The organism is Luteibacter sp. HAY1-4A (assembly GCF_056755355.1).
This window is the reverse complement of sequence record NZ_JBNDHZ010000033.1, coordinates 1-52,982: the sequence shown is the minus strand read 5'-3', so window position 1 is coordinate 52,982 and position 52,982 is coordinate 1. Positions and strand designations below refer to the sequence as shown.

General features: G+C 66.5%; 37 protein-coding genes and 1 pseudogene. 17 read left to right on the top strand and 21 right to left on the bottom strand.

Annotated features, from left to right (window positions below; all coding sequences use genetic code 11):
* Nucleotides 1-46: 46 nt before the first annotated feature.
* Nucleotides 47-955, top strand: coding sequence for a recombination-associated protein RdgC (locus ACPYOD_RS12560; RefSeq protein WP_481302067.1), 909 nt, complete (start codon nucleotides 47-49; stop codon nucleotides 953-955).
* A 71-nt stretch (nucleotides 956-1,026) separates the two neighbouring features.
* Complete coding sequence (locus ACPYOD_RS12555; protein WP_481302066.1) at nucleotides 1,027-1,794, top strand: M48 family metallopeptidase; 768 nt, start codon at nucleotides 1,027-1,029, stop codon at nucleotides 1,792-1,794.
* A gap of 161 nt (nucleotides 1,795-1,955) precedes the next feature.
* On the opposite strand, the gene ACPYOD_RS12550 is transcribed toward ACPYOD_RS12555, so the two are convergent.
* The 7 genes from ACPYOD_RS12550 to ACPYOD_RS12520 form a co-directional block, all read right to left on the bottom strand.
* Nucleotides 1,956-2,954 (bottom strand): alpha/beta fold hydrolase, encoded by a 999-nt coding sequence (locus ACPYOD_RS12550; protein WP_481302065.1) that lies wholly within the window; start codon nucleotides 2,952-2,954, stop codon nucleotides 1,956-1,958.
* Between the two features lie 96 nt (nucleotides 2,955-3,050).
* Nucleotides 3,051-4,901 carry a M1 family metallopeptidase gene (locus ACPYOD_RS12545; RefSeq protein ID WP_481302064.1) on the bottom strand — a complete coding sequence of 617 codons (1,851 nt, stop codon included), beginning with the start codon at nucleotides 4,899-4,901 and terminating at the stop codon, nucleotides 3,051-3,053.
* Nucleotides 4,902-4,992: 91 nt separating this feature from the next.
* Nucleotides 4,993-8,250 (bottom strand): dermonecrotic toxin domain-containing protein, encoded by a 3,258-nt coding sequence (locus tag ACPYOD_RS12540; protein ID WP_481302063.1) that lies wholly within the window; start codon nucleotides 8,248-8,250, stop codon nucleotides 4,993-4,995.
* A 131-nt stretch (nucleotides 8,251-8,381) separates the two neighbouring features.
* A complete protein-coding gene (gene ubiE, locus ACPYOD_RS12535) occupies nucleotides 8,382-9,131 on the bottom strand; it encodes a bifunctional demethylmenaquinone methyltransferase/2-methoxy-6-polyprenyl-1,4-benzoquinol methylase UbiE (protein WP_481302062.1) in 750 nt (249 codons plus the stop codon).
* Nucleotides 9,132-9,155: 24 nt separating this feature from the next.
* Nucleotides 9,156-11,771: a glycerol-3-phosphate 1-O-acyltransferase PlsB gene (gene plsB / locus ACPYOD_RS12530; protein WP_481302061.1), complete on the bottom strand. Its 2,616-nt coding sequence runs from the start codon at nucleotides 11,769-11,771 to the stop codon at nucleotides 9,156-9,158.
* A gap of 17 nt (nucleotides 11,772-11,788) precedes the next feature.
* Nucleotides 11,789-12,763, bottom strand: a complete 975-nt coding sequence (locus ACPYOD_RS12525) for a hypothetical protein (RefSeq protein WP_481302060.1) — start codon at nucleotides 12,761-12,763, stop codon at nucleotides 11,789-11,791.
* Nucleotides 12,764-13,020: 257 nt separating this feature from the next.
* Nucleotides 13,021-13,926, bottom strand: a complete 906-nt coding sequence (locus ACPYOD_RS12520) for a 5'-nucleotidase, lipoprotein e(P4) family (protein ID WP_481302059.1) — start codon at nucleotides 13,924-13,926, stop codon at nucleotides 13,021-13,023.
* 137 nt (nucleotides 13,927-14,063) lie between these two features.
* On the opposite strand from ACPYOD_RS12520, the gene ACPYOD_RS12515 reads away from it, so the two are divergent.
* Entirely contained in the window at nucleotides 14,064-15,083 is a 1,020-nt protein-coding gene (locus ACPYOD_RS12515) for an AI-2E family transporter (RefSeq protein WP_481302058.1), read from the top strand.
* 49 nt (nucleotides 15,084-15,132) lie between these two features.
* Nucleotides 15,133-16,152 (top strand): AI-2E family transporter, encoded by a 1,020-nt coding sequence (locus ACPYOD_RS12510; protein ID WP_481302057.1) that lies wholly within the window; start codon nucleotides 15,133-15,135, stop codon nucleotides 16,150-16,152.
* Between the two features lie 10 nt (nucleotides 16,153-16,162).
* Here the strand turns inward: ACPYOD_RS12510 and ACPYOD_RS12505 are convergent, their stop codons facing one another.
* Entirely contained in the window at nucleotides 16,163-18,157 is a 1,995-nt protein-coding gene (locus ACPYOD_RS12505) for a UvrD-helicase domain-containing protein (RefSeq protein ID WP_481302056.1), read from the bottom strand.
* Nucleotides 18,158-18,225: 68 nt separating this feature from the next.
* A complete protein-coding gene (locus ACPYOD_RS12500) occupies nucleotides 18,226-19,536 on the bottom strand; it encodes a phosphoinositide-specific phospholipase C-related protein (protein WP_481302055.1) in 1,311 nt (436 codons plus the stop codon).
* A 190-nt stretch (nucleotides 19,537-19,726) separates the two neighbouring features.
* Between ACPYOD_RS12500 and ACPYOD_RS12495 the strand changes: the two genes are divergently transcribed.
* The 3 genes from ACPYOD_RS12495 (at nucleotide 19,727) to ACPYOD_RS12485 (ending at nucleotide 25,282) form a co-directional block, all read left to right on the top strand.
* Nucleotides 19,727-20,380 carry a thymidine kinase gene (locus ACPYOD_RS12495; protein ID WP_481302054.1) on the top strand — a complete coding sequence of 218 codons (654 nt, stop codon included), beginning with the start codon at nucleotides 19,727-19,729 and terminating at the stop codon, nucleotides 20,378-20,380.
* On the top strand, nucleotides 20,377-21,150 hold the full coding sequence (locus ACPYOD_RS12490) for a hypothetical protein (RefSeq protein ID WP_481302053.1): 774 nt from the start codon (nucleotides 20,377-20,379) through the stop codon (nucleotides 21,148-21,150). The genes ACPYOD_RS12495 and ACPYOD_RS12490 overlap by 4 nt, the downstream gene beginning before the upstream one ends.
* 799 nt (nucleotides 21,151-21,949) lie before the next feature.
* Complete coding sequence (locus ACPYOD_RS12485; RefSeq protein ID WP_481302052.1) at nucleotides 21,950-25,282, top strand: dermonecrotic toxin domain-containing protein; 3,333 nt, start codon at nucleotides 21,950-21,952, stop codon at nucleotides 25,280-25,282.
* Between the two features lie 3 nt (nucleotides 25,283-25,285).
* Here the strand turns inward: ACPYOD_RS12485 and mutM are convergent, their stop codons facing one another.
* From mutM to ACPYOD_RS12460, 5 genes are all read right to left on the bottom strand, one after another.
* Nucleotides 25,286-26,098, bottom strand: a complete 813-nt coding sequence (gene mutM, locus ACPYOD_RS12480; RefSeq protein ID WP_481302051.1) for a bifunctional DNA-formamidopyrimidine glycosylase/DNA-(apurinic or apyrimidinic site) lyase — start codon at nucleotides 26,096-26,098, stop codon at nucleotides 25,286-25,288.
* 70 nt (nucleotides 26,099-26,168) lie between these two features.
* Nucleotides 26,169-26,657, bottom strand: coding sequence for a hypothetical protein (locus ACPYOD_RS12475; protein ID WP_481302050.1), 489 nt, complete (start codon nucleotides 26,655-26,657; stop codon nucleotides 26,169-26,171).
* 1 nt (nucleotide 26,658) lies between these two features.
* Nucleotides 26,659-28,005 carry a GldG family protein gene (locus ACPYOD_RS12470; RefSeq protein WP_481302049.1) on the bottom strand — a complete coding sequence of 449 codons (1,347 nt, stop codon included), beginning with the start codon at nucleotides 28,003-28,005 and terminating at the stop codon, nucleotides 26,659-26,661.
* Entirely contained in the window at nucleotides 28,005-28,760 is a 756-nt protein-coding gene (locus ACPYOD_RS12465) for an ABC transporter permease (RefSeq protein ID WP_481302048.1), read from the bottom strand. The genes ACPYOD_RS12470 and ACPYOD_RS12465 overlap by 1 nt, the downstream gene beginning before the upstream one ends.
* A complete protein-coding gene (locus ACPYOD_RS12460; protein ID WP_481302047.1) occupies nucleotides 28,757-29,488 on the bottom strand; it encodes an ABC transporter ATP-binding protein in 732 nt (243 codons plus the stop codon). Before ACPYOD_RS12460 ends, ACPYOD_RS12465 begins: the two co-directional genes overlap by 4 nt.
* A 234-nt stretch (nucleotides 29,489-29,722) precedes the next feature.
* Between ACPYOD_RS12460 and ACPYOD_RS12455 the strand changes: the two genes are divergently transcribed.
* A complete protein-coding gene (locus tag ACPYOD_RS12455; RefSeq protein ID WP_481302046.1) occupies nucleotides 29,723-30,916 on the top strand; it encodes a DesA family fatty acid desaturase in 1,194 nt (397 codons plus the stop codon).
* 216 nt (nucleotides 30,917-31,132) lie between these two features.
* On the opposite strand, the gene rpmG is transcribed toward ACPYOD_RS12455, so the two are convergent.
* Nucleotides 31,133-31,297 (bottom strand): 50S ribosomal protein L33, encoded by a 165-nt coding sequence (rpmG, locus tag ACPYOD_RS12450; RefSeq protein WP_036109728.1) that lies wholly within the window; start codon nucleotides 31,295-31,297, stop codon nucleotides 31,133-31,135.
* A 12-nt stretch (nucleotides 31,298-31,309) separates the two neighbouring features.
* Entirely contained in the window at nucleotides 31,310-31,546 is a 237-nt protein-coding gene (gene rpmB, locus ACPYOD_RS12445; RefSeq protein WP_036109731.1) for a 50S ribosomal protein L28, read from the bottom strand.
* A 304-nt stretch (nucleotides 31,547-31,850) separates the two neighbouring features.
* Between rpmB and secB the strand changes: the two genes are divergently transcribed.
* The 5 genes from secB to ACPYOD_RS12420 all read left to right on the top strand — a co-directional run bounded on the left by secB (nucleotide 31,851) and on the right by ACPYOD_RS12420 (nucleotide 39,010).
* Entirely contained in the window at nucleotides 31,851-32,342 is a 492-nt protein-coding gene (gene secB / locus ACPYOD_RS12440) for a protein-export chaperone SecB (RefSeq protein ID WP_481302045.1), read from the top strand.
* A gap of 3 nt (nucleotides 32,343-32,345) precedes the next feature.
* Nucleotides 32,346-33,380: an NAD(P)H-dependent glycerol-3-phosphate dehydrogenase gene (locus tag ACPYOD_RS12435; protein ID WP_481302044.1), complete on the top strand. Its 1,035-nt coding sequence runs from the start codon at nucleotides 32,346-32,348 to the stop codon at nucleotides 33,378-33,380.
* Between the two features lie 126 nt (nucleotides 33,381-33,506).
* Nucleotides 33,507-36,515 carry a DEAD/DEAH box helicase gene (locus tag ACPYOD_RS12430; RefSeq protein ID WP_481302043.1) on the top strand — a complete coding sequence of 1,003 codons (3,009 nt, stop codon included), beginning with the start codon at nucleotides 33,507-33,509 and terminating at the stop codon, nucleotides 36,513-36,515.
* A gap of 857 nt (nucleotides 36,516-37,372) precedes the next feature.
* Nucleotides 37,373-37,657 (top strand): addiction module antidote protein, encoded by a 285-nt coding sequence (locus tag ACPYOD_RS12425; protein WP_481302042.1) that lies wholly within the window; start codon nucleotides 37,373-37,375, stop codon nucleotides 37,655-37,657.
* Between the two features lie 246 nt (nucleotides 37,658-37,903).
* Entirely contained in the window at nucleotides 37,904-39,010 is a 1,107-nt protein-coding gene (locus ACPYOD_RS12420) for a hypothetical protein (RefSeq protein ID WP_481302041.1), read from the top strand.
* 64 nt (nucleotides 39,011-39,074) lie between these two features.
* On the opposite strand, the gene glk is transcribed toward ACPYOD_RS12420, so the two are convergent.
* Nucleotides 39,075-40,115, bottom strand: a complete 1,041-nt coding sequence (gene glk, locus ACPYOD_RS12415) for a glucokinase (protein WP_481302040.1) — start codon at nucleotides 40,113-40,115, stop codon at nucleotides 39,075-39,077.
* A gap of 214 nt (nucleotides 40,116-40,329) precedes the next feature.
* Between glk and ACPYOD_RS12410 the strand changes: the two genes are divergently transcribed.
* The 3 genes from ACPYOD_RS12410 to ACPYOD_RS12400 all read left to right on the top strand — a co-directional run bounded on the left by ACPYOD_RS12410 (nucleotide 40,330) and on the right by ACPYOD_RS12400 (nucleotide 44,427).
* A complete protein-coding gene (locus tag ACPYOD_RS12410; RefSeq protein WP_481302039.1) occupies nucleotides 40,330-41,424 on the top strand; it encodes an ABC transporter ATP-binding protein in 1,095 nt (364 codons plus the stop codon).
* 106 nt (nucleotides 41,425-41,530) lie between these two features.
* On the top strand, nucleotides 41,531-42,520 hold the full coding sequence (hemB, locus tag ACPYOD_RS12405) for a porphobilinogen synthase (RefSeq protein WP_481302038.1): 990 nt from the start codon (nucleotides 41,531-41,533) through the stop codon (nucleotides 42,518-42,520).
* 98 nt (nucleotides 42,521-42,618) lie between these two features.
* Nucleotides 42,619-44,427, top strand: a complete 1,809-nt coding sequence (locus ACPYOD_RS12400) for a monovalent cation:proton antiporter-2 (CPA2) family protein (protein WP_481302037.1) — start codon at nucleotides 42,619-42,621, stop codon at nucleotides 44,425-44,427.
* Here ACPYOD_RS12400 and ACPYOD_RS12395 read toward each other — a convergent pair whose 3' ends face one another.
* On the bottom strand, nucleotides 44,428-47,856 hold the full coding sequence (locus ACPYOD_RS12395; protein ID WP_481302036.1) for an ankyrin repeat domain-containing protein: 3,429 nt from the start codon (nucleotides 47,854-47,856) through the stop codon (nucleotides 44,428-44,430).
* Nucleotides 47,857-47,946: 90 nt separating this feature from the next.
* Nucleotides 47,947-48,249 (bottom strand): YcgL domain-containing protein, encoded by a 303-nt coding sequence (locus ACPYOD_RS12390; RefSeq protein ID WP_481302035.1) that lies wholly within the window; start codon nucleotides 48,247-48,249, stop codon nucleotides 47,947-47,949.
* A 240-nt stretch (nucleotides 48,250-48,489) separates the two neighbouring features.
* Here ACPYOD_RS12390 and ACPYOD_RS12385 point away from each other — a divergent pair, with 240 nt between their 5' ends.
* Nucleotides 48,490-49,917 (top strand): OmpP1/FadL family transporter, encoded by a 1,428-nt coding sequence (locus tag ACPYOD_RS12385; RefSeq protein ID WP_481302034.1) that lies wholly within the window; start codon nucleotides 48,490-48,492, stop codon nucleotides 49,915-49,917.
* 148 nt (nucleotides 49,918-50,065) lie between these two features.
* Here the strand turns inward: ACPYOD_RS12385 and ACPYOD_RS12380 are convergent, their stop codons facing one another.
* Nucleotides 50,066-51,436, bottom strand: a complete 1,371-nt coding sequence (locus ACPYOD_RS12380; protein ID WP_481302033.1) for a glutamate--cysteine ligase — start codon at nucleotides 51,434-51,436, stop codon at nucleotides 50,066-50,068.
* A gap of 156 nt (nucleotides 51,437-51,592) precedes the next feature.
* Nucleotides 51,593-52,942: pseudogene (gene rho / locus ACPYOD_RS12375) on the bottom strand (transcription termination factor Rho); the annotation flags it as partial.
* Nucleotides 52,943-52,982: the final 40 nt, after the last annotated feature.

The window sequence follows — 52,982 nt, the reverse complement described above, 5'->3', positions numbered from 1 at the left end:
AGATGTGTATAAGAGACAGATCCCTTTTCATGAGATCCGTCGATACATGTTCTTTCGCAACCTGACGCTGTTCCGCTTTTCCGAACCGGTGGCCGCCGACCTGGAGCGCCTCGACGAGGCTCTTCCCGAGCACCGCCTGCGGCCGGTGGGGCCCATGGAGATGTCCACCCGCGGTTTCGTCTCGCCCCTGGGGCGGAACGAAGAAGGCCTGACCCACGTGGTGGGCCGCAACACCATGGTCACGGTGGGGAGCGAGGATAAGCTCCTGCCGTCGTCGGTCGTGAACGACGAACTGGCCAACCGCGTGCAGAAGATCGCCGAGGAGGAAGGCCGCAAGGTCAGCGGCCGCGAGCGCAAGAAGATCAAGGACGACGTGATGAACGAACTGCTTCCGCGGGCGTTCGTGCGCAGTTCCCGCATGAAGGCCTACGCGGACCGGAAGAACGGCTGGCTGGTGCTCGATACCTCCAGCCGCAAATCCGCCGAAAACACCCTGAGCCAGATCCGCGAGGCCCTGGGCAGCTTCCCCGCGGTGCCGCTGGCTCCGGAGGAGTCGCCCCGTCTCCTCATGACCCACTGGGTGGCCACCGGGGAACTCCCGGCCGGCCTGGCGCTGGGCGACGAGTGCGAGCTGCGCGACCCGGCGACGGCCTCCGGCGCCATTGCACGGTGCCGCCGCCAGGATCTCGACACCGATGAGATTCGCGAGCACCTGCGCACCGGCAAACAGGTGTTCCAGTTGGGTTTGCTGTTCGACGACCGCATCTCCTTCGTACTTGGCGAAGACCTGATCCTGCGTAAAATCAAGTTCACCGACGTGGTACTGGACGAGCAGGCCGACAGCCCGGAGTCCGCCGCCGCCGAGATGGACGCGAACTTCGCCCTCATGGCGCTGGAATACGAGCGCCTGCTGGGCAAGCTGGAGGAGTGGTTCAAACTCCCGCGGCCGGAGTGACCGGTCCGGGTGTCGCAGGCGGTGATACGGGTTCGTGGGATGTTCGTCGGGATCGGTACGAGACTCGCGGCATGACATCGGAAGACGGCGACTGGCTGGAACTCGCAACCCCCACCGGAGGCACCATCAAGGTGTTGAAGGCGGCGCACCCGCGTGCCCGCCGCCTGCGTCTCACGGTCACCCCGAAGGGGGCGCGCCTCACGTACCCGAATGGGACCCACGTGGCGCAGATGACAGCCTTCCTGCGCCACCACGCCGACTGGCTCGAACAGAAGCTGGACGAGTTCCATCTCGACGCCGTGCCGCTGCCGCCGCTGCGTGTCGGCGTGCCCACCACCTTTCCGTTCCGGGGCGAGGACATCGTCCTCGACTGGGCCGAGGGTGCGTATCCGCGCGTGGATCACGAACCGGGTGCGCTGGTGCTCAGCATTCCGCGTCCGCACACGCGCGCTTTGCTCGTGGCGCGGGGCTTGCTCGCCACCCATTTCGAGGCCCAGATCCGCCGCGACGTCTCGCGCTGGCTTCCCGCCTACATACCGCAGATCAATGCCGCGCCCACCGCGCTGCGCATCCGTCCGTTGAAGAGCCTGTGGGGCAGCCTGGACACGCGCGACAGGATCAACCTCGACCTGGCGCTGGCCCTCGCGCCACCCGCGGCGCTGCGTTATGTGCTGGTGCACGAGCTCTGCCACCTGAAGGTGCGCAACCACTCGCCGCGTTTCTGGCATTGGGTCGAGAACGTGTTCCCCGACTACAAGGAACAGCGCGCGTGGCTCCGTGCCAACGGCAGCGGCCTGAAGCGGCAGCTCGACAGGCTGATCGCCGACGTGGCTGACTGAGGCAAGCTCTGTGTGGGAGCCGCTTCAGCGGCGAAGGGTGCTTGCGGTAAGCCTGCCCGCTGCCGCGGGATCGCCGGCATAGCCGGCTCCCACCAGAGCTATGCCAGCATCAGGTTATGCCAGCTTGGTGGGAGCCGACCCTGTCGGCGATTCAAGTTGCCTCAGTGCGCGAGCGCGAAGCCCGTGATGATGCGCGCGGTTTCCACCGGCTTTTCCAGCATCGGCATGTGATTGCAGCCATTCATGACCGTGGCACCGATCGAGGGCGAACTCTTCAGTCCCGCGCGCAAGGTATCCAGCGCCGATACGTCGATGATCTTGTCGTCGTGGCACCACAGGCCGAGCACCGGCATCGAAAGCTTGCCGATCACCGGATCGAGCGAGAACGCCTGCGCCGGCTGCTTCAGCTCGTCGAACGTGCGCTCGATGAAGGCACGATCCTTTTCGTTGCGCGCGATCAGCGCATCTTCGACGCGCCCGGGCAGGTGCGGCGGCGTGACAAAGATCCGGGCAAGCAAGGCTTCCAGTCCCGCGCGGTCGTGGTAGACGAAGGGGTTGTTCCCCGCCTTCACTTCGCGGGCGAAGTCGTTCTCCTTGAACGTGAGCCCGAGCGAGCCCATCAGCACGAGGCTGGCGACGCGTTCCGGATGCTTCTCCGCATACACGCCCGCGATGGCCCCACCCATGGACTGGCCGACGAGCAGGAAGCGCTGCGCGCCGATGGCCGCGGCGAAACTTTCGAAACGATCGGCCTGCGCGCCGACGCCGTAATCGCCACCGTCATGACGCGACGACTCGCCCCAGCCGGGCAGGTCGGGGATCACCACGTGGAAATGGTCGGTAAGGCCTTTCGCCATCTCGAGCCATGTTTCCTTGTTGGCGGCGAATCCGTGCAGCAACACGATGGTGGGGCCGTCGCCGCCCTCGTAATACGACCATACGGTATCGCCGGCGGCGACGCTCTTCTTCTCCAGGTGAGCCGACATCGCCTGTCGCGCCGCGTCCGCCTTCAGCAGCATGCCGGGTGCGAAGAAATAGACGAGGCCCGCACCCAGGCCGAGCACCACGGCCACGACGACCAGGAACTTCAACCTGCGTAGCAGCAGCCTTTGCCAGAGCGGACGATTATCGGCGTTGGCGAGCGTGGGGGTCTTGGCCATGGAAAGGAACCCGGAACGTAAGGACGCCCCGCAAGATGCGGGGCGCCGTTGGAGGATGCAAGTCCGCACCCCCTGCGGGGCGCGTAAAACCTTGCGTTACTTCTTCTTCGCCGTACCGGCGAGGATGCGCTCCACCGCCTGCTGCGTCATGGGGTGATAGCCGCTCTTGGCCTTGGCGTAGGTTTCTTTCGCGAACGCGAGGCCTTCCGGGGTGCGTGCGAAGGCGCGGTAGACAGGCGTGGTGAGGTAGAGGCGGCCGATGCGGGTCATGTGTTCGGCGGCAGCCGTCCACACGTCCTTGTCGCCCGCGGCGATGGCGTGCGCGTACCAGCGCATGCCGATCTCGGCGTTGGGCGTGCCGGTGAGATGCCATGCGGCATCGATGTCCTTGATCTTCGCGAGTGGCGTCACGTCGGGCAGGCGGTCGAGGAAATACATCCACTCCTGCGTGTTCCAGCCCTTCGCGTCGAGCTTGGAGGCGTCGAGCTTGCCGGCGAGGAAGTCGGTGCGCTCACGATCGATGGCCTCGAAGCGCGGCGAGGACGGCAGTGGCGCATCCTTCGGAATGCCCGGCTGCCAGATCCATGCGCGGGCTTCGGCCTCGCTCATCTTGCCCGGATACTTGTCGAGCAGGTTGGCCTTCAGGTACGCGAACATCGTGTCGGTGTCGATGCTCTGGAAGGCGAAGTGCGCGAAATAACCCTTCAGGTAGGCGTCGAAGTTCTCGCGGCCGAAGCGCTGCTCCAGCGTGCGCAGGAACCACGATCCCTTGTCGTAAGCAACGTCCGAAAGCGCGTCGTCAGCGCCGATACCGCGCGGGTCGGGCGTGAGCTTCTGCGCGTTGGCCGGCATCTGGCCGATGCCCTTCTGCAGGGCGCGCGCCGAGAGCAGGGCTTCCTCGTCCGCCAGCGCCTTGCCGTACACGGCCTCGGTGATGCGGCCTTGCACGTAGGTGGTGAAGCCCTCGTTCAACCAGATATCGCGCCACGCGGCGCTCGTCACGAGGTTGCCAGACCACGAATGCGCCAGCTCGTGCGACACCAGCGAAACCAGGCTCTTGTCACCCACCAGCACCGTCGGCGTGGCGAAGGTCATGTTGGGATTTTCCATGCCGCCGAAGGGGAACGAGGGCGGCAGCACGAGAATGTCGTAGCGGCCCCAGGCATACGGCCCGTAGAGCTTCTCGGTGGTGGCGATCAGCTTCTCGGTGTCTTCGAATTCGTGCGCGGCCTTGCCGACCACACTGGGCTCTGCGTACACCGCGCTGCGTGGACCGGTTTCCTTTACCGCGAGGTCGCCCGCCGCGATGGCGAGCAGGTAGGAGGGAATGGGGTGCGGCTGGTCGAAGGAAAAGTTGCCGTCCAGCGGATGCTTCGCGTCGTTGATGGCGCTCATGACGACGCGAACATCCTTCGGCGCGGCGATGTGCGCATCGTAGGTGAAGCGGATGGCCGGAGAATCCTGCAACGGCACCCAGGAACGCGCGTGGATCGATTCCGACTGCGAGAACATGAAGGGCTGTTTCTTGTCGGCCGTCTGTTCCGGCGTGAGCCACTGCAGACCCGAGGCTTCCGGCACCGTCGCATACGTGATCCGTATCGCGGCGGGATGCGTCGGCGCGGCGATGGTGAGCTTGGCGCCAAGCTCCTTGTCGCGTGGAGCCAGCGCGAACTTGAGCGGCGTGCGCTTGCCCGAGGCGTCCACCGCCTCGACACCGGCGATCTTCAGGTCGCGCGTATCCAGCACGAGGTCCTTCGCCTTCGCGTCCTTCCAGTCGAGCTTCAGCGTGGCATTGCCGGCCAGCTCGCGCTTGCCGAAGTCCAGCGTGAGGTCGAGGTCCAGATGGGTGACGCGCACCGCGTCCGGCTGGGCGTATGAGTGCGGGTCGGCGGCGAAGGCCACGACGGGGAACGCCATGGTGAGGGCAAGCACGGGAAGCAGACGCATCGCTGGGGATCATCCGTTGGAGGAAGATCCCCAGTATGCCATTGGCTCGCCGGCCGCCGCCCCTGTCCCGTGGGCCGCTACCCGGATCCGGTCAGGGCCCGGCCGCCGGCCATTGCCCAGTTCCCACGACCGCGGGGCGGATATTGAGGCCGGGGAGCGAGAAACCCGGATTGCTCGCGTGCCCGCCGCCAAGCAGGGATGGGGGCCGGATCACGTAGGTACCGGGCGCGGTGTTCGCCACGCGGTGCATCGTCGTGCCCGGCGGGAGCTTGCTCGTATCCAGTTCCAGCCAGGTTTCCATCTTCCTCTGGAAGTTGCCCTTGTAGCGCCACTGGTTGGTGCCCGAGATGGCACGTGAAATCTGGTCCCGCGTCTTGGTCGCGGGGTCGAGCGTGGTGACGTAGACACCGGCGGGGAAGCTGCGGCGCGCCAGCGACTGTGTAAGGAAATAGTCGGTTCGGATGGCGGCGAGGGAATCCGACCGCGTGAAGTGGCGTACTGTCGTCGGCCACTGTGAGCGATCGACAGGAACGAGGTCGTGGTTGCGGCCGGACAGGCGGGCGGGCATCCGCGGTGGCGCGAGGTGCTGCGCTGGCGGCCTGCCGATGGGCCTGGCCAACCTTGCCGCATCGCTGGCGGCCTGCCAGTGCCCGGCTTCCTTACCTCGCATGGGGAGCAGCCGCGAGCGTCGCAGCGCGAGCGACTGCGCCGCTTCATAGCTGCCTAGCTCCTGCACCAGGCGTCGTTCCATCGTGGCGAGTTGCTGGCCCGTCATTCCGCGTATGGAGGGGTCGCGCTCCATGATTTCGCGCAGGACGGTGGACAGGTCCGACGGTCGGACTCCGCTCGGATTGCCGCCGCGCAGCCCCACGTTACGGTTGAATCGCCAGGTGCCGCCGGCGTCCCTCGCGACAGGGATGGCATATGCGCTTCCGGATGCGCCAGGCCTTACCAGGCGCCACGTCGCGTTGTCCGCATCGAACCGCACGACGTACATCGCCCGGTCCTGCTGGATGTAGGCCTTCCCGTCGATGTAGTGGATGCCCCGCTCCACCGACTGCGCATCCGACGGTTTGGCCTTCGCGCGATAGGTGGCGGGAAAAACGGTGTCCGGGTCCCGGAGCATTTTGCTGGTAGAGCTTACCTGCCGCGACTGTTTCGTCGCGCGCACGGCGATCGCGCGGCCGGCCAGCGGTTTCAGCGAGGGAATCGAGAGGTAGTCGAGCGCACTGACGTACGCGTCGGCAAATTGGACGAAGCCTTGCGCATGGTCGCCCGCCTTGATGCTGTCGTAGCTCCGCCAGGCAGCGGCGAACGGTCGTCCGAGGAGTCGCGCGAAGGATCGCTGGACGCTCTCCACATCGATGTCGGGAAGCTCGTCGGCGATCGCCGCGGAGCTCGTGCGTGCGAGCGGCTCGATATTCCTGGCCATGATGGAGAGCGCGGCATCGTATTGCGCTTCGAACGCATTGCCGGTGATCGTCTTCTCACCGAACAGATAGGCCTTGCGCGGCCGCGACGGCCCCGATGCCTGCGAGAACACCCAGCGGAATCGCTCACTCGCAGCGCTTCGCCTGAATTGCCGGTCGCGGCGTCCTGCTTCCACGACAGCCACATCGTTGGGCAAGCGGCCGAGCAGGTATTCGTCGAAAGCGGGTGCATTGAAGAACTCAGCATTGGCTTCCGCGCGCGTGCGGAACTCACGAAACGCAAGGCCGTCCGGTGCACCCGGCGTGTAGAACACCACGTTCGGCACGGCACCTTCCTGCTCCGCGCTGATCATCAATACGTCCCTCACCGCCGCGCCGTTGTACGTGACCTGACGCGCGACGATCGTGTGTCCCTCGACGCGCGCCCGGCCTGTCGGCATAGGCGAATCGACCACGGCTTTCGCCCAGGCGTACCCGCGCTCGAGCCGGTCCGGCAAGAAGGAATCGGGTTCGTCCTGATGATGCTGCGACACGCGGGCGTCGGCGAGATCGAGCCGCATGCGCGCACGGTGCAGGTCGGCGGCGAGTGCGCGAGTGAGCTGACCTTCGGGGGACGTTTTCAGCACTTCAAGCAGGTAGTCGTGGTACTTCCTCGCGACATCGAGGTCACGAACGAGGCTCTTGATACCGCCAAACGTGAGTTGCGGCAGCAGTTCCTCTCCTCCTGGGCCGGTCGCTACGAGGAACCGGTTGTCGAAGATGCCGATGTTCTTCAATGCGAGGTCGGTCAAGGAAAAGGACGCCAGGCGCCTCCCAGCTGTGAGGTCCGCATCGTTCTGTGGCGCGCCTTCCGGCCATTCGTACGCGGAGATGGAGACGTCGTCCGGGTCGACGGAAAGGCCCATGATGGCGAGTTGTTCTTTCACGGCACGATGCGCGAAGTCGCGCAACGGAACCAGGTCTGGTGCGCCACCGTCGTCGAAGCGCTGGCTTCGCTCCAGCGCCGCTTGGTGCTCGGCCATGGCATTCAGCCATTCGTCCTTGATGTGCTCGGGCAGTGACGCCAGTCGCTCCTCCAGGAGGGAACCGGCCAGCCGCGCATGGCGTGTCCGCATCAGGGACCCGATATCGAGCATGTCATCCAGGCTCGTGGCAGCCAGCATGCGTTCGTCGTGCGCGCCGGTATCGAGCAGCCCTTCGGCGGCGTCGGCGGCGACGTTGCGCACGCGATCCCGTTGTACTTCAAGCAGCCGACTCGCCATGGCGTCGAACGGGTCGGCGGTGAACTCTCGCGAATGCACGCGCACGATATCGTCGAACACGAGGCGGTCCTCGATCGGAACGACGGGTGGCGGCGTGCCCTGCGCGATGTCGACGTTGACCCGGTGCTCGGTTTCCGCGTGCAACTCGTCGAGCGAAGTGAAGGCGTCCCAGCCGCGTGCCGGCGTGAAGAGGAGGGCGAGCCCCGTCACGTTGTCGTCGGTCACGACGACAGCAGCGACGTCGGCGGTACCGTCGAGCAGGAGTTCCGCAGCGCGCAGGCCGGGCGGCAGCGAGCCGCCGTAGGAGCGCGCGAACCGCAGGGCCAGGTCGCCAGCCTCCGGCGCTAGCGTACCGTCGGCGAGGCGCAGTGTGGCTTCGTCGCGCATGATGGACGCCAGTCGCGATGCCAAGGCGGCTGAGCGCGGCATGCTGGACCCGCTGGCCGGGTCGGCGGCCGGCAGCGCCCAGAAGGCACTCAAGGTGTCGAGGTAAGCCGCCAGATCCTCGGCGCGGGCGAGTTCGGAAGCTATCGGAACGGCAGCCTGCTGATCAAGCAGCCAGGCTTGCGCATCAACGAGCCGGGATACGGCGTCCACGGCTTCCTGGTTTGCGCCTTGCGTGATGGCGGGAGGCGCCTGCGGGGGAAGCATGTCCATGTGAGCTACCTGTGCCTTGGGAATTCCCAAAACGTAGCTCGGCGTCGCCCGCGGCTATGCAGGTGAATAAGCGGACACCGTGTCCGCCGCTGGATGGCAAGGCTGTCGGGTATGCCCGACAGCCGACCGGTTTACAACTTGTAGGCGCGGTGGATGGCCACGATGCCGTTGCTCAGGTTCCGCACTTCGACGTGCCCGAAACCGGCGCACAGCATCATGCCCTTCAGTGTTTCCTGGTCCGGATGCTTGCGAATGGATTCGGCGAGGTACTGGTAGCTATCGGCGTCGTTGGCGAACAGGCGGCCCAGGCGGGGCAGGATCTTGAACGAGTGCACGTCGTAGAGCTTCGACAGCACGGGGCTCTGCACTTTCGAGAATTCCAGCACCAGCGCGCGGCCGCCGGGTTTCAGGATACGGTGCATGTCGGCGAGCGCCTTGTCCTTGTCGGTGACGTTGCGCAGGCCGAACGCGATGGTGACCGCGTCGAAACTGTTGTCCGGGAAGGGCAGGGCCTCCGCGTTCATCTGCGCCCAGCGCAGGCCGGAGACGAGGCCACGGTCGGTGAGGCGGTCGCGGCCCACACCCAGCATGGCCGCATTGATGTCGCCGACCACCACTTCGCCCTCGTCGCCGACCACCGGCTTCAGCAACGCGGCGATATCGCCCGTGCCGCCCGCCAGGTCGAGCACGCGATCGCCGCGGCGCACGCCGCTGACGGCCACGAAATGACGCTTCCACAACCGGTGGATGCCGAACGACATCAGGTCGTTCATCAGGTCGTAGTTGCGCGCCACCGACGTGAACACCTGGCCGACCAGCTTCTGCTTGTCGGCCAACGGAACGTCGCGGAAGCCGAAGTGGGTGGTTTTCTCGTTTTCCATGGGGAGATGGTATCCGCGTTGGGATCAGTGGTGATGCTTGTCGTGTCGTTCGTGTTCGTTCGCCACGTGCCGGTCGTGCAGCGATTCGCCCGCCGACCCGTCGTCGGGATCGACCGGCGGCCGTGCATCGAGGTCGCGATCGGTATCGCCACCCGGCGTGATCTTCAGGATCGAATGACGCACTTCGCGAGCGAGGATCACGCGGGCGTCGCGCACCATGTCTTCCAGCGCCTCGCTGAAATCGAGCTTGCCGTTGGCATCGGTCCAGACGACCTTCGCCTCGCGAAGCTTCTGGATGAAGCCGCGGAAGAGCGCCTTGTCGAAGAATTCCGGAGCCGACAGTTCGTTGAGCAGGCTCAACCGTTGCGCGGTGAGCGTGCACGCGGTTTCCAGTTCACCGGCGCTCATGGTGTGCGGGCCGTTCTTCACCAATGCCGCGATGGCGATGTAGTAGCGTTCGAATGCCTGCAGCATGCTGCGCGCGATGACCCGCAACTGGTACGCGCCGTCGTCCTGGCCGGGTCCGCGCTCGAGGACGCGGCCCTCGGCGCTGGCCTCGAGGATGCCGCGGCGGACGAAGAATTCGATGGTTTCCTGCACCTGCGTCGCGAAACCGTCTTCGTCCCACGGCAGGAACAGCTCGCCCTGGATGAACGGGTAGATGATGCGCCCCAGGCGAACCACCGAGGATCGCGACATCCGCCGGTTGTTGAGGAAGCATGCCGCCACCCAGGCTGCCGCGGCATTCAGGTGCAGCACGTTGTTGCGGAAATAGGAAAGCAATACGGCCTGCTCGCCGTCCGTGACCAGCACGTCGCCGAGCGGGTGCCGCACACGGCGGATCCAGCCCATCTGTTCGCCGTAGGCAACGATGCCTTGCGGGTTCATCGGCGTGAGGGTCACGCGATCGGAGTAGGGCAGTTCCTGGAGCAGCGCCTTGCTGAGTTCGAGCTGCGCGAGCAGGTCGTTCTCCGCCATGGCGTGCTTGGGCGTGGCCAGCAGTGCCAGTGCGAGCAGGTTGATCGGATTCACGTCCGCCGCGCGGTTGATGTTCACCTGGATGCGCTCGGCCAGGTCGTCCACCACGCTGCTCATCCATTCCGGCTTCACGTCGGGGTCGGCGGTCGTCGCACGCCAGTCGGGCGCCGCTTCGTCGAGGACGGGCGTGAGCAGGATCGGCTCGCCGAAGTTCAGCGTGACATGGCCGTAGCGCTGGCGCAGTACCTTGAGCCCGCGAAGCAGGCCCAGCAGGGATTCCTTTTCCTTCGGCTTGCCGGAGAGTTCGCCAATGTACGACTTGCCTTCCATCAGCTTCTCGTAGCCGATGTACACAGGCTGGAACAGTACGGGGCGGCGCGGCGCGCGGAGGAAGGCGCGCACCGTCATCGCCAGCATGCCGGCACGCGGCGCGAGCAGCCGGCCGGTGCGCGAGCGGCCGCCCTCGATGAAGTACTCCAGCGGCACGCCGCGATCCACGAGCTGTGCGAGGTATTCGTTGAACACGACCGAATACAACGCGTTGCCCTTGAAGCTGCGGCGCAGGAAGAACGCGCCGCCGCGGCGGAGGATCGGGCCCACCACGGGTAGGTTGAGGTTCACGCCCGCCGCGATGTGCGGCGGCACCACGCCTGAATGGTGCAGCTGGTAGGACAGCAGCAGGTAGTCGGTGTGGCTGCGGTGGCATGGCACGTACACCACTTCATGGCCAGGCGCCGCCGCGCGCGCCTTGTCGAAGTGGTGCATGGCGATGCCGTCGTACAGCTTGTTCCAGAAGTTCGACAGCAGGAACGACGTGGACCGCACGACGGGATGCGAATAGTCCGCCGCGATCTCGACGGCGAAGTCGCGCGCGCGGCGCTGCGCTTTCGCCAGCGTGATGTTTTCCTTGCTTGCCGTGGCGGCGATGGCGTCGCGTACGGGCTGCGTATTGAGCACGGCGTCCACTACCGTGCGCCGGTGCGACAGGTCGGGGCCGATCACCGCGGCGCGAATGCGGCGGAAGTGCGTACGCAACACGCGCGCGATCTTCCGCGTGAGCCGCTCGGGCGTGAGGTTGTGCGATTCGTCGAGCACGCTGCGCAGCGACACCGGTGCGGAGAAGTGCACCACCGTGTCGCGACCGTTGAGCAGCAGCGCGAGCATGCGCCGGAAGCGGCCCACCACCAGCCAGTTTTCCGCGAACAGCACGCTGAACCAGCCGCTCTCCCGGTTGGGCGCGCGCCCGACGTAGATCGATACGGGTACTACCTGGATGTCGCGCGACGGGTCGTCTTCGATCGCGCGAATGAGCTGGCCGATCGGCTCGCGCGGACCGCGCGCGTCGGTGCGGCCGAACAACCATCCATGACGGCGGCTGAGGGAGAACACCGAGCGCCGGCGGCGACCCGGCAGGTCGAGCAACTGCATCGGACTGGGCAGGCCCGCCTCGCGGCAGGCGCGCTCGAGGATCAGCGCGTCGGACGTGCCGTCGCGCTCGATGGCATAGCAGACGGCGGCACCGCTGCCGAGGAGGGCAGCGGGTTCGGCGGGCTCGCGCTTGATGCGAACCCAGGGTTCGAGCATGCGACCCAGCAGCTTGAACCACCAGGGTGAACGGGCGACGTGGACGTGCGGATCCGCACTCATCTGCAATTCGGACATTCCGGGATTGTAAGGCCTCAACGGCCCTTGGCGTCCGCCACCGGGGCACCGGGCATGCGTGCCTGGGGCGGGCTGGCGCTGGATGCCGGGGCGGGCGCGCTGGAAGCAGGGGCCGGCGGCGCCAGTCGCGCATGCTCGTCGCGCACGCGCTGGAGCAGGTCGCTGTCATACCAACGGCCATCCAGGAGTACCAGCGTGGCGTCGGTCTGGATGGGCTTGTCCAGCAGCGTGTAGGTGATCTTCACGTGCGCCGACCCGCCGTTGCTCTCGATCGTGTCGATGCTCACGGAGTCGAAGCTCTTGTCGATCGACAGGCCGTAGACCTCGAGCAGGCGCTTGAATCCCAGCCACGCCGTGGACCAGGTGGCCATGGATTTGTCGAAGTCCATGGCGTGCAGGGCCTCGGGCGTGGAGAGCCCCGCCTTCCGCGCCGTGTCCACGACGATGCCGATGGCTTCCTTCGCCTTCGCCTGGTCGCCCCAGGGCACGGTCTGCGTCCACGGACCGACCACGTTCACCGCTTCGCGCAGTTGCCGCTTCTGCGACAGCGTGAGGTCTTTCGCCTGATCGATGGCTGTGAGGGCCATCGACTGGCCGATGCCTGCGATGAGCGGCATCTGGTCCTTGTAGTCGCGGTCGAAACGGACGAGCGTCGGGCGCAGTTCCGCGAACAGCTTTTTCTCGGCGTCCGGCTCGGTGAGCCGCTTCACGCCCGCCTCGAACTTCGCCTTGTCGTCCGGTTCCATGGCCGCCTGCGCGGCGTTCCGGCGCGGCCAGTCGGCCCTGAGCGTGGCAAAGTCCGCCGGCGGCAGCGCGTGCTTCCAGAACAGGTCGAACTTGCCGTCGCGCAGCAACGCGAGCGACTCCCGCGCGGCGTCCTCGGGGGAACCGCCGCCGGGTGTTCCGGGTGCTTCCTTCTGCCGGTTGCAGGCGGCCAGCAACACGACGAGCAGGACAAAGGCGAGGCGAAGGGCTGAACGATGGCGGCGCATGGCGGGTCCGGGCGGCGCGGTGGGCGTGGGGGACGTGGAGGATACACGGGGCGGGGAAGGGAACCCGCGGGCGCCAGGACACCGAAAAGAAAAAACCCCGGAGACGCGAGGCCTCACGGGGTTATCCAGCCCGAAGCCGGAAAGGGAAATGGCCTTGCCTGCATTGCTTTTGGCGCCACAGGTTTCGGCGAGAGGAATGATAGTTGGCCGACATTGCTAAAGCAATATGTCAGCTTCCATCATCTAACTCATTGAATTTACTTGTCCCGAAGTGAATCTATCTTCTTCTGGCGTCGTTCCGCGCGGGGCAGCGTGTAGTCATTGTCGAACAATGCGCTCTCCCAGGCACCATAGGTCGGGTTGGGAAAGACGAACCAGCGTTCGCCGATCCAGTCCGTGTAAGGCGCCATGGCCTTTTCCCGACCCTGCGCCGTGTTCCCGAAGACGTTGGCGAAGTCGCCGATCTGGTCGCCGAACTGCATGAGCACGCGGTAATCCTTCGCCACGAGTTGGCGGCGGCAGCCCTTCTCGCTGCCGACCTGCTCACACCCTTCGACGAACGTCCCCAGACCGAGGAAGGAGCCCTTGCCGGCCACGGGAAAACCCGCCGCGCGCAGGTTGGCGAGCGTTGCTTCGTCCAGATCCTTGGCACGGTTCGAGATGTAGATCACCGCGACCCCGTGCTCCGCCGCGAACTTCGTGAACGCCAGCGCCCCCGGCATGGGGCGGGCGATGGCCTCCTTGCACCAGGCGGCCCAGTCCGCTTCATTGAACTCGCCGCCGGCGCGGATCAATCGCGCCTGGTAGGGCGAGTTGTCGAGCACGGTTTCGTCGATGTCGAGGATCACGGCGGGCTTCAGGCCCTTCAGCGAGGCATGCGCCGCACGGTCGTCTTTGGGCAACGCATCCCAGTTGGGATCCTTCTTTGCCTTGAGAAGTTTCTCCTGCGCGTCGCGATAGGTCTGCAGGAAGATGAAATCGTGCTCACTGGCATTTTGCGACCAGGCAACCGCATTGAGGTTGTCGTCGGCCGCCACACCGGCGGCGACCGGCGCCGCGGCTTCCGGCGCGGGGGCAGGAGCGGGTGCGGCGGCGGGCGGCACGTGGGCGCAGCCCGCCAGGGAGAGGGCGACCGCGAGGGCGGCCGGAACGAACTTCAGCATGGAAACCCCTTGGGTGACGCATCGCGCCGAGGGCGGCGATTGTCGGGGCAGTTTACGACACTGTGAAGGCGGTGCGCGCGCTTCCCAGGCCCCCTGCGTCCTGACAGACTGCGCGCTCATCCACGACGGGACCGTCCATGGAAGTCGCCAATTCGCGGACACGCGCCGTGCGCATCGCCAGCTATATCGCGGCCGGGCTCGGCCTGTTCCTCGTTCTTTACCTGCGCCTCCTGCCCGCGCTGCTGGCGGGTCTGCTCGTGTACGAGGTGGTGGTATCGACCGCGCCGCTCATGGGCAGGCGCCTGTCGGGCGACCGCGCACGCATGCTGGCCGTGGCGCTGGTCGGCGTGATCGTGGTGGGGCTTCTCACGCTCCTCGTGCTGGGGGGCATCAGCTTCTTCCGTAACGAGATCGGCAATCCGGAAGACCTCTGGCAGAACCGCCTGATGCCGTTGGTGGAGCGTGCGCGGCAGCAATTGCCGCCGGCCTTGGTCGACCGCCTGCCGGAGAGCGTGGACGCCCTGCGCATCACCGCCATGGACTGGGCGCGTTCGCATGCGGTCACCCTGCAACTGGCCGGCAAGGAAGCGGCGCGCGTCGTTGTGCACATCATCATCGGCCTGGTGCTCGGCGCCATCGTCGCCCTCAGCCGCGCGCGGCCCACGCACCAGGTGGGGCCGTTCGCGGCCGAACTGAGCCTGCGCAGCGCACGCCTGGCCGATGCCTTTCACAACATCGTGTTCGCGCAGATCAAGATATCGCTGTTCAATACGCTATTCACCGCCATCTACCTGCTCGCCGTGCTGCCGATGTTCGGCGTGCACCTGCCGCTGACCAAGACGCTCATCGTCATCACGTTCGTCGTGGGGTTGTTGCCCGTCATCGGCAACCTGCTGTCGAACACGGCCATCACCATTGTCGGCCTCTCCGTTTCGCTCTACGTGGGCCTCGGCGCGCTAGCCTTCCTCATCGTCATCCACAAGTTCGAATACTTCCTCAACGCACGTATCGTCGGCGGACAGATCCGCGCCCGTGCGTGGGAACTGCTGGTGGCGATGCTGCTCTTCGAGGCCGCCTTCGGATTGCCCGGGGTGGTGGCGGCGCCCATCTTCTATGCCTACCTGAAGGCTGAACTCGAAGCCGGGCACTTGATCTAGCGTTCATCCCACGGCTGCTGGAATCGCGCCACCCCAAAGGAGTTCCGGCATGGCTGGCATACCGCAGGACACCCGTACCCTTCGCATCGCCACCTATGTGCTGGCGGCGGTGGCCTTGTGGGCGGTGCTCTGGCTCCACCTCATCTCGGCGCTGCTGGCCGGACTGCTCGTGTACGAGGTGGTGGAGAGCCTCACGCCGCTGATCCGGCGAATCGCGCCGAGCGAGCGGGCCCGGCCCATCGCGGTCGCGCTGGTGACGGCCGTCGTGGTCGGCGTGATCATCCTGCTGGTGGTCGCCACGCTGACCTTCTACCGCCGCGACCTGGGCGACCCGCGCGAGCTATGGGACGAAAAACTCCTGCCGCTGCTCACCAAGGCGCACGAGCAACTGCCGGCGTGGCTGACCACCAACTTGCCCGACAGCTTCGTCGACTTCCGCGAGCAGGGCATGGCCTGGGTGCACGACCATGCCGCCGACCTGCGCCTGGTCGGCACCACGGCCGCGCGGGTATTCGTGCACATCGTGATCGGCCTGGTTCTCGGTGCGATCGTGGCGGTGTCGCACGGAGCCGGCGGCCGCGCCGCGCGGCCCCTCGCGTTCGAACTGTCGACGCGCGCCCGGCGCCTCGCGCATGCGTTCCACAACATCATCTTCGCGCAGCTGAAGATCTCCGCGATCAACACCGCCCTGGCGGCGATCTTCCTGCTCATCGCACTGCCATCATTCGGCGTGCACGTGCCGCTGGCGAAGACGCTGGTGATCGTCACCTTCGTCACCGGACTGCTGCCGGTCGTGGGCAACCTGGTGTCGAACGTGCTCATCACCATCGCCGGCCTGTCCGTATCGCTATGGGTGGGCGTCGCGGCGCTCGGCTTCCTCATCGTCGTGCACAAGCTCGAATACTTCCTCAACGCACGCATTGTCGGCGGCCAGATCCGCGCCCGTACGTGGGAACTGCTGGTAGCGATGCTGGTGTTCGAAGCCGCCTTCGGCCTCGCCGGACTCGTGGCGGCGCCGATCTACTACGCGTACCTCAAGAGCGAGCTCGAGGCCGAGCGATTGATCTGACGGGACTCGGCTAGCCGCCGCCCGCCAGCATCGCGCGGATGCGTGCCATGTGCGTCTCCGCGGTTTCCTTCTTCACTTCGGCATCCGCGTCCGGGTCCTTGCCGTCCCAGTGCAGGTCGTCCTGCGGCAGTTCCTGGAGGAACCGGCTGGGATCGTTGGAGAGGATCTCGCCGTACTTGCGCGATTTTGCCGCAAAAGAAAGCGTCAGCATCTCTTTCGCACGGGTGATGCCGACGTACATCAGCCGCCGTTCCTCGTCCAGGCGGCCTTCATCGATCGCGCCCTCGTGGGGCAGCGTGCCGTCCTCGCAGCCGACGATGAAGACGAAGCGGAATTCCAGGCCCTTGGCCGAATGCAGCGTCATCATGCGCAATGCGTTGCCGGGGTCGTCGCGATCGGCATGGCTCAGCAGCGCGAGTTGCGCCGCGATGTCGCCGGTGCGGCCTCCGTCCTTGCCCATGGCCCGGAACCAGTCGATCAGTTCGCGCAGATTGCCCAGGCGGCGCTCGCGCAGCGCCTCGTCGGGGGTGGACGCCGCGATGTGCGCGCCATACCCGGACTTCTCGATCACGGAGTTCACCAGGTCCGCCGCGCTCTCGTGCACGGCATGGCTGCGCAGCTCGTCCATCAGGCGGGCGAACCCCGCCAGCGCCGATGCGGCCCGCGGTGCGATGTTCTTCAGCGCGGCGTCGCTGCGCGCGGCATCGAGCAGGGACGCATTGCGCGACTGCGCGATCTGCCCGAGCTTCTCCAGCGAGGTGGCGCCGATCTCGCGCTTGGGCACGTTCACCACGCGCAGGAAGGCCGCGTCGTCGGTGGGGTTCGTGAGCAGGCGCAGGTAGCAGAGGATGTCCTTTACCTCCGCGCGGTCGAGGAACGACAGCGCACCGCTCAGGTGGTACGGCACGCGCGCCAGGCGCAACGCCTTTTCGAGCGCGCGGGCCTGGAAATTGCCACGATAGAGGATGCAGAAGTCGTCCCAGCGGACACCCTTGTCCTTGTATTTCTCGTGCAGGTTGAACGCGATGGCGGCGATTCGCTCGGCCTCGTGGTCGTTGTCCTTGCATTCCAGCACGCGTATGGGCGGACCTTCGAGATGGTCGCTCCAGAGCTTCTTCTCGTGCACGTGCGGGTTGTTGGCGATCAGGTGGTTCGCGGCGCGCAGGATGCGCTTCGCGCAGCGATAGTTCTGCTCGAGCTTGATGACCCGCAACTGGGGAAAGTCGCGGCCGAGCTGGTCGATGTTCTCGGGGTTCGCGCCGCGCCAGGCGTAGATGCTCTGGTCGTCGTCGCCCACGCAGGTGAACCGCGCCTTCGGACCCGCGATGGCCTTCAGCAGGCGGTACTGGGCGTCGTTGGTGTCCTGGTATTCGTCGACCAGGAGGTAGCGCAGGCGCTCCTGCCAGATGGCGCGCGCATCGTCATCCGTTTCAAGGATACGCAGCGGCAGGCGAATGAGGTCGTCGAAGTCCACGGCGTTGAAGGCCGCGAGGCGCTGCTGGTAGAGGTCGTAGATCGTGGCGGCTTCGATCTCGCGTGGGCTGCGCGCGGAAGCCATCGCTTCCTCCGGCGTCATGCCGGCGTTCTTGGCGCGGCCGACGAGATTGCGGATGCCCTGGATCACTTCGGGCTTAACGCCTTTCGGCGACAGCTCCTTGATCATGTTGGCGCTGTCGTCGGCGTCGAGCACGGAGAAGCCGCGGCGCAGGCGCGCGCGATCGTGCTCGATCTGGAGGAATTTCAGGCCGAGCGCGTGGAAGGTGCACACCGTGAGCGCCTTCGCGGCGTCGTCGGAGATCAGGCGTCCGACGCGCTCCCGCATTTCCTTCGCTGCCTTGTTCGTGAAGGTGATGGCGGCGATCTTCTCGGCCGCGAGATGACGGCGCGAAATGAGGTGCGAGATTTTCTCGGTGATGACGCGGGTCTTGCCGGAACCGGCGCCGGCCAGCACCAGGAGGGGGCCGTCGCAATACTCGACGGCCGCGTGTTGTTGGGGGTTGAGCATGGGATCGACCGGGACGGGCGAGACCGCGCATCTTAGCAGGTGCGGTCCCGCCCAGCCGGGCCGGTCGATCAGGGGGCGTCGATGGCCAGCGCCACCCGCGAGACCCGGCCGTCCAGCCCGCTGTTCCCGTAGTGGACGACCTGGACGTCGTCATTGTTCATGTTCTTCTCGAAGGAGCCGATTTCCACCCGTTCGATGTCGCGTTTGACGATGATGGTTGCCCAGTCGCCGCCGCCGGTGGGGCCCTTGGGGGAGTTGGAGACGAGGATCCGGGATCCCGCCTTCAGGTTGTGCAGCGTGGCCGAACGGGCGCTGTCGTTTTCGCAGCCCTTGACGGGCGAGTCCGACGACGTGAACGACAACAGTGCCGGTTCGCCCGTATAGGGAATGGCGCACACGGCGCTCTTACGGGCGTCGTTGCCCTCCCAGAGAATGAGCCCGCCATGATTCAGCATAGCCGTGTATTCCAAGGCGTCGCCCTGGTGGTAGAAATCGACGGCGATGAAATTGGGTAGCCGGCCCGCCTTGGGGGCGCAATGGCTCTTGATGCGCGTGAGCAGGTCGGTCAGCCGGTTGTCGGCCCGGGCGTGGAGCGTTTCACCCACGCCGTGGAAGTGGTTCATGACGAACAGGCGCGGCCAGGATTTCCCGGGGAAGAAGTCGGTCTGCCGGGTATGCAACGGCACGTCGTCCCAGCGCGAGCGACACGAGAGGTCGTGGGTGAAAATGGTGTCACCCAGGCTCCAGTAATTCTCTACGGTAGCGCGTCTGCCGGACATCACGGTGGCCCTGCCACTCGTCAACGCATAGTCGCCGGCGTTGGCGTCGTTGTCGGTGAAGACGAGGAGGCGCTGGGACGACCGAAACAGTTCGCGAACCGTGGGCCAGTCGCTGCTGTCGGACCATGTGGAAGGGTCGAACGTGGCTCTGGCAAAACCGGGCACCCTGTCCAACTCGGCCTTCAGCATGGTGTACGACACGTAATCTTCGAGGAACAGCGTGACGATGGCCGCGGGATTCCTGGCGAGATGGGGCATGACGTCCTCGTTCAGCACATCGGCGAGTGTACGAATCCCGAGGTTGTTCACGTTCTCGCAGGCGCCGTGGCAAAGGTAGGCGCGGCCGTTGTATTCGTGCAGGTCGAGCATGAGTCCCGCCACGCCATCGGCCAGCTGTGTCTTGATGTCGTAGCCCTGGTTGCGAACGATCGGCGTTACGTAGGCGTAAGCGTTGTGAGTCGTTGTCCAGGTGAGTTCGTTCAGCGGTTTATCCAGTGGTGGGAGTTGCGGCGCATAGGTGTCCTGGGCGAATGCCGGCATGAGCGCCGAAATCGCGAGGCAAAGGGTTGCTGCAAAGGTGGGGGCGATACGGGTAGGCATGATGGGAATCCTTTCTTGGGGAGCGGCGTTCGGCGTCATGCCGAAAAGGCTGGGGATGGCCTTGCCGCGTCCGCATGTTGCCTCAGGCGACGTTGCAGTTCCGCTACGCCGCGGCGCCAATAGCGACGAAGGCGAGGCGGGGTAGCCGCCTTTTTCGCTACCATACGGCCTCACGACAGGACTGAGCCGCATGGCCAAGCTCTATTTCTATTACTCCGCAATGAATGCGGGCAAGACCACGACGCTGCTGCAGAGCGCGCACAACTACCACGAGCGCGGCATGCGCACGGTTATCCTCACGCCGGCGCTGGACGACCGCTACGGCGAAGGCGTGGTGGCGTCGCGCATCGGCCTGCAAGCCCGCGCGACGCGCTTCACCGCGGAAGAGGATATCTACGGCATCGTCGCGCAGGACATCGAGCGTCATGGGCCGCTCCATTGCGTGCTGGTCGACGAAGCCCAGTTCCTGAGCAAGGCGCAGGTGTGGCAGCTCACCGACGTGGTAGACCGCCTGGGTATCCCGGTGCTCGCCTACGGCCTGCGCACCGACTTCCGGGGCGAGTTGTTCGAAGGCAGCAAGTACCTCCTGGCGTGGGCCGACAACCTCGACGAGATCAAGACCATCTGCCACTCGGGCAAGAAGGCGACCATGGTCGTGCGCGTGGACGAGCGCGGCCGGGCCGTGACGCATGGCCCCCAGGTTGAGATCGGGGGCAACGACCGCTATGTCTCGGTGAGCCGAGCCGAGTTCAAGAGCATCACCGGCGGCGACGGCAGGATCGAGTTGCAGCAATCGGTGCTGCCGCTCGACGAGAACGATACCGAAGAAGGAAGCCACGCGTGACCGAGACGACGCCCAACGCCGCCGAATGGCCGCGCCCTTACTGGAAGCCGAGCGATGAGCAGGCCGTACTGCTTTTCTTCGTATTCGGTGCCTTCCCTGAGGATCTCGCCATTCCGGCCGCCCGCTACGGCAGCCCCGGCTTGCCCGAGGGCGTCGAGTTGCAGCGCTTCCAGAACGCCGTGCTGTCGCGTTGGGAGGGTTACCCCCTTTCCGGCGCGCTGGGCGAACTGTTGCGCGAGGACAACGCCGAGGCGTTCAAGGAAGCCAAAGCCGCACCGCATGTCGTCGCCATTCGTGGCCGCTTCCCCGACCGCGACAGGCTCGACTACCTCCGCGACACGCTGGGCGTGGTCGCGGCGTTGACCGACGTCGGCGGCAAGGCCGTGGTCGATCCGCAGATCCTCACGCTCTTCGACGCCGCGGCATGGCGGGAGCACTATCTCGTGCCGGGCGGCGCGCCGCCACGTCACCACGTGCTCATCCTGTGCAGCCCGGAAGAAACCAAGGGACGCTCCTGGATCCGCACACGCGGCATGCGCAAGTTCGGCCGTCCGGACATCAGCCTGACGAACGTGCCCGATAGGGAGATCGACCGTGCGGGCGCGCTGTCGGAACGCTTCGTGGAACTGGGGGCGCTCGGTGCCCACTTCGATGCGGCACAGAGTATCGAAGTCGACGGCGTGGCTGGCGGTCTTGTCGTCGAACTGTCCGGCGACGAGCAAGACCCGCGCTTCAACAACACGCACGCAGAGATGCGCTGGCCCGACTGACGGGGCCGGTCAGCGAACGTATTGTCCTCGCGGGCGTGCCCTTGCCACGACACGCCGTGGAACTGGTTCATCGTGAACAGCGGTCGCCATCCGGGCTTGACGTCGATCTCGGCCTTGGACAGGGGCTGCGTATCTCCCCAGCGGCTGTAGCAGCTGTAGTCGTGCCAGAGGGGCGTCCTACCCAGGCTCCAGTAGTTTTCTACGGTGAAGTCCTCGCTCGGCATGATCGTCACGGCGCCGCCGCGTGTCATGAGGACACCGCTCTGGTCGCGATTGAGGCTGAAGATCAGGATGCGTCGCCCGCTCTGCACGATGTCCGCGTAAGTCGGCCACGCCGGCGTCGACCAGCTGAACGGGTCGAACGTCGTACCCACCAGGTTCGGAGCCCGGTCGAGTTCCGCGATGAGCTGGCGGCGCTGGTGAACGCGTTGTGTGTCGCGACCCAGCTGTAGCGGTCGAAAGGCAGATCCATGTCCACGGGCGCTTGCGCCGGCGCCGTGTCGGCGAGCCATGCGGCGGCGAGCAGGGTCGCCGCTCGTATCACTGAGGGGAGTGGCTTCATGGCGCGTACTTCCTTGTCGGGGAAGCCGCAGTCTAGGAGCGCGCGTCCACGTGGCGCCGTAGGGTTATGCCGTCGCACGCTGTAGTCGTCGGCAGGTTCGCGCGCTCGTACCCATGGACTCGTCCCACAGCGGTAGTAGGAGTTATCCAGTGCCCGACATCCCGGACCACGGACAGACCGCGGGTGTCACCGCGTCTAATCTCGTTGTCCCTTCCACGCCAAGGAATGCCATTGGACATGCTCCCGCCGCAGGCGCCCCCTGCGCACGTCACCCACGCCAATGAGGCTCCCGTCGCGGCGCTCCAGCGCATGCAGGAGACGCAGGCCTGGCTCGTCAGCCAGAAAGATGCGCTTCCCGACACGCCTTCCCTCGTCGATGCCAGCGAGTCGTTCCTCGCCGACCTGGATGCGTTCTGGGAAGCCCCTGTCGAGCACGTACCCGGAAGGGCGTTCGTGCCGCGACGCCATGCCCTTGCCTTGCGCCTTGCACAAGCCGCTCGCGACGACGCATCGATGCGGCGGAACGACGGCACGCTTGCGGACGATGCCGCCGAGACGATCGCACTGGTGACCGGACATGCCGGCGATGGTCCGTTGCCCGGTGATGTGCACGCTCGGGAACTCTTCGTCGGCGGCGTGCCGCACGCGGGTGCGCTCGTCCTCGATAGCGATCGCGATCCGGGCCGTGTGTTGCTCTTTACCGTCGACGCCGGTTGGAAGGTGTTCCGTTCGTTCGACGAGCTGTATCGCGACGTCGAACTCGATTTCCGTGGCGACGTGGATCCCGAGGGCCTGCCGGACACGCGTCTGCCCGATGCTCGCGCCATCGACGGTAATGTGTTCGATGCGCTGGCCAGGCGACTCGTGGCGGATATGCGCGAGCGGGTGGTGGCGTCATTCGATGGAGACGGTAGCGTCGTGCCGCTGCAGGACCGTCTCCACGCCGCACTGGATCTTCCCGCAATCGTGGACGTTCACGCGATCGTTCGGCGGCGGGACCTTGCCCTGGCCGCCAAGATGGACGAGGAACGCCTCGACAGGCAGCCGGCACGTGTGCGCGAGCACTGGCACCAGGCGGCCACGGCCTACCGCGATGCCTGGCGCCGGGAGCGCGACGGCATCGCCGTGCCGTCGCTGGCGTGGTTTGCCGATACGGCGCTGTGGATGGCATTGCGCGAACGCGGTATCGATGTACCGCCGCATGAGATTGGCGTGCGCCTTACGCGTCGCGTCGCCGAGAATCCGGTAGCGACCCTCCTTTCGGGCTTCCCGTACGAGGAACTCCCGCTGGTCGCGCTGGCGTACCGGAACATCGGCAACCTGGCGACCGAGCACCTGCAGGTGATTCGCGAAGACGGCTCGGTACATGACGCCGTGCCCGCCGAAACCATCCGCGAGGTCGTTCGCGAACTCGATCTGCCCACCCGCTATGCCCGACACCTGGACGACACGCTGGGTCATTCGGCCGAGGGCAGGGAGCGGCGCGCGTCGCATCACGCGCTGCAGTCCGCGCGCATGCGCTTCGAGGCGGCCGACGCGCGCCTTGTTTACTTCGATCCCAACGAGCCACGTTCCTTCCAGGACGATCACCGGGAGCGTGGCTTCCAGTGGGTGCAGGCGGTACTCGACGAGCCCTCGCCGGCTGCGCGACGGAAGGTCGAAGGGCATGAGATCGTCGTCCACCAGCTCACGTACAAGGGCGCACCGCTGGCGGGTGTCTTCCTGGTCTCCGCACGCCAGCGCCAAGCGGTGCACCGCGTGGTGCTCTATACGCCGGACGCACCGGATGGCATCGTCTTCCGCGAGTTCGGCGATCGCGCGGAACTGACGCGCGATTTCCTCCTCGATCCTCGTTTCGAGGGCTACCTGCTCGATCGCCTTCCGGTGGACTTCGCCGCGTTCGACAGTACGGGGGCGCGGCACTTCGCCACGCCTGCGTTGAATGGCGGGCGCGACTGGAAATGGGTATTCAATCTCGCCGAATGCAACCCGCGCAGTAGCTGCACGCAGCTCACGGAGCGCTTCCAGGAGCGCGAAGTGACGGGCTCATTCCTCGACGCGGATTACGACTTCGCGTTGCAGCTCGCCAAGCGCAACGCCGCCGACCTGGCCCGCACGACCGCTCGCGCGGACTGGGACAGCGTTTTCGACGTGTGGGGCTGGAACGTGCCGTTCCAACTTGTGAAGGAGTTTGTGGCAGGCACGGTGAAGAGCCTGCCGCACGCGGCACAGTCGGGCTGGCGGTTCTACGACCACGTGAAGGCGGGTGAAGGCACGGGAGCCTTCCTTGCGTTCGTGGAAGGCTATACGGCAGGACTGAGCCTGCTGCCCCTGTACACGCAGGTACCAGCATCGGTGGGTGCGCACATGCGCGCGGCACCCGGCTCGCGCACGCTCCTTCCGACGCGACGCGCGCTGCCCGCGCCCGACACGCTTTTCGAGAAGCGCTTCATGGCCCGTGGCGTGACCGTGCCTTCGGGAAGGGCACCGGCGTCGGGTGTGTATACGATCGATGGAAACCGCTACATCCGTCAGGGCGGTGCGATGTACAACGTGCGCTTCGACTCCGACATCGCCGGCTGGCGGCTCGGCCGGCCCGGCGCACTCGATGCGCGCGTCTCCGGGCCGGCGATCGAGCGGTTTGCCGATGGCCGCTGGCACTTCCGAAACGTCGGGTTGCGCGGAGGGTCGGGGCGCGGGTCGGCCCTGGCCGTGATGATGGTCGAAGTGAAGGACATCCTCGACGACGCGAATCGTCTGCATCCGGATGTGGCCGCGCTGACCGATTCGCAGCGGATCGTGCTGATAAGCGAATTGCGTAGGCGCCTCGTCCTGAGCGAATTCGTCGCCACCTTGCGCGCGCAGGTCCAGCAAAGGGCGAACCCGCTCCTCGCCACCACGTCGCCACAGCAGCGGGCATGGGACGCGGCGCTTGCCGCCGCTCGCGCCACGTCACCCGCCGCCCCGCCGTTGACGCTTGCCCAGGCGCTGGACATGCCTGAGCGGCCTACTGCCGGAGCCTTCCAACCGTCCACGCAGCCGCCCGCCGGGCCATCGACGTCTTCCGCCCGTCCCGGTCGGGCGCCGGCAACGAGCGCCAAGCATCATCGCGTCGCCATCCGGGACTGGCCCGATGTGGCCTACGTGTACCTGCCGCGCGAAGTACTGGCGCGACAAATGAACCAGGGCACGATCACATTGCCGCAACTCCGCTCGGCGAACGGGGTGCACGGCGTTGTCTTGACCACGCTGCCGCCCGAAACGCCCATGAACGCCGCTCCGACGGGGTCCGTTGCGACGTTGCCTCGGACGGGCGGCGCCGATGCGAACGCGACCCTCGGCAGTTCCTTCGGCGGATGGGTCCGCATAGACATGCACATGCTGAGCAGCCGCCGGGCTCGGCAGTCACACTATCCCTATCGTCTGTTCAGGATTCCAAGGACCGGCGAACAAGGGTTCTACCTGCGCGATGTGGTCTCCTCGACCGGTTCTACACCCACGGTGTACGGTGAGAATCCAATCTCGCTGGTGGGTGCCGAGTTCAGCATCGGCCTGCATCCCCAGCCCTGACCCTCAGCGCTGGCAGGCCGGGCAGTAGAACGATGCCCGGCCACCGAGGGTGACCACGCGTATGGCCGCGCCGCATGCCTTGCAAGGCTCACCGGCGCGGCCATACGCATACAGTTCCTGGAAGAAATAGCCCGGTGCGCCATCGGGCGCGAGGAAGTCGCGCAAGGTGGTGCCGCCGCGCTCGATCGCGTAGGCGAGGATGCGCTTCACTTCGGCCGCGAGCTTTGCATAACGGGCGCGCGACACACTGCCCGCCGGCTTGCGAGGATCGATGCCCGCGGCGAACAAGGCTTCGCTCGCATAGATGTTGCCCACACCGACCACGACGGCATTGTCCATCAGGAAGGTCTTCACCGCCGCCGTCCGGCCGCGCGAGACACGCCACAGCACGTCGCCGTCGAATGCGTCGGTGAGCGGTTCGGGCCCTATGCCCTCGAGCAATTCGTGCGTTTCGCCTGGCATCTGCCAGAGCAAGGCGCCAAAGCGGCGGGGGTCGGTGAAGCGCAGCACATCGCCGGAGTCGAACGCGATGTCCACGTGGTCGTGCTTGCCGATGGGTGTATCGGCGGGCAACACGCGGAGCACTCCGGTCATGCCCAGGTGCAACAGCGCGGTACCCGCCCCCGTGCGCAGGAGCAGGTACTTGGCGCGGCGCTCGACATCGTCGACGACCTGCCCCGGCAGGAGCATCGAGATTTCCGGCGGGATCGGCCAGCGCAGATCGGGGCGGCGCAATACGACACCCGTGATGCGGCGGCCCACGACATGGGGGGCGATGCCGCGGCGTGTGGTTTCTACTTCGGGCAGTTCGGGCATGGCGCAAAGATGGGGCGCGGAAGCCGCGCTGGCAAGCCGTACCGCCTTCTCCCCCGTTAGCGCCCGGCCGCTACGGCACGCCGCCGGAGGTCGTCGGCAGCGACGCCGTGCGCGGCGCGCGGGGCAGCGCCTGCGCCGGGACGATGGCGATGCGGTCGCCCACCTTCACGTAGCGTTGCTTGCCGAGTGCCGTCATGTCGCCGAACTCCAGGCGAATGTCGTCGAGCACAAGCACGGCCACCGGCGGCGAAAGGCCTATCTTCGCCGCGTCGAATTCGGAGGCCGGCCGCCATGAGGCGACGGGCGTGGCGGCGAGCGATGCAAGATCCTCGGCGCGGCCCTCGTCCGCGTGGGCGGTAGCGCTCGTCCAGCGGCCCTCGTTGCGGTCGAAGCGTTGGCCGGGGAGGCCGCGAAGGTCCACTTCGATGTGGCGCACGGCGTCCGGATCGAGGGCCGTGAGCGTGTGCGCCTGGGCATCGGCATCGTCCGCATGCCATTGCCACGCGACGGCGGCCACGAGCGCGGCGACGCATGCGATGCCGGCAAGCCGCGCCTTCACGTCAGCGCCGCCTTCGGCGCCAGGCAATGCCCACCCCCAGGCCGAGCAGCACCAGCGGGAGGGCGACGAGGAAACCGAAGGTCACCAGGTTGAGCCCGTCCTGCGACAGTGAGATCACACGATCGGGCGCGCCGCGCGAAGGAAGGTCGACCAGCACGTCGTCGCCGAGCAGCCAGTCGAGGATGCGTTCACCCAGTGCGCGGTTGCCGCCGTTGCCGACATAGGTGTTCGAGAGGAAGTCGCCGTCGCCGATGACGACGGCGCGCTGTTCGCTTTTCGCGGGGCTGGGCGACAGGCGGTTCAATGCGAAGCCGAAGTCCAGCGGGCCTTTCAGTTCACCCGCCTCCGGATGGAAGCCGATGGTGGACGGCTTGTCGTTGTCGATGCCGCCGAAGGCCGTCCAGCTGCGCTCGCCCGAGCGCAGGAAAGGCACCACCGCCCAGTCGTGCGCAGAGACCTGCGCGAGGGCGGACACCTGTGGGAAGAGCGTGGTGTCGCGGAAGGCGCGCGTGATCGCATGGAACGGATAGTCGCCGAGCACGACGATGCGCGGATCGCTCACGTTGAGCGTGCTGCCTTGACCGTCGACGAGCACGCCCGGCAACACGCGAATGCCGAGTACGTCCGCCAGGGAGCCGGTGCCGAGGTCGTCGTTGCCCGGTTCGGTCAGCCACAGCAGGTTGCCGCCGGCACGTACGTAGTCGACCAGCGCCGCGACGCTCGCCGCAGGCAGCGGTGCGGCGGGACTGGCGAGCACGACCAGGTCGGTGTGCTCCGGCACGCCGCGGGTCTGGCTGAAATTCAGCGGTACCGCGCGGATGCCGCGGCGTTCCACCTGGCTCATGAAGGTGCCCAGGTCGGCGTTCGCGCGCCCGTCCGCCTGCCGCTCGCCGTCGCCCGTGACGAACGCGACGATGCGTTGCCCGCCGCGCGCCAACCGCTCGAGCGCGTTCGACAGGTTGCGCTCGTTGATGGGACTTTCCACGCGCTCCTCGCGCCCCGCATAGCGCACCAGCAATGCGCCGTCACCGGAAATACCGAGCTGGCGCGACGCCGCGGGATCGAGGTCGGGATCGACGAAGGAAAGGTGCAAGTCCTTCTTTTCCCGCACGTAGCGTTCCATCACCGCGGCGATCTGTTCGCGCAGTGGGCCCGTGGGGGAGATGTAACCGACGACGTCGACCGGGCCGCGGAGCTTCTCCAGCACCGCGACGCTTTCGGGAGCGAGGCTGGCGCGTGCGCCGCGCGTCCAGTCGTACGTCCACGCGTGGCGCGAACTGAGGAAGCCGATGCATCCGGTCGCGACGACGAGCCCGATGATGACGAACCAGCGGTCGAAGCGGCGCATCACTGGCGCTCCCGGTCGGCGCCGAGACGGCGTATGGCGAGGGACAGCGCCAGCGCGATCGCGAGGGCAAACCATGCGAGGTCGCTAGTGACGACAAGGCCGCGCAGGAGGTTCTGCAGGTGCGTGGCCATGGTCAGCCATTCCAGGAAGCCACCGCTCACGCCGGCCGCCTGGGCGCCGCGGTCGATGGTCCAGAGGACGAGCGTCACGATGAGCGCCATCGCCGCCGCGATGGCGGGAAACGAGGTGGCGGCGGAGCAGGCAAGCCCGATGGCTGCCAGCGTGGCGAGCAACAGTGCCGTACCCAGCGTGGCGGCGGCGAGCTTGCCCCAGTCGGCGGTGGACTCCGCCCCGACGACCAGCGGCATGGCCAGGGTCGCCAGCAGCCACAAGCCGAGCCAGACGAGCACCGCGAGGTATTTCCCGATCACGATGTGCCAAGGCGCGAGGCCCGTCGAGGCGAGCAGCGCGAGCGTGCCGCTGCGGCGCTCCCCGGCGAGTTGGGTCATTGTCATCAGCGGCACGACGAGGAAGGCCAGCTTCGCCAGTTCCGCGAGCAGCGGAATCGCCACGAGGTCGGTGAAGCCGGGCGCGTCCGCCACGGCGGCCAGCTTCACCTGCGCCCCCAGGAACTGACCGAGGCCGAGGATGAAGGTCCAGGCCAGCCAGGCGATGGTGAGGGCTGCCAGCGCCCAGGCCAGCGGGCGTACGGCGAGCCGGCGGAGTTCCAGGCGGGCGACGGCGAGGGTGCTCATGCGGCCGGCCCCGTAGCGATGGCGAAGAACGTGGCTTCGAGGGCGGCGCCGCCTTCGTCACCACGCAACGGCGCATCGTGACGCAGCCGGCCCTCATGGAGGATGGCGACGCGATCGCACACGGCGACCACCTCGGCCAGCACATGCGTGGAAAGGATCACCGCCGCGCCGGCGGCGGCACGCTCGCGGATCAGCCTGCGCAACTCGCCGACCTGTACCGGATCCAGCGCGTTCGCCGGTTCGTCGAGAATGATGAGGGCCGGCTCGTGCACCAGGGCACAGGCCAGGCCCAGCCGCTGGCGCTGGCCCTGCGACAGCACGCCAGCCAGCCGCCGGCGCAGGTCGCCCAGCCGTAAGCGTTCGATAATGGCCTCTGCAGCCCGGCGCGCGGCCGGCCTGGCTGCGCCGCGCAGCCGCGAGAAAGCCACGAGGTGCTCCTCGACGGACAGTTCCGGCCACGATGGTGCGTTCTCGGGAAGCCACCCGATCAATCGCCGGGCTATGCGCGGGTGGGCCACGAAGTCTTCGCCGGCGAGGAGGATGCGACCCGTATCGGGCCGTAAGGCGCCGGCGAGCATGGCCAGCGAGGTCGATTTGCCGGCACCATTGACCCCCAGGAGGCCCATGACTTCACCGGCGTTCAGGGAAAACGAGACGTCGGCGACAACCGCGCGCCCCGCCCGGCGCCGGGAAAGCCCCTCGATATTCAGCAAAGGCCCCCGGTTCATGCTGCTACGTCGCCCATCGACGGCCTACGCCGGTTATCGTGATCCGATCGTGCGCGGCTGCGTTGATCTGGCTGAACGTGGGGGATGGATGTCATCGGGCGATTGTGCTCAATGGCCTCTCGATCCCACAACAGCCCTCTTCACAATTTGCCGATATCCATGCTGGTGGGTATGGCGCCCGCTCGTTAGACTGGCCATGCAAGACCCCCTAACTATCCTTGCGGTAACGACTCGATGCTCGACACCTTGCTCGATTTCCTGGCCAACGGACTCTCCCGCGCAAGCTGGGGCGAGATGCTGGTTTACCTGCTGGTGGTCACGCAGCTCACCATCTTCACGGTGACGCTCTACTACCATCGCAGCGCCACCCACCGCGGTGTGGATTTCCACTGGACGCTCAACGGCTTCTTCCGCTTCTGGGGATGGTTGACGACGGGCATGGTGGTGAAGGAGTGGGTCGCCATCCACCGCAAGCACCACGCCAAGGTCGAGACGGAAGAAGATCCGCACAGCCCGCAGGTGTACGGCATCAAGAAGGTCTTCCTCGACGGCGTCGCGCTTTATCGCGAAGCCAGCTACAACAAGGCGGACATGGAGAAGTACGGCCGCGGCACGCCGGACGACTGGTTCGAGCGCACGCTGTTCGGCCGTCACCCGTACTGGGGCCCGACGCTGATGGCGATCATCAACATCTCGCTGTTCGGCGTGATCGGCCTCGCGATCTGGGCCATCCAGATGGTGTGGATCCCGTTCTGGGCCGCCGGCTTCGTCAACGGCATCGGCCACTGGTGGGGCTACCGCAACTTCGAAAGCTCCGACACCGCGACCAACATCTCGCCGTGGGGCTTCTGGATCGGCGGCGAAGAACTGCACAACAACCACCACGCATTTCCCAGCTCGGCGAAGTTCGCCCTGCGCAAGTGGGAATTCGACATCGGTTGGGCGGCTATCTGCGGCCTGCGCTTCCTGCGCCTGGCCAAGGTGCTGCGCGTGGCGCCCACGCTCAACATCCGTCCGAACGTGCACCTGCCCGATGCCGAGACGCTCAAGGGCGTGCTGACGCTGCGCTTCCAGGCCACCACCGACTACTACCGCAATGTCATCCTCCCGACGATGCGCGAGGAAATGGGCCAGGCCGGCGACAGCATCAAGTCCGTGCCGCGCCGCCTGCGTCGCGCCCTGGCCGATGGCGGCCGCTGGCTCGACAACGACGCCCGCGAACGCCTGCAGGCCGCAATCGCCAACCGTCCGGCGCTCAAGACGGTCTGCGACTTCCGCGCGCGTCTCGTCGCATTGATGGAAGAGCGTGGCGCGGAGAAGTCGCTCAAGGCGCTCCAGCAGTGGATCGTCGAGGCGGAACAGAGCGGCATCCGCTCGCTCCAGCAGTTCGCCCAGCGCCTGAAGGGTTATTCGGCCGTCGGCGCGTAACGCACAGCGACCCCGGAAAGCAAAAACCCGCCGTCGAAAGACGGCGGGTTTTTTGTTGCCTGTGGGAGCCGGCTATTGTGGGAGCCGGCTATGCCGGCGATCCCGCGGCAGCGGGCAAGCCGGCCTCGGCACCCACCGCCGCTGAAGCGGCTCCGCGCCAGGCAAAAAAAACCCGCCGTAAGGCGGGTTTTTCCAAAGATCCGAAGCGGCGAGCGCTTACTTGATCTTGCCTTCCTTGTATTCCACGTGCTTCCGGACGACGGGATCGTACTTCATGAAGACCATCTTTTCCGGGGTGTTCTTCTTGTTCTTCGTGGTCGTGTAGAAGTGACCGGTGCCCGCGGTGGAAATCAGGCGGTGCTTATCGCGCTTGCTTGCCATGGTTCGATCTCCTTAGATCTTTTCGCCGCGGGAACGGAGGTCGGCCAGCACAGCCTCGATGCCGTTCTTGTCGATGGTGCGCAGCGCGTGGTTGGAAACGCGGAGCTTCACCCAGCGGTTCTCGCTGGCGACCCAGAAGCGGCGCTCGTGCAGGTTCGGCAGCCAGCGGCGGCGGGTCTTGTTGTTCGCGTGCGAGACGTTGTTGCCGCTCTGCACGCCCTTGTTGGTGACTTGGCATCTACGGGCCATGGGGCCTCCTTATAGATTCGTTGGACCGCCCTTTGGCCAGGACGGCATCGGCCCAGCGGCGCGCCGTTCGACCGGCTGCCACGCGATGGCTGGAGGGTGGTGCGCTTCCGCCCGTGTAAGTCCGCATCGCGTAACGGACTTTCCCGACGTATCGGGCTGGCATAGGGAAGCCGGGCATTCTCTCAGAAGCCCGGGTCCTCGCGCAAGCCGGACTGTGCGGGGCGCCGGGTTGTGTGAAACAATCCCCGCTTTCGTGCCAGCGGCACGCAATCAGCCCACACGACGCCTTTTCGAGGACTACGCAATGGCAGAAATCACCGCCAACGGCCAGGCCGGCCAGCCGCAGCTCGTGCTGCAGAAGATTTATGTGAAGGACGCCTCCTTCGAAGCCCCGAACGCCCCCCAGGTGTTCCAGGAAATGGGCGAGACCGAAGCCCAGCCGCAGGTCCAGCTCAACCTGGGCCACAAGGCCGTCGACCTCGGCAACGACCTCTTCGAGGTGGTGCTGAGCCTCACGCTCACCTGCAACCTGGGCGAGCGCACCGCCTACCTCGCCGAAGTCCACCAGGCCGGCATCTTCGGCATCGCCGGTTTTTCGGGCGAAGACCGCGACGGCATCCTCGGCTCGTACTGCCCGAACCTCCTGTTCCCGTATGCGCGCCAGATGGTCTCTTCGATGGTCCAGGAAGGCGGCTTCCCGCCGTTCCTGCTCCAGCCGATCAACTTCGACGCCCTCTACGCCGAACAGCAGCGCCAGCAGCTTGAAGGCGCAGGTGCCCATTCGCTCAACAGCTGAGCCATGAGCGCCACCTCCCGACCCACCGTCGCCGTCCTCGGCGCCGGGTCATGGGGCACCGCGCTGGCAGCCCTGCTGGCGCGCAACGACGTCCCCACGCGCCTGTGGGGGCGCGACGCGGACGCGCTCGCGGCCATGGCCGCGACGCGCCGCAACCTGCGCTACCTGCCCGATCTCGACCTTCCGCCGGAACTGGTCTACGAGGCCGACCTCGCAGCCGTGCTGCGCGGTGCCGGCATCGTCCTGCTGGTGGTGCCCAGCCACGCCTTCGCGGCGATGCTCGACCAGATCGTGCCCCTGCTCGACGCCGACGCCCGGGTTTCCTGGGCCACGAAGGGCTTCGAGACCGGCACGGGACGCTTCCTGCACGAGCTGGTGAACGAGAAGCTGCCGGGCCGCCCGGCGGCCGTCGTCACGGGCCCGTCCTTCGCGCGCGAAGTCACGGCCGGCCTGCCCAGTGCCGTGACCGTGCATGCCACGGACGAGGCATTCGGCAAGGAACTGGCCGTGCTGCTGCATGCGCCGAACTTCCGCGCCTATACCGGTAACGACATCCTGGGCGCCGAGCTTGGGGGCGCCATGAAGAACGTGCTGGCGGTAGCCACTGGCGTCGCCGACGGCATGGAGCTCGGGTTGAACGCCCGGGCCGGCCTCATCACCCGCGGCATGAACGAGATGCTGCGGCTCGGCGTGGCGCTGGGCGCACGGGCGGAAACCCTCATGGGCCTCGCCGGTCTCGGCGACCTCGTGCTCACCTGTACGGGCGATCTCTCGCGCAACCGCCGCCTGGGGCTCGCGCTCGGTCGGGGTATTCCGTTGCCCGAGGCCATCCGGCAGATCGGCCAGGTGGTCGAAAGCGTGGTCACGGCCGACGAAGTGGCCCGCCTGGCAGGCTTCCACGGCCTCGACCTGCCGATCTCGGCCGGGGTGCGAGCCGTGCTCCACGGCGAAGTCACGCCGGAGGAAGCCCTGCGCACGCTGATGAGCCGTGAGCAGAAGGCCGAATATCCAGTGGATCTCTTCCCCCAGCGCGGTTGAGCGTAGCCGTGCGGCGCCTCTCCGCTGCCTGAACCGGCCCGATCCACCGGGTAAAAAGTCCTACGGGTAACGCCTCCGGGCTTTGCTAAGCTTCCTGTTTTGGTCGCGCGGGCAGGATCGCTACGGATGCATCAACCGGACGACAAGCGCAGGCGAGACGACGCCGTGGACTCGCTGCCGCAGGCATGGCAGCGGGCCATGGGTGGCGGCGCTCGGGCAGTCGCGGCGGAACGCGCCGTCCTCGGTTTCTTCCTCGAAGGCGTGAACGACGACCACGAACCGGCGGCACACCTCGACGTTGCCCCGGTCCTGCTGACGGTCGCCGCGGACGGCCGCTTTTCACGTCCGCTGCCGCTGGATAGCCGGCACTTGCCCGAGGCCACGCTCAGCGCCGTGGAAAAGCGCCTCGCGGCCACCGTGCTGGGCCTTCCCCAGACGCTACGGAAAAGCCGCAGCTATGCGCGGTTCACCGGTGAACTGGGCGACCAGCTCCTGGCCGAGATCCTCGATGGCGCACCCTGCTTTTTCGGCGGGGTGGCCGGCTTGCAGCTGTCGCGCGGCAAACCGCAGCCCCTGCGTTGGCGCTGGAACCTCGAAAAGGACGGCGGCCAGAAGTTGCTGCCCGATGTGCCCGCAAGCCAGCGCCTGTTCCGCGTGGGCTCGTTGTGGTTTCTCGATGCCGAACACGCCGAAGTCGGCCTGCTGGAGGGCGAGCCGGAAGAAAGCGCCTGGCTCGACCTGCCGCCGCTGCCTCCGGAAAGCACCGCCACTTTCCGTGCGGGATTGGAAACCGCGCGCATGGGACCTCGCGTCCCGGCGCCCCAGGTATTCGGCGAAGTGCGCCGTGCCGAGGTGTCCCCGCGACCGGTCCTGGTGCTGCACGCGCTGACCCGCCATGCGCGGCTCGCGGCCGGCACGCCGCCGCTCGCCTATGGACGCCTGGCCTTCGACTATGCCGGTGAGCGGCTGCCGGGACGCGGTGGCGAACCGCTCGTGCGCCGCGTGCGCAACGGCGTGCTGCTCGAGATCACCCGTCGCCGCGCGGAGGAACTGGCCACCATGGAAACCCTCGAAACCGCGGGCCTCAACCCGGCGGTGGACACCGAGGGGCTGCCCTGGGACATGGCCGACACCCTTCCCGACGATGCGTGGCTGTTCCCCGGCAAGGGATACGCGGGCGCACTCGAGGTGAACACGCCGGCCCGTTGGCTCGCCTTGCGGCCCAAGCTGGAAGCCGACGGCTTCCTCCTCGAATACGCCGCAAGCTTTCCCTTCGAAGTCCTGGAAGGGCCGGTGCGCTGGTACGGCCAGGCGAACGAAGACGACGCGGACCGCGCCTTCGATCTGGAAATCGGTATCGAGGTGGAAGGCAAGCGCGTGAACCTGTTGCCCGCGGTGGCGCAGGCGCTGGCCGAACACCAGCTCAGCCTCAGCCCGATGCCGGGCGAGGCCGAGGATTCGGTCTGGTACGCGCCCGTCGACGAGCGGCGCCGCGTGCCGGTGCGACTGAAGGAGTTGCGCGGCCTGCTTGCGCCCCTGGCGGAATACCTCGAAAAACCACGCCAGCAATTGCACCTGCCGAGAGTGCAGGCCGGCCGCCTGGAGGAACTCGCGCAGGCGCTGCCCAGCGGCGGTTCCTTCGAGGCGCCCGAGCGCCTGCGCGGCTTCACCCGCCGTCTGCGCGAGGCCGCCGAGCGCGCCAGCGACGCGGTGCCCGAAGGCCTGCGCGCCGAGCTGCGCGGTTACCAGCGCGACGGCCTGCGCTGGATGAACGCACTGGCCGAAGCCGGCACAGGCGGCGTGCTTGCCGACGACATGGGCCTCGGCAAGACCTTGCAGCTCATCACGCACGTGCTTGCACTGAAGGAAAGCGGCAACCTCACATCGCCCGCGCTCGTCGTCGTACCGACCAGCCTGGTGCCGAACTGGATTTCCGAGGTGGCGCGTTTCGCGCCCGGCCTCACCCTGCTTGCGCTGCACGGGCCGCAGCGCGCGGAAACCTTCGCGCGCATCGCCGAGTACGACGTCATCCTCACGACGTACGCGCTCCTGCCGCGCGACGTCGACACATTGAAGAAGCAGACCTTCTCGCTCGTCGTGCTCGACGAAGCGCAGCAGGTGAAGAATCCCCGCACGCAGGCGCGCCGCGCGCTGCTCACGCTGAAGGTGCCGCGTTGCCTGTGTCTCACCGGCACGCCTCTCGAAAATCATCTCGGCGAACTCTGGTCGCAGATCGATCTCGCGGTGCCGGGTTTGCTCGGCGACGAAGGCGCGTTCCGCAGGCATTACCGCCTGCCGATCGAGAAGCACCAGGACATCGAGTGCCAGGAACGGCTCAATCGCCGCATCGCCCCCTTCATCCTTCGTCGTACGAAGGCACAGGTGGCGTCGGAACTTCCCGCGAAGACGGAAATAACCCGCCGTGTGGTGATGGAACCGAGGCAGCGTGACCTGTACGAAAGCCTGCGACTTTCGCTTGCGGAAGAACTGCGCGAAGTGATCGCACAGCGCGGCATCGCGCACAGCGGCATCGTGGTACTCGACGCGTTGCTCAAGCTCCGCCAGGTCTGCTGCGATCCACGCCTGGTGAAGCTCGAGGCTGCGCGCGGCGTGCGCGAGTCGGCGAAGTTCGAACTGCTGATGGACATGCTGCCGGCGCTGCTGACGGAAGGCCGTCGTGTGCTTCTCTTCAGCCAGTTCACCGAGATGCTGAAGCTCATCGCCGTGGAACTCGATCGCCGTCGTATCAGCTATGTCACGCTCACCGGCGAAACGCGCGATCGCGCCGAGCCCGTGCAACGCTTCCAGGAGGGCGAGGTACCGCTCTTCCTGCTGTCGTTGAAGGCCGGTGGTGTGGGCCTCAACCTCACCAGCGCGGACACGGTCATCCACTACGACCCGTGGTGGAATCCCGCGGCCGAGGCGCAGGCCAGCGACCGCGCGCACCGCATCGGCCAGGACAAGCCGGTGTTCGTCTACCGCCTGATCACGGCCGGCACCGTGGAAGAGCGGATCGAAGAGTTGAAGGCCCGGAAGGCCGAACTCGCCGACGCCGTGCTCGAGGGCGGCGGAAGCCGCGAGCGCCTCAGCTTCGACGAAAGCGACCTCGACGCACTGCTAGCCCCGCCGGCCTGATTTTTGGTTCTTCACGGAAGTCCGGGGACGCTGCCTGCATACATCGGTTCATTCGCCAAGGCGAATGCATGTGTCCAGCGGCTGGCGCCGCTTTCGGCTCGGACGGTGAGGCCAGAGCCTTCGGCGTCCACCCTCGCTGCTCAGACAGGTCCTTCGCGTTCGAAAGGGAGGGGCCGCTTGCGCGGCCCGTGTATCTATATGGCCTACGGCCGCTCTCTTGTGCGGAACTCGCCTCGAGGGTGGACACCGAAGACTCTTCCCAAGACTGAGGCGGCGTGTCCGGAGAGCATCACCGCCGACGACAGAAGCCGCGGCTCGCGGGACATCGTCTCGCCTCGCCAGCCAGTTGGGCCTTTCCTAACTCTGGACGGCTCCTTGTCCGGGCATCGTCGCACGCATCAAGCGCCTCGAGTGCAGGCCACCGCATCGCGCCTGTGGCTCTTCCGCCACTCCACCGCACTGTCCGGAAGAGACCTTGGTGCCCACCCTCGAGGCGAGTTCCGCACAAGAGAGCGGCCGCAGGCCACATAAGTACACGGGCCGCGTCAGCGGCCTTCCTTTTCGAGCGCGGAGGACCTGTCTGAGCAGCGAGGGTGGGCCGCAAGGTCTCCCCGCGAGACGCTCAGGGGTATAGCGCTCTGGCCATACCGGGCCGCAAGAACGCCACGGCAAGCCTGATCGAACCAGCGGCAGGGTGTCATGTCGATGGCTGGCCCGGTCCCCGGGAATGCGTGAAGAACCTGATCTTTATTTGCCCAGCTCGAACATGTGTCGGCTTGGGTCGTCGGTCTTGTAATCCATGGGTCACATATCGTAACTTATAAGTTACGATCGACGCATGTACGAGATCGAACGAAATGAAAGAGAAATTCACCCGATGGGACGCCGTTGATCACCTGCCGTCGGAAGCCGAGCAAACGGCTTACCTCAACGCATGCCTCGAAGACGACCCTGGCGACGGCAGTCTGGTAAGGGCGGCGCTCGGCGATATCGCGCGCGCGCGCGGCATGAGCAGCGTTGCGCGCGCTACGGGTATCTCGCGCGAAGGCCTGTATCGAGCGCTGTCGTCGGACGGCAATCCGGAGTTCGCGACGGTCATGCGCGTCATGCGCGCGCTGGGTGTCCATCTGCGCGTTGCGTGAGGCAACACATCGCTCTGCAAAGAAATTTCGCAAACCCGAAGATCGGGCATGGTTCGTGAGCCCACGGCCCAGTTCGTGAATTGCTGCTCGTACTGCGACGCATGTCACACTTTTAGGCGTCCCGCGGCTGCACTAGCCGGTTCTCAAGACGAGTAACCCTTCCTCAAGTAACGATTTGGCGCGCGCTTAACGGCGTGCCCGACCCGAACGGGCCGGTGCCTAACTTTTGTGGGAGCCAACATGCGAATGAATCGCGTCGTCACCGTGGGCGTGCTTGCCCTGTCGTTACCTCTATTTTCCGTCGCGCGGGCCAGGGTGGGCGAAACCTGTACAAGCGAGTTTCCCGTCCCTCCGCCGTTGGTCCAGACTGGCCTCGGATCGACGCTGGACGAGTTGGTGCACAGCGCCTATCCCATCCAGTGGCGGACGAAGCAGGTCGTCCGGGAAAATTGGATGATCAACTACGGGACCTCGTCTGCGACTGACAAGAAGAACAAAATCATCACTGTAATCAGTGGGCAATCGGTGCCATACACCACGTCGCATTTCGCGCATGAAGTTGGGCACGCCACAAGCAGCTTCTCAGAGAATTTGACCTCTCGCGCAGCCTATGTACGCAGTCGTTGCACCGATGAAGGTTTCGCACTTGGGGTGAACATCGTCGCTCGTCGGACGATTAAACAGTGCGCGGAAGTGGATGTGGGTGTCGTCTCCACGGATGTGCCGTTTTTCACGGAGTGGCACGAGTCCATGGCTGCGAACCCTCCGATCTTGTATGGCGACTTCGGACACGCCTTCTGCGAAAGGAATACTGAGTCGATTTCCGGAAAGAACTATCTCGATTACTACGGCGACTGGTACGACGCACACTACGTGGCCCCACCACCTGATTCGCGAGGATTCGACTCCGGTCCTTTCTTCGACCGCATTGAGTCATTGGCTAACCGTGCAACCGAGGGTCCCAAGGCTTTACGCAATCACTGGCCGGGCGGGGAATCGCTCGTTCAATCCCAAGCTCATAGCAATAGCTATGCGGGTGGTGGCGCGCATCTTGTGGAAGGCATAAGCGTGATCGAGTCGGAGATCAGAGTAAGCCGGGACGATGCACCCCACCTGGTACTCGCGACCATGAAGATCGATGCTCCCTGCATCAGTCTCGAAACAATGCGGGCCCGGTATCCATCGGTCATCATGACCGATGCACCGAGGACAGCTTCGCCAAATGCCTACGCTGCGTGGTCCATTTTTGGCCCCTGGGGGGAAATAGGGTTCGGTTTCTCCTACGTCAATCCCAAGTGCATCTCCAGGGTCACCTTGATCCCGGATGCGTTCCCGCCAGCCCTGTCGCTCTGATTGCCTGAGAGAAAGATGCCCGGCATTGCGCCGGGCATCTTTGGGGGGGTATTCGCAGGCTGGCTCAGCGCCGCAGCGGCGTGCCGCCGGCCTCGACGATCGCCAGTGCGGTGCCGCCGATGAGGCCCGGTTCCGGGTTCATGATGGCCTGCGTGGGCACGGCTTCCATCGTGTCGCGGAAGCGGCCCTTCGCTTCGAAGCGCTCGCGGAAGTGGCCCTTCTGGATCCACGGCAGCAGGATCGGGGTCATGCCGCCGGTGAGGTAGACGCCGTCCCACGCGCCCAGCGTGAGCACGAGGTCGCCCGCCACGCTGCCGAAGATGCCGGCAAACGTTTCGACGGCACGGCCGCACATCGCGCAGGTTTCGTCGGTGGCGCGGCGGGTGATGTCCTCGGGCGTGATGGCCTCGTCGGGCTTCTGACCGGAGATCTCGCAGATCGCGGTGTAGAGGTTCACGAGGCCGGCGCCGCTGATGAGGCGCTCGTTCGACACGCGTCCGTAGCGCAGGTTGAGCACCTTGAGTATCTCGATGTCTTCGGCGCTATGCGCGGCGAAGCCCGCGTGGCCGCCTTCGGTCTGCAGCACGCTGACCTTGTCGCCGCGGATCAGCAGGCCGCCCACGCCGAGGCCGGTGCCGGGGCCGACGACCACGAAGGTCTGTTCTTCCTTGCTGCCGATCTTGGGGATGGGGGAGTTGCCTACCTGTACGAGGTCGACATGGCCCTCGGCGTCCGGCTTGTCGCTCATCAGCATGACCGCCATCGACTGGGCGGCGAAGTCGTTCACGAGGTGGACCCACTCGAGGCCGAGTTCCTTCGTGAGGTTCTTGGCGGAGATGGCCCACGGATTGTTCGTGACCTTCACGGTCTCGCCATTGTCGATGCGGCCCGCGGCGGCAATGATGGCGCGCTGGGCTTGGTGGCCCGTTTCCTTGAAGTACTGCTGCGCGGCCTCGCCGAGGGACGCGTAGTCCTTGACGTGGTAGCGCCGGATGCTTTCCTGAATGAGCGGCGGGTCTTCATCCGGATGAGCGATGCCGAAGCGCACGTTGGTGCCGCCGAGGTCGGCGAGCAGGGTCGGCGCCGGGGCGCTAACGTTGGCCATGTTGAGGAACCTGTCGTGTCACGGAAGCCCGCAAGGGTGCCTCGCGCGGGCGCTGGCGTCTAGTGAAGGCTTACTTCGGGCCGGGCAGGGGCCTACAGAAAGGCGCTCTTCCGGCCGAGGCTTTGACGTAAACGATTACGTCGGCAGAATACCTCATTGCCCGGGGTAGTGGCAGGCATCGCCTGACACACCCGGACCCACGGGAGAGCAGGAAATGGCAGCAGTTCGCCTCGACAAGGTACGCAAGGTGTATCCCAACGGGCATGTGGCCCTGGAGGAGGCGAGTTTCGAAATCGCGGACGGCGAGCTGCTGGTGCTGGTGGGGCCTTCGGGCTGCGGCAAGACCACGTTGCTACGCATGATCGCGGGCCTGGAGTCGATCACCGCCGGCAGCATGCGCATCGGCGACCGCGTTGTGAACGACGTGCCGCCGAAGGACCGCGACATCGCCATGGTCTTCCAGAACTATGCGCTCTATCCGCACATGACCGTGCGCGAGAACCTCGGTTTCGGACTCCGCCTGCGCGGCGTCGCCCGGGACGAGATCGATCGGCGCGTGGCGGTGGCTTCCGACATGCTGGGCTTGAACGAGCGGCTGGAGCACCGTCCGGCGGCGCTTTCGGGTGGCCAGCGCCAGCGCGTGGCACTGGGCCGCGCGCTCGTGCGCGACCCGGCCGTGTTCCTGCTCGACGAGCCGCTGTCGAACCTGGACGCGAAGCTGCGCCTGTCCACTCGCGTGGAAATCGCGCGCATCCACCGCCGCCTCGGCGCGACGATGGTCTACGTCACGCACGACCAGATCGAGGCGATGACGCTGGGCCAGCGCATCGTGGTGCTGAACGGCGGCGTGGTGCAGCAGCTGGACACGCCGATGAACCTCTACAACAAGCCCGCCAACCTCTTCGTGGCGGGTTTCCTCGGCAGTCCGGCCATGAACCTGTTCCACGGCACGCTCCGCCGCACCGACGGGCTGCGGCTGGAAACGGCGGACGGTTCCATGGCCCTCGGCACGCAGGCGCAAGGCCTGGAGGCCTACGTGGACAAGGCGGTCATCGTCGGCGTCCGCCCGGAAGACCTTCTCACCGTCGACGACCACCCGGGCGTGCAGGAGCGCCTGCGCGCGCATGTCGAGGTGGTGGAACCGGTGGGCAACGAGGTGTTCCTGAACATGCGCCATGGCGAGGCCGAACTGGTCGCTCGCGTGCCTCCGCACGCGACGATCCAGCCCGGTACGGACGTGGCGCTCGGTTTCCAGCCGGAGAGGCTGCATTTCTTCGATCCGGAGACGACCGGCCGGATAGCGGCCTGAACCGTCCTCGTTCGCAAGGCGAGGGCCCGACCTGCGACGCCGTGTCCTCCGACCGCCGGGCCATGAGGCGTAAAATGGGCGGATCGCCAACGAACAGGCCCGCCCCATGACCTTTCCCGCCGTCCGAATGCGCCGCATGCGCCGCGACGCGTTCTCCCGCGCGCTGATGCGCGAGACCGTCCTCACCGTGTCCGACCTCATCATGGTGGCCTTCGTGGTCGACGGCGAGGGCGTGCGGCAGCCGGTGCCGTCCATGCCCGGCGTGGATCGCCTTTCCATCGATGAACTGGTGAAGCTGGCGGCGGAGTGCGTCGAGCTCGGCATCCCCGCGCTGGCCCTGTTCCCGTCGGTGGACGCGTCGGTGAAAACCGGGGACGCGCGCGAGGCATGGAATCCCGAGGGTCTCTTCCAGCGCGCCACGCGCGAGCTGAAGCGGCGCTTCCCGGAGCTGGGCCTGATCGGCGACGTGGCGCTCGACCCATACACCACGCACGGCCAGGACGGGCTGATCGACTCCGACGGGTATGTCATGAACGACCCGACCGTCGAGGCGCTCATCAAGATGTCCCTGGCGCAGGCCGAGGCAGGCATGGATTTCGTGGCACCGTCCGACATGATGGACGGCCGCATCGGCGCCATCCGCGAGGCGCTGGAAGACGCGGGTTACATCCACACCCGGATCCTCGCCTATTCCGCGAAGTACGCCTCCAGTTTCTACGGCCCGTTCCGCGATGCGGTGGGTTCGACGGCGAACCTCGGCAAGGGCAACAAGCACACCTACCAGATGGATGTGGGCAACAGCGACGAAGCGCTGCGCGAAGTCGAACTGGATCTCGCGGAGGGTGCCGACGTCGTCATGGTGAAGCCGGGCTTGCCCTATCTGGACATCGTGCGTCGCGTGAAGGACGCCTTCGGCGCGCCGACCTTCGTGTACCAGGTGAGCGGCGAGTACGCGATGATCAAGGCCGCCGCGCAGAACGGCTGGGTGGACGAGAAGGCCGTGGTGATGGAGTCGCTCCTGTCGATGAAGCGCGCCGGTGCCGACGCGATCCTTACCTATTTCGCCGTCGACGTCGCCCGCTGGCTGAAAGCCTGACCGTGAGTGTGGGAAGCGCTTGCACGCTTCCCACACGATTCGCCAAAACCTCGGACGGTCCGCGTGACATAATCCCTGAGACTTATCGGGGAGCCGGGATGGACGGTCATCATTTTCTCGAGACGGCTGTCGTCTTCCTCCTGGCGACAGTGGTCGCCGTACCGCTGACCAAGCGCTTCCGCCTCGGTGCCGTCCTCGGTTACCTGCTCGCCGGCGTGGTCATCGGCCCGTCCGTGCTGGGCCTGGTCAGCGATACGGAAGGCGTCGCCACGATCTCCGATTTCGGCGTCGTGCTGATGCTGTTCGTCATCGGCCTCGAACTTTCCCCGTCGCGGCTCTGGGTCATGCGCCGCGCGGTGTTCGGTACCGGCAGCCTGCAGGTGCTCGCCTGCGCCGCGGCGCTCGGTTCGATCGGCTATTTCCTGTTCGGTCTCACCTGGAAGGCCGCCGTGATCGTCGGCGGCAGCCTGGCGCTTTCCTCCACGGCGTTCGGATTGCAGATCCTTGCCGAGCGCAAGGAAGCCGGTACCGTCTATGGCCGCCAGGCCTTCGCGATCCTGCTGTTCCAGGACCTCGCCGCGATTCCGCTGATTGCCGCGGTGCCTTTGCTGGGCGGGGCGATCGCTCGGGACGCGCACGCGCCCGACCTCATCACTGTGGTTCGGGTGGTCGGCACCATCCTTGCCGTGATCGTCGGCGGACGGCTGCTGTTGCGCCACGTGTTCCGCTTCGTCGCACGAGCGAAAAGCACCGAGGTGTTCACCGCCACGGCGCTGCTGGTGGTCATGGGCACTGCGTGGCTGATGGAAGTGGCCGGTATCTCGACGACCCTGGGCGCCTTCCTCGCCGGCCTGCTGCTGGCGGATTCGGAATACCGGCACGAACTCGAGTCGAACATCGAGCCGTTCAAGGGATTGTTGCTGGGCCTGTTCTTCATCAGCGTGGGCATGTCGGTCGACCTGGCCATGCTGGTCGACAAGCCGCTGCTGGTGCTCGGCATGGTGGCGTTGCTGATGGTGGTGAAGGCGGCGCTGATCATGCCGCTGGGCCGGTTGGTGGGGGCACTGACCACGGCCGATTCCGTGCGTCTGGCGGCGGTGCTTGCCTGCGGCGGCGAATTCGCGTTCGTCATCCTCAACCTGGCCCAGCAAGGTCGCGTGATCGACGACGCCCAGCGCGGGCTGATGGTGATGGCCATCTCCTTGTCGATGGCGCTTACGCCGCTGCTCGTCCTGGTCGCGTCGCGCATGGTGACCGAGCGCGTGCGCAAGCCCGATCGCGAGTTCGACAGCATCGAGGCAGACACGCCGCGCGTCATCATCGCGGGCTTCGGCCGCATGGGCCAGATCGTCGCGCGTATCCTGCGCGCGCAAGGCATCCAGTTCGTCGCCCTCGAAAGCTCGGTGGAGCAGGTGGAAACCTCGCGCCGCTTCGGTGGTACCTCGTTGTTCTTCGGCGATCCGGGGCGCCCGGAGATGCTGCGCGCGGCGCAGGCCGACAAGGCCGAGGTCTTCGTCATCGCGACCGACGACCCGGAAGCGAACCTGCGCACCGCGCGGCTGGTGCGCCGGCAGTATCCGCACCTCAAGATCGTCGCGCGTGCGCGCAACCGCCAGCATGTGTTCCGCCTGATGGACATCGGCGTCGAGGATCCTGTGCGCGAAACCTTCTACTCCAGCCTGGAGATGACGCGCCACGTGCTGGAGTCGCTGGGCATGAGTGCCGATGTGGCGCAGAGTCGCCTGGAGCGTTTCCGCAGGCACGACGACCAGGTGCTACGCGCGCAATACCTCGTCTACGACGACGAAACCGCGCTCGTGCAGACCACCAAGGAGGCACTGCACGACCTGCAACAGCTCTTCGAGGCGGACGCGGTCGAAGAGCGGGTGCGCGACGAGCAAACCTGATCAGTCAGGCTGCGCAGGCTGCCGCAAGGTCTGCCTGACGCTGGGGATCGCACCGATGCGCGTGCCCAGTTCGTGCGCGATGTCCACGTAACCGAGGTGCCGGGCCACGTCGCCCGCCGTGCGGCCGAACGCGTCGGCGGCATTCCGGTTCGCACCGCGATGCAACAGCACGCGCGCCGGTGGCAGCAGCGCGTGCATCGCGCAGGCATGCAGCGCGCTGACGCCGCGGTGGTCGGCATGTTCCAGCTTCGCTCCCGCGTCCAGCAGCACCGGCACGAGCGCGCCCAGGTGGGTGGCGTCCGCGTGTGCGCCGGGGCGCATGTGCGCGCCGAGCAGGATGAGCAACGGCGTGACGCCTTCCTTGTCCGCCTTGTTCACGTCGGCACCTTTACCGATAAGGGCATCGAGGAGGCGCCGCGCACGCAGGCTGTCGCTGCTGCCGAAGCAATACTGCGCGGCAGCGTGCAGTGCGGTGTGGCCGTGCGCGTCTTGCGCGGCCACGTCGGCGCCGGCGGTCAGCAGCAGATCGGCGATGTCGGGATAGCCCAGCGTCGCGGCGATCATCAGCGCGGTGGCGTCGCCGGGCAGACGCTGGTCGACGGCCACGCCGCGTTCGATGAGCAGCGACACCACGTTCTCGCGGCGTGCGTTCACCGCGGCGGCGAGTGCCGTAACGCCGGATGCCGCGCTCGCCGCGGGGTCGGCGCCCGCGACCAGCAGACGCTCTGCCACATCGCGATGCCCGGCACCCGCCGCGCGGAGCAGTGCGGTGGCGCCCTGGCTATCGCGGGTATCCACGGCGAAGCCGAGTTCGAGCAGGCGGTCGACGGCCTGCAGATCGCCTGCGGCGGCTGCGGCCGGGAGATCGTCCGCTCGCAGCGCACGCCGCGGAAGAGGCCAGGTGGACCAGCTCAGCCAGCGCTCCACGTCGCCGTGACCGATGCCCAGCCCGTAGGGCGTTTCGCCGTTGATGTCGGCCGCCTCGGGATCGGCGCCATGCGCGACCAGCAGGCGAACCAGCGGAAGGCTGTCGCCGCCTTGTTCCAGCGCGGCATGCAGCGGCGTGCGGCCGCCGGTGTCGCGCACGTTGGGGTCCACGCCTCGCACCAGCAGCGCGGCGAGAAGGCCTGCGCGCCCGGTGGCGGCGGCCATGTGCAATGGCGTACGTCCCCGCGCGTCGGCACCGAACGGATCGGCGCCCGCCTCGAGCATGGCCAGCGTGAGCCTCTCGTCGGCATCCTCCATGCGGCAGATCGCGTGGCCCAGGAGGCCCGCGCCAGCCGGGCTGGCCCCGGCGCGCATGAGCTGGAGCAGGGCGTCCGCGGAATGTGGCAATTGCGGAAGCAGGGCGTCGAAGAGGCGGCGGCCGAGCACGTCTTCTTCGTCCGCCGGCGCGGCGAGGCGCGCTTCCGCCGGGAGGCCGTGGTCGAGCAGCCAGGCGCGAGCGGCGTCGAAGCCGGCGCCGGCAAGGTCGACGTACAGGGCAGCCAACTCATGCGCGGGCCATTCGCGTGCCTTGGCGGCGAAGGTGGATGCCACCGCCCAGTGGCCGAAGCGCAGCGCGTCGTACAAATGCAGCGGTGAGTCCGCGCCGGCTTCCGGAACGACGGACTCGCTCAGTGACGTCGGCAGCGGTGTTTCCGGGTCGAGCAGCGCGACGAAATCCCAGCGGCCGGTGGACGCGGCGTGGTCGAGCGCGCTGCGGCCGTCCGCGGCGGGCTCCTTCGGCTGCGCACCGAGCGCGAGCAGTGCGCGGACCGTGGCCGCCTGGGCACGGGGCGACTGGCAGGCGAGCGTCAGGGCATCGCGTCCGTGGCCATCGCGCGGCGAGGCATCCGCGTTCGCATCGGCCAGCATCTGGACGATGCCGTGTGCGCCGGCGCGGGCGGCTTCCATGAGGGGCGTGGTGCCGTTCTTGTCCGCCAGGTTGGGGTTCGCATGCGCCTGGAGGAGGACACGGGCGATCTGCTCGTGCCCTTCGGCCGCGGCGGTGAGCAGCGCGGTGCGGCCATCGGCATCCGTCGCATTCACGGGTGCCTTGTAGCGAAGCAGCAACTTCGCGCCCTCGCTGTCGTCGTCGGGAATGCCGGCCGCGGCGACCAGCGCGGGCTCGCTGCCCACGGGCGCGGGCTTGGCGCCGTGATCGAGGAGGAAGCGCGCCAGCGTCCAGTTTGCGGCGCGGCAGGCGATCACCAGTGGCGTCTCCCCCGCATGGTTCACGGCATCCACCGGCGCCCCGGCATCCAGCAGCATGGCAGCCACGGTGGGCTCGGCACTGAGCACCGCGCCGTGCAACGGCGTGCTGCCCTCGGAGTCGGTACATGCGGGGTTGGCGCCATTGGCGACCAGGGTGAGCACGGCTTCCGGACGTCCGTGCCAGCTGTCCCGGCTGGCGGCGAGCAGGGCGGTCATGCCGTTGTGCGCGCGGTTCACCTGCGCACCTTTACCGATCAGCGCACGAAGCAGGCGCGTGTCCGGCGAAAGCGCAGCAAGGGTGAGCACGGGCCGTTGGTCACGATCGCCAGGCTCCGCGCCGGTGTCGGGATCGGCCCCGGCCTCGACCAGCGCCACGGCGCGAGCGATGTCGCCCGCGCGCGCCGCCGCCAACAGGGAGCGCTCGCGCACCCCGGGCTGGCTCTCTTCGCTGGCGAGCACGGGAATCGGCGCGCGGACGGGCTCGACCGGCATGGCCGGCGAGTTGTCCCGGGACTCGGTGCGACCCGCGCGGATGTGATCGCGGCGATCGCAGAGCAGGGCGCGCAGCGTGCGGTTGGCGATGAGCATGCAGCCGAGCGGCAGCAGCACCAGCGCGTAGATGCCGAGTGCCGCGATGCGCATTTCGGGCGGCAGCACGCCGTACAGCCCGGAAAGGGCCACGGCGCTGAAGGCGAGGACGAGCAGCGCGAACGAGGCGGGAAGGAAGTGCGAGAAGAAACGTTCTTCGGCGGAAAGGTGCCGGCCGAACGTGACCGAGCGGGCCATCGCGGTGAAGATCCAGGACCCGTCCCCGCTGTTCTCGGGATAGGCGTCGTCCCAGACGAACACCAGTCCGAATGCCGGCCAGACCCGCCACAACGCGGCAAGGGCCACGACCAGCGTGGCGGCGAGCAGGAGGGCGGCGCCGAGGCTCGGCGCCTGCGTGAGCTTGAGCAGCGGCCATGCCACGAGCACGAAGACGACGAAGGTATAAGCGGTGAACATCACCAGGTGCGCGGAACCGCGGCGCAGGACGGTGCGCATGTAACTCGTTTCCGGGTCGAACCCGATGGCATGGCACACCGCGCCCATCGCCAGGGCGTTCGCCAGCAGCAGCGGGATCAGGGCCAGTGGCGAGGCCGTCAGGCCGGCACATGCGACCGCGGCGATAGCGGGGAGGAACCAGGGCAGCGCCTTGATCAGCGGTGGGCGACGACGTTTGGAATTGGCCATGCGCGCGAGTATACGGAGCCGTCCGGGCCCTCGCGGTAACGCGACGTTAACCCGGGTTGCACGTTTCACGCATATGCGGAATCGGCCAGATCAGGCGCGAACCAGGGTTTCGTCGGGATCGATCTCGCGGTTGTGGTTCGGCTGGTTGCACACGCTCAGGGTTTCATTGGGCGGCGTCTGCATGTGCCAGCCCTGCGCGGCGAGGTTGGCCAGCACGCGCTCGGTATCGTCGTGGGGCAGCTTGCGCTGCGGCGTAAGTTCCACTTCGAGCACGAAGTTGAGCTCCCCCAGCAGGAGTACCAACGTTTCGGGGAGGAGGTCGAAGCCCTCGCGGCGGGTGAGCCAGACATAGGTGTCGGGCTTGCGCTGACTGGCGTAGACGAAGCAGTGCATGACGGCAGGTCTCGCTGGCGGGCGGGTCCTACACCCTAGCAAATGCCGGCCACGAACGGGGCCGCATACCCGTGACCCGTTTCACCTTTGTTGCACTGGGACTTGCAAAACGGGCGTCAAGTCGTCCAGAGTGCAAACCCAGAATGTTAAACGCGCGTATGAAAACGGGTAAGTTTCCGCTTTCACACGCGCGTTTCAATCGCCCCCGAGCAGTAAACGATAAGCAGGAGCCGAACCCGCATGCAGAAGCTGAACCTCCATACCCGTCCGCTGGCCATCGCCGCCCTCTCGCTGGCCATCGCCGGTGCCCTGGTGGCTCCCCAGGCTGCCCAGGCCAGCGCCTTCCAGCTGAAGGAAAACAGCGCCAAGGCCCTCGGCCGTGCCTTCGCCGGTTCCACCGCGGCGGGTGACGACGCCTCCGTGATCGTCAACAACCCGGCCGCGATGTCGATGCTCAAGGGCAACGTGTTCCAGGCCGACGTCACCGGCATCAACTTCAGCACCAAGTTCCACGGCACGGCCACCGACGCGCAGGGCCGTCCCATCAGCGGCGGCAACGGCGGCGACGCCGGCACGACCATTCCGGTTCCGGCGCTGTACTTCGCGTCGCAGGTCAGCGACCGCTGGCACATCGGCCTGGGCCTCACCGCCCCATTCGGCTTCAAGACCGAATACGACTCCGACTGGAAGGGCCGCTACAACGCCATCAAGTCCGACTTCAAGTCGTTCGACGCCACCCTCTCGGCCTCGTTCGACGTGACCGACGACTTCGCCGTCGGCGTCAGCGCCATCGCGCAGAAGACCAGCGCGGAACTGACCAGCGCCATCAACTACAACACGGTGGGTCTCGGCCTGATCCAGCGTGCCGCGGCCGCCGGCCAGCTGCCGCCTGCCGCTGCCAGGGCGCTTGCCGCGCAGTACGCCGCGGTCGTGCCGCCGGGCAGCGACGGTTACGCCAAGATCAAGGGCGACGACTGGGCCTATGGCTGGCAGGTCGGCGGTCTGTGGAAGCTGACCGCCAACGACCGCATCGCTCTCAACTACCGCAGCAAGATCAAGCACACGCTCGAAGGCACCGGCAACTTCACCATGCCGACCAACGTGACCGCGGTGCTGTCGAATCCTGCCGTGGGCAGCCTGCTCGGCAGCGGCCAGCCGCCGTTTACCCACACCGACGGCCGCGCGGGCTTCACCACGCCGGCCATCGCCACCGCCAGCTTCTGGCACCAGGACGAGAAGTTCGGCCTCGGCTTCGACCTGTCGTGGACGAAGTGGGATTCCTTCCAGGACCTCACGGTCAAGTACTCGAACCCGAACCAGCCGCCGACCACCGAGCACTACGGCTGGCGTAACACCTGGTTCGCGTCGGTGGGTGGTGAGTACTACCTCAACGACAAGCTGACCCTGCGCGGCGGTGTCGCCGTCGACACCACGCCGACCTACGACGACACCCGTTCGCCGCGTGTGCCGGATTCGACCCGTAAGTGGCTGGCCGTCGGTATCGGCTACAAGGCCACCGATCGCTTCGAGATCAACGCCGGCTATGCGCACATCTTCGTGAACAATGCGCACATCGCGGGCGTCACCGACGGCACGGGCGACCGTCTGGTCGGCGAGAACGACGACAAGGGCAACCTGCTGAGCGTGTCCGCCAAGTACGCGTTCTGATCGCTCCACCGATCGGCTGATAGAAAAAACCTCCCCGGCAACGGGGAGGTTTTTTTGTCTCTTGTAGGAGCCGCTATAGCGGCGAGGGCAATCCTGTAGCGTGTCGCGATTTTACTCGCCGCCATAGCGGCATCCTACGATGCGCGCTTCAGTACGCGTAGTCGCGGAACACCGGGTCGACGCTGCCGTTCCACTCGCCGTTGAACAATTCCAGCTTCACGTCGGCCTGCGTCTTGCCGGAGATCGCGATTTCCATGAGCGGCTCGAGGTAGATCGATTCGTCCGCGTCGCGGTTGCCACGGCGGTTGCGCCTCTTCAGTCCCGCGTCCGCGATCTTCAACGCTTCCAGCGACAGGTCGCGCACCTTGTGCTTCCGGAAGCGAAGGTCCAGTGCTTCTTTCGGCACGCCTTCGCGCAATGCATGGCGTTCCGCCTTGCTGAAATCCTTCACCAGGTCCCACGCCGCATCGAGCGCCGTATCGTCGTAGAGCAGGCCGACCCAGAACGCCGGCAGCGCGCATAGCGAATTCCAGGTGCTGGTGTCCGCGCCGCGCATTTCCAGGTACTGCTTCAGGCGAACTTCCGGGAACGCGGTGGTGAGGTGGTCGGCCCAATCGGTCATCGTGGGCTTCACGCCCGGGAGCGCGGCGAGTTTGCCACGCATGAACTTCTTGAAGTCCTGTCCCGAAAGATCGACGTACTTGCCGTCGCGGTAGCTGAAGTACATCGGCACGTCGAGGATGTAATCCACGTAGCGCTCGTAGCCGAAGCCACGCTCGAACACGAAGTCGAGCATGCCGGTACGGTCGCCGTCGGTGTCGGTCCACACATGGGACCGGTACGACTTGTAGCCGTTGGGCTTGCCCTCGGTGAACGGCGAGTTGGCGAACAGTGCCGTGGCGATGGGCTGAAGCGCGAGTCCCACGCGGAACTTCTTCACCATGTCGGCCTCGCTCGAGTAATCGAGGTTGACCTGCACGGTGCAGGTGCGGGTCATCATGTCCAGGCCGAGCGAACCGACCTTGGGCATGTAGTCGCGCATGATCTTGTAGCGGCCCTTGGGCATCCACGGCATCTGGTCGCGGCGCCACTTCGGCTGGAAGCCCATGCCGAGGAAGCCGATGCCGAGTTCCTCGGCCACCGAACGGACTTCCTTGAGGTGGTTGGTGACCTCGTCGCACGTCTCGTGGATGGTTTCGAGCGGCGCTCCGGAGAGCTCGAGCTGGCCCGCGGGTTCGAGCGTGATGTTCGCCTTGCCCTTCGTCAGCGCGACGGGCGTTTCACCCTCGCGCGCGATATCCCAGCCGTAGCGCGATGCCAGGCCTTCGAGGATGGCGCGGATACCGGGGCGGTCGCCTTCGAAGGGCGGCGGCGTCAGGTCGTCGCTGTAGAACCCGAACTTCTCGTGCTCCGTGCCGATACGCCAGTCTTCACGCGGTTTCTCGCCCTTGGCCAGGTAGGCGGCCAGGTCTTGGCGGTCGCCGATGGGCGTGCTCTTCGCGGCGCTGGGGATGGACACGGACTTTCCTTGACGTTGGGCTCAGGGCCGGTAGCCGGACCACATGGGGACGGGTCTTCGCAAGCAAAAGGTGCCTGCGCGCGGAGCGTAGCATCGCGGCAAGAAAAAGGCCGCCCGGGGGGCGGCCTTCGCAGCTTATTTCGGCAAGGCGCGAAGTCAGCGCTTCATCGAATTGAAGAACTCGTCGTTGGACTTCGTGTTCTTCATCTTGTCGAGCATGAACTCCATGGCCGCCAGTTCGTCCATCGGGTGGAGGAGCTTGCGCAGGATCCAGATCTTGGCGAGCAGGTCGGGATCGATGAGCAGGTCTTCGCGACGCGTGCCGGAGCGGTTGATGTCGATGGCCGGGTACACGCGCTTTTCGGAGATGCGCCGGGACAGGTGCACTTCCATGTTGCCGGTGCCCTTGAACTCCTCGTAGATCACCTCGTCCATCTTCGAGCCGGTGTCGGTCAGCGCGGTGGCGATGATCGTCAGGCTGCCGCCTTCCTCGACGTTGCGCGCGGCACCGAAGAAGCGCTTCGGACGCTGCAGCGCATTGGCGTCGACACCGCCGGTGAGCACCTTGCCGGAGCTGGGTACCACGGTGTTGTAGGCGCGGGCGAGGCGGGTGATGGAGTCGAGCAGGATCACCACGTCCTTCTTGTGCTCGACCAGGCGCTTGGCGCGCTCGATCACCATTTCGGCGACCTGCACGTGGCGCACGGCCGGCTCGTCGAAGGTGGAGCTGATGACCTCGGCGCGCACCGTGCGGGCGATTTCCGTGACTTCCTCCGGACGCTCGTCGATCAACAGCATGATCAGGTGCACGTCGGGATGGTTGTACTGGATGGCTTGCGCGATGTTCTGCAGCATCATCGTCTTACCGGACTTCGGCTGGGAGACGATGAGGCCACGCTGGCCGCGGCCGATCGGTGCCACCAGGTCGAGGATGCGGCCCGTGATGTCCTCGGTGGAACCGTTGCCGCGCTCGAGCTTGAACGCCTTGCGCGGGAACAGCGGGGTGAGGTTCTCGAACAGCAGCTTGTTCTTCGACGCCTCCGGCGGATCGCCGTTGATGTCGTCGACCTTGAGCATGGCGAAGTAACGCTCGCCTTCCTTCGGATGGCGGACGCGTCCGGTGATGTAGTCGCCGGTGCGCAGGTTGAAGCGGCGGATCTGGCTGGGCGACACGTAGATGTCGTCGGGACCGGCCAGGTAGGACTCGTCGGCCGAGCGCAGGAAGCCGAAGCCGTCCTGGAGGATCTCGAGCACGCCCTCGGCCCAGATGCCGCCGCCGGAGCGGGCATGGGCCTTGAGGATGTTGAAGACCACGTCCTGCTTGCGCTGGCGGGCCACGCCTTCGCGAATGCCGAGCGACTCGGCGAACTCCAGGAGCTGGATGGAGTTCTTGCGCTTCAGCTCGGTCAGGTTGATCAGGCGATCGTTGCTGCCGGCGTCGGCGTTCTCGTCGTCGTCGACGGGGTAGCCATTGTTGTTGCGCGGCTGCTGGTAGTTGCCGCCGCCATTGCCACCACCTGTCTCTTATACACATCTCCGAGCCCAC

Coding starts and splice junctions, on each gene's coding strand:
- ACPYOD_RS12560 (WP_481302067.1), top strand. CDS start 47: ATGTTCTTTCGCAACCTGACGCTGTTCCGCTTTTCCGAACCGGTGGCC.
- ACPYOD_RS12555 (WP_481302066.1), top strand. CDS start 1,027: ATGACATCGGAAGACGGCGACTGGCTGGAACTCGCAACCCCCACCGGA.
- ACPYOD_RS12550 (WP_481302065.1), bottom strand. CDS start 2,954: ATGGCCAAGACCCCCACGCTCGCCAACGCCGATAATCGTCCGCTCTGG.
- ACPYOD_RS12545 (WP_481302064.1), bottom strand. CDS start 4,901: ATGCGTCTGCTTCCCGTGCTTGCCCTCACCATGGCGTTCCCCGTCGTG.
- ACPYOD_RS12540 (WP_481302063.1), bottom strand. CDS start 8,250: ATGGACATGCTTCCCCCGCAGGCGCCTCCCGCCATCACGCAAGGCGCA.
- ubiE (WP_481302062.1), bottom strand. CDS start 9,131: ATGGAAAACGAGAAAACCACCCACTTCGGCTTCCGCGACGTTCCGTTG.
- plsB (WP_481302061.1), bottom strand. CDS start 11,771: ATGTCCGAATTGCAGATGAGTGCGGATCCGCACGTCCACGTCGCCCGT.
- ACPYOD_RS12525 (WP_481302060.1), bottom strand. CDS start 12,763: ATGCGCCGCCATCGTTCAGCCCTTCGCCTCGCCTTTGTCCTGCTCGTC.
- ACPYOD_RS12520 (WP_481302059.1), bottom strand. CDS start 13,926: ATGCTGAAGTTCGTTCCGGCCGCCCTCGCGGTCGCCCTCTCCCTGGCG.
- ACPYOD_RS12515 (WP_481302058.1), top strand. CDS start 14,064: ATGGAAGTCGCCAATTCGCGGACACGCGCCGTGCGCATCGCCAGCTAT.
- ACPYOD_RS12510 (WP_481302057.1), top strand. CDS start 15,133: ATGGCTGGCATACCGCAGGACACCCGTACCCTTCGCATCGCCACCTAT.
- ACPYOD_RS12505 (WP_481302056.1), bottom strand. CDS start 18,157: ATGCTCAACCCCCAACAACACGCGGCCGTCGAGTATTGCGACGGCCCC.
- ACPYOD_RS12500 (WP_481302055.1), bottom strand. CDS start 19,536: ATGCCTACCCGTATCGCCCCCACCTTTGCAGCAACCCTTTGCCTCGCG.
- ACPYOD_RS12495 (WP_481302054.1), top strand. CDS start 19,727: ATGGCCAAGCTCTATTTCTATTACTCCGCAATGAATGCGGGCAAGACC.
- ACPYOD_RS12485 (WP_481302052.1), top strand. CDS start 21,950: ATGCTCCCGCCGCAGGCGCCCCCTGCGCACGTCACCCACGCCAATGAG.
- mutM (WP_481302051.1), bottom strand. CDS start 26,098: ATGCCCGAACTGCCCGAAGTAGAAACCACACGCCGCGGCATCGCCCCC.
- ACPYOD_RS12470 (WP_481302049.1), bottom strand. CDS start 28,005: ATGCGCCGCTTCGACCGCTGGTTCGTCATCATCGGGCTCGTCGTCGCG.
- ACPYOD_RS12465 (WP_481302048.1), bottom strand. CDS start 28,760: ATGAGCACCCTCGCCGTCGCCCGCCTGGAACTCCGCCGGCTCGCCGTA.
- ACPYOD_RS12460 (WP_481302047.1), bottom strand. CDS start 29,488: ATGAACCGGGGGCCTTTGCTGAATATCGAGGGGCTTTCCCGGCGCCGG.
- ACPYOD_RS12455 (WP_481302046.1), top strand. CDS start 29,723: ATGCTCGACACCTTGCTCGATTTCCTGGCCAACGGACTCTCCCGCGCA.
- rpmG (WP_036109728.1), bottom strand. CDS start 31,297: ATGGCAAGCAAGCGCGATAAGCACCGCCTGATTTCCACCGCGGGCACC.
- rpmB (WP_036109731.1), bottom strand. CDS start 31,546: ATGGCCCGTAGATGCCAAGTCACCAACAAGGGCGTGCAGAGCGGCAAC.
- secB (WP_481302045.1), top strand. CDS start 31,851: ATGGCAGAAATCACCGCCAACGGCCAGGCCGGCCAGCCGCAGCTCGTG.
- ACPYOD_RS12435 (WP_481302044.1), top strand. CDS start 32,346: ATGAGCGCCACCTCCCGACCCACCGTCGCCGTCCTCGGCGCCGGGTCA.
- ACPYOD_RS12430 (WP_481302043.1), top strand. CDS start 33,507: ATGCATCAACCGGACGACAAGCGCAGGCGAGACGACGCCGTGGACTCG.
- ACPYOD_RS12425 (WP_481302042.1), top strand. CDS start 37,373: ATGAAAGAGAAATTCACCCGATGGGACGCCGTTGATCACCTGCCGTCG.
- ACPYOD_RS12420 (WP_481302041.1), top strand. CDS start 37,904: ATGAATCGCGTCGTCACCGTGGGCGTGCTTGCCCTGTCGTTACCTCTA.
- glk (WP_481302040.1), bottom strand. CDS start 40,115: ATGGCCAACGTTAGCGCCCCGGCGCCGACCCTGCTCGCCGACCTCGGC.
- ACPYOD_RS12410 (WP_481302039.1), top strand. CDS start 40,330: ATGGCAGCAGTTCGCCTCGACAAGGTACGCAAGGTGTATCCCAACGGG.
- hemB (WP_481302038.1), top strand. CDS start 41,531: ATGACCTTTCCCGCCGTCCGAATGCGCCGCATGCGCCGCGACGCGTTC.
- ACPYOD_RS12400 (WP_481302037.1), top strand. CDS start 42,619: ATGGACGGTCATCATTTTCTCGAGACGGCTGTCGTCTTCCTCCTGGCG.
- ACPYOD_RS12395 (WP_481302036.1), bottom strand. CDS start 47,856: ATGGCCAATTCCAAACGTCGTCGCCCACCGCTGATCAAGGCGCTGCCC.
- ACPYOD_RS12390 (WP_481302035.1), bottom strand. CDS start 48,249: ATGCACTGCTTCGTCTACGCCAGTCAGCGCAAGCCCGACACCTATGTC.
- ACPYOD_RS12385 (WP_481302034.1), top strand. CDS start 48,490: ATGCAGAAGCTGAACCTCCATACCCGTCCGCTGGCCATCGCCGCCCTC.